This window comes from Candidatus Lokiarchaeota archaeon, from assembly GCA_014730275.1.
In the GTDB taxonomy this organism is placed as follows: domain Archaea; phylum Asgardarchaeota; class Thorarchaeia; order Thorarchaeales; family Thorarchaeaceae; genus WJIL01.
Map to the genome: position 1 here is coordinate 1 of WJIL01000082.1, position 47,693 is coordinate 47,693.

The 47,693-nt window shown below is 44.8% G+C and carries 35 protein-coding genes; 14 read left to right on the forward strand and 21 right to left on the reverse strand.

The features are described 5' to 3' along the window. Positions 1-1,178: 1,178 nt before the first annotated feature. The 6 genes from GF309_09095 to GF309_09120 all read left to right on the forward strand — a co-directional run bounded on the left by GF309_09095 (position 1,179) and on the right by GF309_09120 (position 7,509). On the forward strand, positions 1,179-2,411 hold the full coding sequence (locus tag GF309_09095; GenBank protein MBD3158929.1) for an MFS transporter: 1,233 nt from the start codon (positions 1,179-1,181) through the stop codon (positions 2,409-2,411). Beyond that, positions 2,411-3,277, forward strand: a complete 867-nt coding sequence (locus GF309_09100; GenBank protein ID MBD3158930.1) for a histidinol-phosphatase HisJ family protein — start codon at positions 2,411-2,413, stop codon at positions 3,275-3,277. The genes GF309_09095 and GF309_09100 overlap by 1 nt, the downstream gene beginning before the upstream one ends. Before the next feature lie 138 nt (positions 3,278-3,415). Next, entirely contained in the window at positions 3,416-3,844 is a 429-nt protein-coding gene (locus GF309_09105) for a hypothetical protein (protein ID MBD3158931.1), read from the forward strand. Between the two features lie 50 nt (positions 3,845-3,894). After that, entirely contained in the window at positions 3,895-4,551 is a 657-nt protein-coding gene (locus GF309_09110; protein MBD3158932.1) for a tetratricopeptide repeat protein, read from the forward strand. A gap of 64 nt (positions 4,552-4,615) precedes the next feature. Next, complete coding sequence (locus GF309_09115; protein MBD3158933.1) at positions 4,616-5,161, forward strand: tetratricopeptide repeat protein; 546 nt, start codon at positions 4,616-4,618, stop codon at positions 5,159-5,161. Between the two features lie 80 nt (positions 5,162-5,241). Continuing rightward, entirely contained in the window at positions 5,242-7,509 is a 2,268-nt protein-coding gene (locus GF309_09120; protein MBD3158934.1) for a hypothetical protein, read from the forward strand. A 54-nt stretch (positions 7,510-7,563) separates the two neighbouring features. Here GF309_09120 and GF309_09125 read toward each other — a convergent pair whose 3' ends face one another. Continuing rightward, positions 7,564-8,466, reverse strand: a complete 903-nt coding sequence (locus tag GF309_09125) for an FAA hydrolase family protein (GenBank protein MBD3158935.1) — start codon at positions 8,464-8,466, stop codon at positions 7,564-7,566. 64 nt (positions 8,467-8,530) lie between these two features. Here GF309_09125 and GF309_09130 point away from each other — a divergent pair, with 64 nt between their 5' ends. Together GF309_09130 and GF309_09135 are read left to right on the forward strand one after the other, a co-directional pair. Beyond that, positions 8,531-8,863: a hypothetical protein gene (locus GF309_09130; protein ID MBD3158936.1), complete on the forward strand. Its 333-nt coding sequence runs from the start codon at positions 8,531-8,533 to the stop codon at positions 8,861-8,863. Between the two features lie 89 nt (positions 8,864-8,952). Further along, positions 8,953-10,725 (forward strand): hypothetical protein, encoded by a 1,773-nt coding sequence (locus GF309_09135; protein ID MBD3158937.1) that lies wholly within the window; start codon positions 8,953-8,955, stop codon positions 10,723-10,725. A 17-nt stretch (positions 10,726-10,742) separates the two neighbouring features. On the opposite strand, the gene GF309_09140 is transcribed toward GF309_09135, so the two are convergent. The 17 genes from GF309_09140 to GF309_09220 form a co-directional block, all read right to left on the reverse strand. Beyond that, positions 10,743-11,294 (reverse strand): hypothetical protein, encoded by a 552-nt coding sequence (locus tag GF309_09140; GenBank protein ID MBD3158938.1) that lies wholly within the window; start codon positions 11,292-11,294, stop codon positions 10,743-10,745. A 95-nt stretch (positions 11,295-11,389) separates the two neighbouring features. After that, positions 11,390-12,565: an acyl-CoA dehydrogenase gene (locus tag GF309_09145; protein MBD3158939.1), complete on the reverse strand. Its 1,176-nt coding sequence runs from the start codon at positions 12,563-12,565 to the stop codon at positions 11,390-11,392. Positions 12,566-12,653: 88 nt separating this feature from the next. After that, complete coding sequence (locus GF309_09150) at positions 12,654-12,974, reverse strand: hypothetical protein (GenBank protein MBD3158940.1); 321 nt, start codon at positions 12,972-12,974, stop codon at positions 12,654-12,656. A 45-nt stretch (positions 12,975-13,019) separates the two neighbouring features. Next, on the reverse strand, positions 13,020-13,361 hold the full coding sequence (locus tag GF309_09155) for a hypothetical protein (protein ID MBD3158941.1): 342 nt from the start codon (positions 13,359-13,361) through the stop codon (positions 13,020-13,022). Between the two features lie 20 nt (positions 13,362-13,381). Beyond that, the gene (locus GF309_09160; protein MBD3158942.1) at positions 13,382-14,887 is read right to left on the reverse strand and encodes a hypothetical protein; all 1,506 of its coding nucleotides are present in this window, start codon (positions 14,885-14,887) and stop codon (positions 13,382-13,384) included. Positions 14,888-14,897: 10 nt separating this feature from the next. Then, positions 14,898-15,314, reverse strand: a complete 417-nt coding sequence (locus tag GF309_09165) for a hypothetical protein (protein MBD3158943.1) — start codon at positions 15,312-15,314, stop codon at positions 14,898-14,900. A gap of 19 nt (positions 15,315-15,333) precedes the next feature. After that, the gene (locus GF309_09170; GenBank protein ID MBD3158944.1) at positions 15,334-15,894 is read right to left on the reverse strand and encodes a hypothetical protein; all 561 of its coding nucleotides are present in this window, start codon (positions 15,892-15,894) and stop codon (positions 15,334-15,336) included. Positions 15,895-15,907: 13 nt separating this feature from the next. Beyond that, positions 15,908-16,789: a hypothetical protein gene (locus GF309_09175; GenBank protein MBD3158945.1), complete on the reverse strand. Its 882-nt coding sequence runs from the start codon at positions 16,787-16,789 to the stop codon at positions 15,908-15,910. Then, positions 16,789-17,007 carry a hypothetical protein gene (locus GF309_09180; GenBank protein ID MBD3158946.1) on the reverse strand — a complete coding sequence of 73 codons (219 nt, stop codon included), beginning with the start codon at positions 17,005-17,007 and terminating at the stop codon, positions 16,789-16,791. Before GF309_09180 ends, GF309_09175 begins: the two co-directional genes overlap by 1 nt. 44 nt (positions 17,008-17,051) lie before the next feature. Beyond that, entirely contained in the window at positions 17,052-24,389 is a 7,338-nt protein-coding gene (locus GF309_09185) for a hypothetical protein (GenBank protein ID MBD3158947.1), read from the reverse strand. Position 24,390: 1 nt separating this feature from the next. Beyond that, the gene (locus GF309_09190) at positions 24,391-25,557 is read right to left on the reverse strand and encodes a hypothetical protein (GenBank protein MBD3158948.1); all 1,167 of its coding nucleotides are present in this window, start codon (positions 25,555-25,557) and stop codon (positions 24,391-24,393) included. A gap of 398 nt (positions 25,558-25,955) precedes the next feature. Beyond that, the gene (locus tag GF309_09195) at positions 25,956-32,783 is read right to left on the reverse strand and encodes a hypothetical protein (GenBank protein MBD3158949.1); all 6,828 of its coding nucleotides are present in this window, start codon (positions 32,781-32,783) and stop codon (positions 25,956-25,958) included. 225 nt (positions 32,784-33,008) lie between these two features. Next, positions 33,009-34,184: a thiolase domain-containing protein gene (locus tag GF309_09200; protein ID MBD3158950.1), complete on the reverse strand. Its 1,176-nt coding sequence runs from the start codon at positions 34,182-34,184 to the stop codon at positions 33,009-33,011. 3 nt (positions 34,185-34,187) lie between these two features. Further along, entirely contained in the window at positions 34,188-34,715 is a 528-nt protein-coding gene (locus GF309_09205) for a hypothetical protein (GenBank protein MBD3158951.1), read from the reverse strand. Continuing rightward, positions 34,715-36,298, reverse strand: a complete 1,584-nt coding sequence (locus tag GF309_09210) for a pyruvate carboxylase subunit B (GenBank protein ID MBD3158952.1) — start codon at positions 36,296-36,298, stop codon at positions 34,715-34,717. The genes GF309_09205 and GF309_09210 overlap by 1 nt, the downstream gene beginning before the upstream one ends. Before the next feature lie 44 nt (positions 36,299-36,342). Continuing rightward, on the reverse strand, positions 36,343-38,139 hold the full coding sequence (locus GF309_09215) for a hypothetical protein (protein ID MBD3158953.1): 1,797 nt from the start codon (positions 38,137-38,139) through the stop codon (positions 36,343-36,345). Positions 38,140-38,415: 276 nt separating this feature from the next. After that, positions 38,416-38,685 carry a hypothetical protein gene (locus GF309_09220; GenBank protein ID MBD3158954.1) on the reverse strand — a complete coding sequence of 90 codons (270 nt, stop codon included), beginning with the start codon at positions 38,683-38,685 and terminating at the stop codon, positions 38,416-38,418. A gap of 164 nt (positions 38,686-38,849) precedes the next feature. Here GF309_09220 and GF309_09225 point away from each other — a divergent pair, with 164 nt between their 5' ends. From GF309_09225 to GF309_09250, 6 genes are all read left to right on the forward strand, one after another. Then, positions 38,850-39,467, forward strand: coding sequence for a methyltransferase domain-containing protein (locus GF309_09225; protein MBD3158955.1), 618 nt, complete (start codon positions 38,850-38,852; stop codon positions 39,465-39,467). 78 nt (positions 39,468-39,545) lie between these two features. Beyond that, a complete protein-coding gene (gene msrA, locus GF309_09230) occupies positions 39,546-40,076 on the forward strand; it encodes a peptide-methionine (S)-S-oxide reductase MsrA (GenBank protein MBD3158956.1) in 531 nt (176 codons plus the stop codon). Positions 40,077-40,412: 336 nt separating this feature from the next. Then, positions 40,413-42,374, forward strand: coding sequence for a PAS domain S-box protein (locus tag GF309_09235; protein ID MBD3158957.1), 1,962 nt, complete (start codon positions 40,413-40,415; stop codon positions 42,372-42,374). A gap of 1 nt (position 42,375) precedes the next feature. Beyond that, complete coding sequence (locus GF309_09240) at positions 42,376-43,128, forward strand: response regulator (protein MBD3158958.1); 753 nt, start codon at positions 42,376-42,378, stop codon at positions 43,126-43,128. 9 nt (positions 43,129-43,137) lie between these two features. Beyond that, positions 43,138-44,190 (forward strand): response regulator, encoded by a 1,053-nt coding sequence (locus GF309_09245; protein MBD3158959.1) that lies wholly within the window; start codon positions 43,138-43,140, stop codon positions 44,188-44,190. Between the two features lie 146 nt (positions 44,191-44,336). Further along, the gene (locus tag GF309_09250) at positions 44,337-45,545 is read left to right on the forward strand and encodes a GNAT family N-acetyltransferase (protein MBD3158960.1); all 1,209 of its coding nucleotides are present in this window, start codon (positions 44,337-44,339) and stop codon (positions 45,543-45,545) included. 46 nt (positions 45,546-45,591) lie between these two features. On the opposite strand, the gene GF309_09255 is transcribed toward GF309_09250, so the two are convergent. The 3 genes from GF309_09255 to GF309_09265 all read right to left on the reverse strand — a co-directional run. Then, positions 45,592-46,233: a hypothetical protein gene (locus GF309_09255; protein ID MBD3158961.1), complete on the reverse strand. Its 642-nt coding sequence runs from the start codon at positions 46,231-46,233 to the stop codon at positions 45,592-45,594. Between the two features lie 7 nt (positions 46,234-46,240). After that, positions 46,241-46,492 (reverse strand): ATPase, encoded by a 252-nt coding sequence (locus GF309_09260; GenBank protein MBD3158962.1) that lies wholly within the window; start codon positions 46,490-46,492, stop codon positions 46,241-46,243. Positions 46,493-46,642: 150 nt separating this feature from the next. Next, positions 46,643-47,693 (reverse strand): methylmalonyl-CoA carboxyltransferase (locus GF309_09265; GenBank protein ID MBD3158963.1); only part of this gene is annotated, 1,051 nt, incomplete at its 5' end.

Sequence of the window (47,693 nt, forward strand, 5' to 3'; positions counted from 1 at the left end):
ATACCAAGTTACTGAATCGACAGCCACGCCCGAGGTATTTCAGATTGAATCCCAAATAACAATCAATCAAACCCGATTGGTTCCTATTTCAATCCATGTTCCTGAATCCGGAGGTACAACATATTCAGCAGACATTCTCTTCAATTCTACTGAATTCGGTTCAACAAGTCTCAGTTTATCGTTCACAGCCAGTGAGCCAATAGCACGAGTTGCTTTTGACATATCTCATAGTGCATGGGACATAGACACGTATTATGGCCAGTTCAGAGAATTGTATGAGTATCTCACCGCCAACGGCTATTCTGTTCAGGAAATCAGAGACCGCTCCAAAATCACCGAGGGTTATCTGGCGCTGTTCGATGGAATACTCGTTCTGGACCCCTGTGTATGGGATATAAACCAGACAATTCCCTCAACTCCTGAGCCGTTCTCGCTTCCATTCACCAGCAGTGAAATTCAGGCGTATGAGGGCTATGTTGATTCAGGTGGAGGAATATTTGTCGCTACCCTCTCCAATTCAAGTACAGATGTTGAGTCAGTGAATGAATTTCTGAATTGGACTGGTTTCAGCCTCAGCTTTTCAGCCATAGATCATTCGGGTGAAACTGCGCTCATAACTAGTATTCAGAGCCATCCGATCACTGATGGGGTAATGAGTTTTGATTATGAAGGAGCTAGGGTAAATGCTCCAGCTGAAGCTACCATATTGGCGGATTACTTCGGAAGTCCCGTTCTTGGAATCCGAGAGATGGGGGCAAATGGAAGAGTTGTAGTTACAGGCACCAACTTCTTCATAGACAACTGGGCTCTTGCTGGTGAATATCAATCATCCAGCAATGGTGTGCTCGCACTTGGCATTGTATCGTGGATCACCAACCAAATATGAAAGAAGAAACGCAAGGTGTTTGATAACACACCTTGATTGCTTTGTCTTTCAGACTTAAAAGGGCGCGTGCGTAATTTTAGGTACCAAAAAAATACCGAGTCGAAACGGATGTGCTGGTGGCTTGAGGTTTTCTTGGGCCGCCAGCTGAAAATCCAATTCCTGCTTTTTCTTTAGGTATATCCGGATGGGATTTACATCATTTGTAGAATCCTACATAGGAGAAAAACAAAACATAGACATATGCTATCACCAGATTTAACTCTTGGATGCAATCCAAGCCTAGTAGGAGACTATGACGTTGAAACGGGTTACGAAGGGATCCTACGCCGTTCTATTTGCCTGTGTTCTGGCCCATTTTTTCAACCATCTTTATACTGGTGTTCTCTCCCCGTTTCTACCCGTTATTCGAGATGAGCTTTCACTTAATCTGACGGAGGTGGGCATTGTAACAAGCGCGTCAGTCGTAACAATGACAACAGCACATCTTGGAGTGGGATACTTGGGCGACAGAGGTTGGCGAGACATTTTTATCCCTGCCAGCGTGTTGTTGACAGCATTCACGATTCTACTGACAAGCATCTCTGTTGGTTTCCTCATGCTGGCTCTTACCCAAGTACTGTTGGGACTTGCAGCATCGGGGTATCACCCAAGTGCCTTTCCAGCTCTTACAGAGAATTTCCCGGATGACACGCGCGCTCAAGCAACAGGTATTCAAGCAATAGGTGGCTTGATTGGAATGGCACTCATACCTTTGTTGGGAGTAACACTGCTTGTTTATCTAGGGGGCTGGAGAGAATCGCTGGGCCTTTTGGGAAGTATTGGCATCATAACAGGAATCCCCGTCATTTTCCTGATGCGGTATTCGAGAAGAAACACAGTAGAAGAGTTCACTAAAGAAAACAAGAAGACAGGTACAAAGGGGTGGACTAAGGGATTCGTTCTGGGTATCTTCTATATGGCCCTTCGGGGCATGGCCTTCAGATGTACAACTCTTCTGATGCCTTTGTATCTAGTAGAGACCTACGGTTACGAGCCACTATGGGCGGGTTCACTGACTACAGTCATGTTGACTTCTGGCATTTTTGCTGAGCTGATTGCGGGGCCACTATCCGACAGAACAGGAAAGAGAGCTATTTTCATGATGTTTTCTACGGGAGTTTCAGCAGTGGCTATTTTCAGCTTGAATCTGACGCTCAGCCCAATCATGCTGATAGTGGTGTTGATTGTGCTTGGCTTTGCGTATTACTTCGGTGTTCCTCCTAATACCGCATTCCTAACAGAGGTCAGTCCGGAAGATACACAAGGTTTGGCATTCGGACTCCTTTTCTCATTGGGCGCGATCCCGGGTGCGATATCACCCATCATATTTGGCATCATTGGGGATCTCTACGGTCTACCCGCATCAATCACATACCTAGTCATAGCGACAACCTTGGCTACAATTGTTGCGCTGTTTCTCCGCGATCTCAAGAAACCATCTGTAAAGGCAACAGGAGCCTTGGAATCAAGAGCTGAGACTGCATAATGATTAAGGAATTTCAGCAAATGTTAGATTATCACATCCATCCTAATTTCTCAATTGATGCGCAAGGTACCGTTGAGAGTTTCTGTGAAGCAGCTATTGAGAAAGGGCTCCGACACATCTGTTTTACAACTCATGTAGACACAGATCCCTACAGAAAGGATGGAATGGTCAAAGTTGGGAAGGAGAAGATACCGACAACTGAAGATGCATGGCTTCAGCCATACGTGGCCGCAATTAGAGATGCAGCGCGATCCTATGAGCATAGAGACTTAGAGGTTTGTTTAGGTGTCGAAGTGGATTATTATCCTGGCTTTCATGGGCATCTTCCCAAAAGCTTCTTCCGAGTCGACTGGGACTACGTTCTAGGCGCAGTACATCTCTTGGAGCACAAGGCACTTTCCTTGGAAGATGAAGCAATGGACTTGTTTCAGAACCATTCAATCAATGAGCTTGCTAATGTATACTATCGGACACTTGTGGAATGTATTGAATCAGGTTACTTCGACATCGTTGCACACATCGATATCTATCGGCGGTACGGGGGGAATTTCTACAATGAAGATATTCGGAGCATTTGGAAGAATCATGTTTCTGAACTCGCAAATGCTATGCGTAATGGAGGAGTAGGTTTTGAAATCAATACTTCATCATTAAGAACTGGTCTTTCTGAAACTATGCCTGTCAGAGATATGGTTGCGCATCTACACGAAGAGGGTATTGATATCGTAACAGTAGGATCAGATGCACATACTCCCCAGCATGTGGGATATGAGATTTCCACTGCGCTTGAAATGCTCAAAGAAATAGGATATGAAGAAGTCACGTTGTTTAGAAAGCGAAAACCTGTCGGTATTCAGATTAAATAGACACATGTACTTGATTCACAGACAAATTTCCCTCGTGAATCACAGTAAATAGCTGTAAATGACCAATCAACATAACTCCATCAATCGAAGGACAAAGCCAAAAAGGACGCCGTAACTGTTTAACAGTGAGGTTATCCTATGGAAAACAAGAAATCTTTTCTTCTATGTCTCCTTGGTGGGTTACTTCTCATCATTACAAGTGCAACAGGTAGCATAGGCTATTTCGCCATGCTTGAACAACTGCACGCAGTACCAGAGCTACAGGAGATTATGTGGCTGGTTGACATCCTTCTGAATGTATTGACATACATAGCAGGTCTCGGTGGGATTGGTGTGATTATCGGAGGGTATCTGCTAACTACCGAGAGAGTCGGAACAGGCAAATTCATTGTGGGAATCGCCGCCGGGACGTCATTAATTGGAGTGCTCATTGACCTAGGCAAGATGCTCTACTTCGCTGGGCTTAATGTTGTGATAGACTTCCTGTTAATCGTTGCGCAGTCCATTGGCTGGATTGGTATCATACTCACTATTGCTGGACGTCAGTCTGCTAGCACTCCGGAGTAAAGCAGAATTATTCAGCAGAAATCGGCGATTAGCAAAGAGATGATTCGCGATTGAATGAAGAGATAGAGGATCAACTCGCAGAAGCTGTCAGCCTTATCAACTCAGAACTATATGAGAAGGCAATCAACCTCCTGCGAGATTTGGTTGAAGAGCATCCAGATTCGTTAGAAGGATGGTATAATCTTGGCATTGCACTGGCCAGGGACGGCAAGCTTGATGAAGCAGAAGAAGCGTACGATGAAGCTCTTGCTATTGACAATCAGATATTTGAAATCTGGTTCAACAAGGGTAATGTGCTATATGAACTGGGGGACTTCGAAAAAGCCAAGGAATGCTACGAAAAGGCCCTGGAACTCGATCCAGATGACGCAGAAGCATGGAACAATCTGGGGAATACATATTCAAGATTGACAGAGGGGCAGAAAGCAATTGAAGCATACACCAAAGCTGTAGCCCTACGTCCTAATTATGCTGAAGCTCTCTACAACAAGGCCAATGCTCATTTCATTGAACATGAAGATGAACATGCAATTGCATATGCAGAAACAGCAATGCAGCTTGACCCTTCACTCGCATCACATGTGAATCAATGGTTACCAGTTGCAAGAGACAGACTTGAAGCTGAAGAGCATCACGAGAAATACAAGAAAGAAAAGAAGGATTCTGAGCTGTTAGATGCCACAAATGGCGGCAGCGAAGACGATTAACATAGAATAGACGTTGTTCAAAAGAGTATTAACGATGGGAACAGAATCTCGGTAGGTGCGCAAATTGGGAAAAAACAAGCAAGGCATCTTGGACAAAACATGGACACGAGGGTCTCTAGCAGCTGCTGCAGCTGTTTTCTTTGGAGGAATCACAATAGCTTGGCTTTCCGGTCAGGGATTCCTAGGGGATTCAGCACCCAACCCGGGAGTTATACTTGGCCTAAGCATCATGCTATCCACGGTGCTTGTGTGTTGTGTGACATCAGGAATGATTACGAGATTACTCACAAAGATGCCTGAATATCACGAGATGGAACTTCAATTTGACAAAGCAATGACCCATTATGAAGAAGAGGAATGGGACAAAGCCCTAGCAGAATTCAACGAGCTTCTTGAACCCGACATGGATCATAAAAGGGCCCTGTACTATGCAGCCCGCTGCCATGAACGGAAAGATAACTGGGAGAAAGTGAAGGAATACTGTAAGCACTATCTCGACATGCAACCTGATGATAAGGAAGTTTGGGAATTGCTCGCTTTGGCACATAAACGCCTTTTCGAATATGAAGAGGCAGAAGAAGCAAGGAACAGAGCAGAAAAGCTGGGATAGCAAAGACACGGGAACATTCAACGCTGTCAAGCAAAGCATATCAAGGGTTATACAACACATCGAATAGAGGAGTAGAGAAATTGGATTCAAAAGAGTGGAGCAGAGTCGATGTATCCGAAAAGAAGGTTTCGCTGAGCACCGAAGACATTGCCTTTGAATGGGATATACAAAGTGGTTCCTTTAGCCTTCTTGATTCCAAGGGAGGAGAGTATCTCAAGGATTGTCAGTTCCAGATATGTCTAGGGGTTAGGACAATCAATTCATCCGACCTCAAGTACGTTTCTATGGACACCCTTGCTATAACCAATAAGAATCAGGTAGACAAGGTCCTTATTCTTTCTCTTCAGGATCCAAAGGCGTCACATGACATACGGTTCAAAGTAATTGCAATGAAAGAACTGGCCGGATTCACATTCACCGTGCAATTGATCAACAAAGGCCAACAGCCATTGAAACTTGAATCTATTTCTCCACTATGGACAAAGTCTCCCATCTTAATAGGAGAGGATTTGGAGAATCTCATATACTTCCAAAACGGTTTTCATTCGTGGGAACTGAGTCGAGCTCAGCCACTTAAGGGAGAATCGAATATCAGTCACTTCTACTCTGTTCTAACAAACGAAGTCGATAACTCGAATATTCTTTTTGGTTTCTCGACGATGGACCGGCAACTCACTACAGTCTCATATGAAACAGAGGGAGAACAACTGGATAGGGTGACAACAACCTGTGCTCTTGATGGTATCTCATTGGCACCCGGGAAGAGTGTTGTATCTGAAGAAATGACGGTCATTATTTCAGCCGACGGAGTGAAAGCACTGACACAATATGCAGACCTCACAGCCAGACGAATGGATGCCATTCTATGCGATGAAGTTCCAGCAGGATGGTGCAGCTGGTATTTCTATTACACTATGCCAGACGAAGAAGAAATCCTAGAAAACACACGATTCCTCCACAAAAGATTCCCAGAATCTGTCAAATGGATTCAACTTGACGATGGTTACCAAAAGGCTGTAGGAGACTGGGAATCAAACGATAGATTCCCCAGAGGCTTGGATTATCTCGTTGAAGAAATCGAGAAGAAAGGCTTTAAGGCCGGTATTTGGACAGCGCCATTCATTGCTACTGAGCATTCTGAGCTCTTTAAGGAGCATCCAGATTGGTTTCTTGCCGAAGAAGGGGATGAACCAAAAGTCATTGATAACAATCCGTTATGGCTTGGGGAATACTATGCGTTGGACCTTTCAAATCCCGAGGTCATTAAGCACATCAAATCACTGTTCAAGCATCTGAAATCATTGGGTTATGAGTACTTCAAGATTGATTTTCTATATCATGCCACTGAAGAAGCAAAGAGATTCGATGAATCAATTACCAGAGCTGAGGCATTTCGTAACGGAATCGAGGCAATCCGAGACAGTGTCGGGAATGATCTAATTCTAGGTTGTGGTGCGCCCCTCGGGCCCTGTATAGGAATAACTGATGCTATGCGGATTGGAACGGATATTGCCACATCGTGGAGGCTGGATTGGGGCGGAGGTGTATACGAATGTGCTGTCAATACGATGACCAGGGCACCCCTGCATAACCGCTGGTGGACAAATGATCCTGATTGCTTGTTAGTAAGGCAGGAAGATAATGAGCTAACGCTTGACGAAGTCAGACTATGGGCATCGGTTATTGCCCTCAGTGGAGGGGCTTTCCTTCTCAGCGATCGCATGATGGAGGTTTCAGAGGAGAGGCTTTGGCTTGTTGACAAGTTACTGCCAGTGTATCCGGAAGGAGCCCTATCTCCTGATTCATTGACCAACCCAGAACCAAGTATATTCTTTCTCCCTGTAGAAAATGAAACCGGGGAGTGGGTTGTTCTTGGACTTTTCAACCTTGGTGAGGAGCCTATCGACGTTGAGGTTAAGCTTGCAGACCTAGGCCTAGACCAAGGAGAGAGTCATCATATCTTTGATTTTTGGGATGAGAAGTACGTTGATGAAGTCAATGACGGTATTGTAGTATCCGATCTTGAGCCGCATGTTTGTAAACTCTACAGCATACGACCAGCAAAGGACAGGCCCTGTCTTCTATCTACAAGTATCCATTTCACTCAAGGAGCCTGTGATATCCAAAGCGAAAGATGGGATGAAGGCTCAAATGAGCTGACGTTGGTGGTTTGCAAGGCAACTAACCACCCAGAAGGCATCTACTTCTACTTCTCAGAAGCATGGAACATCCAGCAAGTCTCTGTTAATGGCGAAATCCATACCCACAAAAAGCATTCTCCTAATGTCGGAAGCATACGAAAACGATTCAAGGAGGATGATGAAGTCAAGGTCGTGTTTTCAGAGTAGTGAGGAATTCATTGCTCATCTATCTGGCCAGATAGCTTCTTAGTCCGCGTTACTCTAGATTATCCTATTCCTTAGCTTGCCTATGCCTTCAATGTAGAGCTCTACTTCGTCACCCGGCTCCAAGAACTCCGGTGGATCACGCGCAAAACCAACACCAGAAGGCGTTCCAGTAGCAATAACATCTCCAGCTTCCAGAGTAAAAGACTTCGAGAGATAGGATACAATCTCCGGCACACTAAAGAGCAGATTTGCAGTGGTTGATTCCTGCTTCGTAATCCCATTTACCTTGGTGTACATCTCAAGATTGTCTGCTTTACCAAGCTCTTCCGTGGTAACGATACATGGACCCATCGGACAAAGGCCGTCCAAGGACTTGCCTCGAATCCACTGTCCATCATCGTTCTGCAAATCCCGGGCACTCAAATCGTTGATTATGGTATACCCCGCAACGTAATCGAGTGCATCGTCTTCAGTGACATTCTTACAATTCGTTCCAATCACGATTCCCATCTCTACTTCCCAGTCGAGCTGGGTCGTGACTTGAGGTATAGGAATCTCCTCATCTGGATTAACGACACTTGAAGGAAACTTGGCGAATATAACTGGAAAATCGGGAACCTCTCGCCCCGTCTCTTCGATATGATCCTTGTAATTGAGCCCGAGAGCAACAATTTTTCCAGGTCTGTCTATGGGGGCTCGATATTCTATGTCATCCCAAGAAATCAGAGTGGGTCTTTCCCCTTCAGCAAGTTCATCATATCTTCGTTCTATTTCACGAACTTTTTCAACCCCAGAGTCCATCTTCAGCAAGTCAATCATCTTGCTCGGGAATTGTTCATCTGTAAGCTGATTATCATCGTCAATAAGAGAGGCAGCCATAGGCAAATCTAGAATGCCGTCATCTAGCTCCAATCCGATTGAAAAAGCACCACTTTGGGAGAAAGTCACAAGCCTCATGAGGTAGTGAGAACGACAGCTTCATTTATCCGTACTGGTAGACAGAAATGAACCGGTGTGTATTTTGGGGAAGAAAAATCGCTCGCTGGACGAGATTCCTGATGAAGTTTTCGTGCCGTTAGGTCGTCGTGGCATGGAAGCTATCCCACTCAAAGAGTGTACATATGCTTGTGATGGAGACGAACTGGAATTGCTAGATGTTAGCAAGGAACCAGAGGAAATCACGGGGCATAGTGTGGAAATAGTCATAGAGGATTGGCTTGTCAAATGTAAGAAATGCGATAGACCATTCACCATTCGATGCAAGAACCGATATGTAGATGGTGAAAGAGTCGACACTCTTGTCAATCTCTTGGATGACAAGGGAAATGATCTCGGATGGCTTGGCAATTATTGAACTAGCTGGATCCAGAAGAGAATTGGTAAGAAAACACTATAAGCAGATATCGCAATTCAAGCGACAAGCGTCACCTAGGAGCTAATTTCATGAACATTATGGTCTTTCTTGTTATATCGTTGATAGTACATGCCATCCCACTATCGCTTAGCAGTGAGATGTTTCAATTTCGCATGCTGATACGGTGGCTTCCGCTTCGCATAGTGTGGGGTACAGTTGCATGGGTAATCAGTACCATATTCCTACAACTCGTCTTGCCCTGGGCTGTTTTGTTTCTCCTTCCAAGTGTGAGCCTTCTATTCTTGGTCGCTAGTGGTCTTCGTCCTGGAAACATCAAATACATGATACAGGAAGGGAAAGCACCAACTATTTGCCTCGCCATCATCTTTCTTATGATCACACCCGGTTTTGCCGGCGTCATCTCATGGACTTCAGATGTTTCTAATGCAGAGTCCTTCGATGAACTAATTGTTGAGACTGATGAGCCATTGTTTTCAGATCCGATTCCGGACAATATGGTCAGACTTGTCACAAGCCAATATGCAAGATTTGTTGCAAGCCAGTACTTAGCAACCATAGGATCGGAAGTTGAGATATCCGCTGCTCATATAACCACAAAGGATGGGCGCCTAGTATGGGTGTGCGTGGTTGTTCCTACAAACGTTTTAGCAGAGAATCAGATCAAGGCTTTGATAGTTGTCGATGCCAATAGTCCTTCGGAGGTCGAATTGATAACAGATGTTAGCCTTCCTGTTGGTGAAGGTTTGTTCTGGGATAAAGCAATCCGCTTTGGCAACTATATGAATGACATGACGCAAGCTTACGAATACAGCTACCCCACCTGGTCGCCCAACGGGGATTTGGTGTACATCCAGACGCGAACACAACTGGGCTGGGACTTTGTAGAACGGCCATTGGGGCCAAAGCTTTACTTCGAGAACGGCACAGTCATTGCATATCCATCGGTTGAGGAAACCCCTAGCTGGGTGACTCAGGCTTACAGCGAGGAATGGCTTGAAAGACAAATAGGGCGATGGGGAGGATACAGACGTGGTGATGGTTTTGATCTCTTTGCCGGAGGGTTCCTTTGGGCTATACCGCCTTCAAATGATAGACTGGAAATGACCGAGGATACCCGCTACATAGTCAATCCGTCAACCAATCGAGTGGAAGGTTTTGTTGCTGTTAATCCGCCAAGCGCTTCTGACTTGTCCTTGAGCGGAGTATTTAGAGCAACTCCTGATGGGATTTATCTCCATGATTTGCGTGAGGAGGGTTTCATAAGCGGAGTAGCAGCAGTTAATGAAATTATCAAGAGTCTGCAGGAACCATCTTCTGGAGATTACTTCGGTGCCATGCCGTTAATCTATCCAGTTCAAATCAACGAAACCGAGACTCGGTACGCCTGGTACTGCCCGATATATTGGGCGGATGGTTATTACGACGATGATGAATGGCAGGTCTCAGACATCAGGCTTCATGCACTGGCCCTAGTTGATGCTGCAGAAGAAACAAAATCATATCTCCAATTATCAGGCGGGTCGACTGTGGGTGAGGGTTTGGTCCAAGCTGCCAGAGAAGGATATATCGACGCTATGGGCGGGACTGTAGAAGAAGAATCGCAGGGAATGTTCAACTTAACTGCAACAATCATGAACAGGACACAATACGTTCAAGATGGCGATACTCATATTGTATTGGGTACATCAAACTCAACCTATGCATGGATTGAAGGTACAAAAGATTGGATGGATCTAGATTCTTGGTATGCATTACTCAATGCGGATGTCGGAGATTCCTTCGTGGCCACCATCAACATAGTCGGAGAACAACAGAGAATTACTGCGTTCTCCATAGAGTAATATGACCAAAAGGCCGGTTACTCGCCGGCCATCTTTTTCTTCAGACTGCGGTACTTGTTCTTTATTGCACCCCAGATTCTTTGAGTCCTTGACATGCCAGCATTAGTGTGCATCGGGCATTGATCCCCAAGAGGACATTGATCACTGAAACCACCGTACTCGTGCATCGCCTCAGGTAGTCTCGATTCCACGAGTTCCTTTTCGAATCTGTTCATCACATCTCCGGAGACAGCAGTCCAGTCAACGCTAGCGAATTGCTCTTCATGCAACGCTTCTTGAACAACCTCGAAAACTCGCTGTGCAACATCTTCCCGATCCTTCGATAGGCCGACGACAATGGAATGGCCTTCAGGCGTAGTTTTTGTGAAACGCATGTCCGTTGGGCCCATCTTCACAGCATCCAGTGTCAAATCCTTAGAAATCGTGGATGGGATTGTCTCAAGTGCAGACAAGAACCCGGTCAAAAGCTCCGGATCCTTCATCGATGTCTTGCAGAAGCTCCCAAAGCACTTGCTATAGATAGGAAGACCTGCCTCGGTGTATACCATTAGATATTCAACCTTGACCATCTTGTATCTTCTCCGTTGACTTAGAACTCATCCCACCTTACTGGCGGGACCTCAAATATCTTGTTACAGTGACGAGAACAGTTGGAAAAACAAGCCTACTGATCAAGGCTCTCTCTGAAGACCTCCCGCTGTATTAGGAATCGAAGAATCTCTGCAGTTCCGCCACCAATTGTCATCAGTCTGGCATCACGGAGAAATCGTTCAATGGGATATTCGGTGGTATATCCTGCACCACCTAGAACCTGCAATGCGCTATTTGTTATTTCTATGGCAGCCTCCGTGGTGTATAGCTTAGCTATGGCTGCTTCTTTAGTTATCTTCATGCCTTGGTCGTACATACGTGCTGCAGTAAGAGTCAAAGCCCTGCCCGCTTCAAGTTTCATCGCCATGTCAGCAATCTTGAAACTGATTCCTTCAAACAACCTGATTTTCCGCCCGAATTGTTCTCTTTCATCTGAATATTTCACTGCCACTTCGTAGGGTGTACGACCATAGCCAATAGCTTCACCAGCAATAGCTGTTCGTTCGCTATCTAGCTCATCCATAAGAATAGTGAAGCCTTGCCCAGGTTCTCCAAGCATCAGGCTAGAATCTACTCGAACATTATCCAGCTTTAGATGAGAAACTCGTGCGGATTTCATCCCCATAAGATCGTGATCGCAAACTACCTCGAAACCGTCAGTAGATGTATCTACTATGAATGCGGACATTCCTTTCTTGGGATGAACAGAGGGGTCAGTTATGGCAAAACAGCACATGTAGTCCGCTTGACTACCATTTGTGATGTAGTGTTTTTCTCCATTGATTACCCACTCATCGCCATCTTTCTCAGCCACCGTCTCCATACCGGCAGCATCAGACCCGACATTTGGTTCTGTAATCCCTATGCAACCGATTTTCTTGCCTGCCACAACCGGAACAAGATATTCTTTCTTCTGCTCATCGGTACCAAATCGGGCAATTGGCATACCATAGAGTGTTGTGGAAGCCATACGAGCCATGTCTACTCCGGGATTTGCTGCTGAAATCTCCTCCGCAACGATAATCTCGTACGAAAGCCCCTTATTGGTTCCACCAACGTCTTCTGCATGATGAACCCCCATATACCCTTCCTTGCCAAGCTTGCGGATGAGGTCCCTTGGATAGGGGCCCTCGTCAATTTCTCTTGCTCTTGGATAGATTTCCTTCTCGCAGAAATTCCGTACTTCTTCTCGAAAACTTCTCTCTTCCTCCGTCCATAGGACGTTGCTAAGGTGGACTCCCATTTGCATAACCTTAGCACTAACGTTCCAAGTGCTCCCTTAAATTAGTAACTGGCAAAGAAACGGTTTCTATCTTGAGACTTTCACGTGAAGCGAATCAAGACGGGCGAAAGGTTAGAAGTCCCTCTTTATTCTTCTCGATCATCACATCGGAGCCAATATCAATTTGGTCAGAAAAACTGCCTTGCCCAGAGCATAGAACGACAGGGCCCTCGCGCAATCTTACCAGAGCCAGAAGAAGTGTATCGGCAAAACCCTCAGGCGGCATCCTTGATGTAGTAAAGGATTCAATCGTACCCGTATTCGAAAAAGTTACCTGGTCCATCTCAGTTTTTCCAACTCCACACTTGGGACAGATGACACGTGGTGGAACAACTGAATGGTCACAAACAGGACATACCGAACCTTTGATTCTCAATCTGCCAATCCCCTTGATAGTAGAGATAAATGGATATCTTGTTGATTATTTTGTTTTTCGTTGCTTCAATGTTCTAACAACGGATTTGAGATTCCTCTTTAGAAAGGCTCGGAACTTCTTGTCTTCTGTCAAATAGATCATACTGCTATCATTTAGATTATCCAAGCCACCTTCAACCTCCACAGCTTCACCAAGCTCTTCTAGGTCCCGCTTGAATATACCCTCGATGGCGTGTGGTGAGAAACCTTCCTTCTTGAAAACGGGAAAAATCTGTTTTTTTGTAGCAGATCCACCCAATTTCAAAAGGGAAAGAAGAATCAACCAATGATGCCATGCCATTGTATAGTTGTCTAGGAATCTCATTACTTCGTCAAGTGTTCTGGTCAAATCAATAGTCTCCTTCGATGCTAGGACATTTCGCTGTCTTCATTGGTTTCTTCTTCAGATTCTTCAGTTGCAGTACCATCTTCGGTTTTGGTTTCGTCCTCAGATTCGGTTTGTTCCTCAGAAACAGAATCATCCCCCGTTTCCTCTTCTGTTACGCTTCCGAGAATAGATTCCCTAGCCTTCTGAAAAATCCGATCTTCAGCACCAGCAACTTCTTCCGCAACATCTGAGAGCTTTCTGGGTCTTACCTTGTCCCCTTCAAGTTCAATGAGACCCACATCAACGAATCGCTGTAGGTCACGGCGGAGCCTCACAGTAGGTATTCCTAGCGCCTTCGAAAGATGCGTTAAGGGTAACCAAGTATGCTCCTTGTCGGCAATAAGGAAATAGGCCTTGAAATCTGGTTCTTCCTCAGCAACTTGATATAGCATTTCCCATCGAGCCCTCAGTTCTTGAAGCTGTTCTTCCAATGATTCGATTTCTGACTTGCGGCTTTTCGCTGTACCCCTTACTGAGGCAAGGTTATCACTCAGCTCATCAATTGTTTCCTTCAAGGCCGCATTATCATCTCGAAGTTCGTGCAAGCCTTCCTCAAGAGTGGTAATTCGTTCCTCTTTTTGAGATACTTTTTCTTCCATTTCTGTTAGCTGACCTTTAACTGAAGATAGTTCTTTGGTTCTCTTTTCATAATCATCGACTAATTCTTCAGCCGCGTCAAGCGAGGCAATAAGCTCCTCTTTCTGTTCGATTTGGGACCTAGCTTCGCTGAGTTGTCCACGAAGAGCGGATATCTCTTCATCTTTCTCATCTAATGTTGCTTCCAACTCGTGATGGTCTTCTTGCATCTGTGATATGCGGAATTCAAGCCGGCTGAGGGACTGTTCCTTTGATTGAATAAGATCCTCTAGTTCATTAGCTCGAGATCTCCATTCCCTAACCTGGCTTCTCAAATCCTCAGCACTTGTTTCCAATTCTTGGACTCTTGTATACATTTTGAAGAGTTTGCTCTGTAGCTGACCGGTCGTACGATTGATTGCGCGAATAGCACCACGGCTCGCTTTTGTTATGATATCCCTGACTTCACTCTTGCCTTCGCCAATAGAACGATAGATAGGTTCCATTGTGGCCGAGCCCGACAATCCTTCTTGTAGTTCCTGTCGGACAATACTGACTGCACGTGTAGCAAAAACGCCAAGCCCTGCGCCTTTCAGGCGCTTACTGGTCGTTGATATTACTTCACTGACTTTCTCATCAATACCAGGTTCAACAGACTGAGCAGCATCTTCAACAGAGCCAAGTATATCCTCCATACGTATCTGTATACGCTCAAATGTTTCTCCGACTCTGTCTGGAGCAGATGCATCTGTCGCATTCGCTATATCATCAGAGGTATATCTTTGTTTTGCAGATTCCTTGTCACTAGTGGTTTGGGACTCACTCATCGCTTTTCCCATAAGATCCCTAGTTTTTTCTTCGACATCTTCTGCCGATTCATCCCAAGATTCACTGTCACGGTCAGCCAGCACTGGTCACCTCTCAGTGCAATACTCCACGATAGCCAAGTTGTGTCAGTCTTGATGAAGTCCGCTTTATCTTGTCTGAAACTGCAGAAGCCTCTTGTATCTTAGACATCAGTTTTTTCCGGAATTCATCAGGCGAAAGTTCACCGCGATCAAGCTTCTCTGTTAGCTCTCCTCGTTCAGCCTGCAGTTCTTCACGCCGTTTGACAAGGCGCTCATATTCAGCCACCAACGTAACCACCTCGTCCCGATGCTCCTCTGGAACACCTTCTGCAGACGTGGGCATATCTGTGGCTTCTCGTTCGATTTCAGCCTTTGCAGCTTCAGCCTTATCAAGCTCAGTAGCTTTCTTCGGTTTCTTCCGTACGTCCCCTTTCTTCGGTTTCTCTTCTTTTCCTCTTACTTTACGCTTAACCCAATCAAAAAGTCCCATATCTATCTCCGCCGTTGTGTTAATCCAATTTTTCTCTAATCGTATCAAGTTCCTCTTCTAAATCATCACGCATCTGTCGAGCTACCGCTGCTTTCTTTTCATATTCCTCTGCACCAGCTGGATCATTCATGGCCATTTCGGATAGCTCGTTCTCCCGTTCAAATAACCTGGCAATTTTCGTCTCTAACTCTTTTTTCTTCTCCTTGAGCTCAGCATGGGATTCATCAATCTCAGGTTCCTCTTCCTCGGGAGTTGCTGTAATCGTTTCCTCTATAGCAACACCTTTGCTTTCATCCCCTTCTTGAGTCGGTTTGTCTGTGACACCGGCAACGGTAACCCGGATTCCCTCGTCAAGTCTTTCTTCTAGACGTTTCATTCTTGTAAGTATCTCGTTCATGCGACGATCCAGTCTGTTGATGGCTGCTGTTTGTCGATCAACAGTATTGAAAATCTCATCAGCGAATTCCTCGAAGTTCAACCCGTACTTGAAACTATCAAGTGTATCTTTCATTCGCCCAATATCTTCAATGAGTTTCTTCCGTTCTTCTTCGTCGACAATGCTTTTCGTTTTCTTACTCATGGTGCATGAACTCCTACTCAGTCACAATATCCGATACTATCGCGAAATCAATCTCTTCAAAAGCCAAATTCTTGAGAAGAGTAAGCCATCGTTCCCTAAAATCACGCTGGTTAGCTTGCATGCCATAGGCAGGAACACCTAGCCGTCGTGATACTTCTTGAGGAGACAAAGCCCCCTTGAGATCCTGTTTGTTTGCTATTGCAATCATACGAGCATAAGGCAATTCATTCTTCAGAACAGGAAAAGCTACCCGTTTCGTCCACTTCATATTGTCAGGAGTCGAATCTGTCACTAGGACAATCATGCTCCCTGCACGAATAATCTTACCCCATTCCTGGACGAATCTATCTTGCCCTCCAAGGTCAAAGACGCTAAAGACGTAAGGATCAAAATCGGCCTTTAGAAGTGCCTTATCTCCGAAAAATGTGGGTACATAATCCTGTGGAGGGCCTCGCGAGGGCAAGGTAGCTAGCTCGAGAAGTGTTGTCTTTCCAGTACCACCATGGCCTGCAAGGCAAACCTTTGCCGGTATTCGTCCAACAATGTTTCGGAATCCCTCACGGAATGGAGAGAAATCAGTTGATTTCCATTCATCTGTTTCAAGGACTCTCTCAAAGGCAGTCATGAATTTCGAAACCATGTTCATGAGTGCTTCATGTACCTTCTGAATGGATGCCTGTCGGTCCATGGTAAGGATGAATTGTGTATCATGGCTGTTCATGTAGACATAGCGATAACGCTCTATTTCCATGTTGTCGATATTCCATTCCTGCAGCTTCTGGGCTGAAGAACTAACAAGTTGCATTACAGCCGAAGTATCCAAGTCCTTGTTCGGAACTATAACGTCTTCGAACAGACTTTTTCCTTCTCTGAAAACATGGATTTCTCTAATCATTAGCCAATCAACGTCCTTTGGTTCTTACATTCAAAAGCGAGCTCCCAATCCAAGAGACAGGATAGAGGATTGGAGCAGGTCCCGATACCAAGATTACCAAGCAAGGATTTGAGGGTTATCTGTGTGTCCTTGCTGCTGGGCTGAAGAACGATGGAACGAAGTGAGAGGATGACATTGTCACCCACATACAGTTTTCCTCCGTCACATCCGCGATTCATGCTAATCCCCAGTGGTTCTACAAGATCAAGACTAACTTGTTCTACTATTCCTCTGAACCCTCCTTACCTTCAATTAAAGCCTCAAGTTCCTTCTTGGAGAGTTTCTTGATTTCGTCCTCACTCATCGACTCGGTGATGTAGTCAGGTAGTTGTTCAATAAGTTCCCGCTTGGTCAGCGGCTTCTCTTCAGCTTCACTTTCTTCATCTGGAGCTTCTTCTGCCTCAGCTTCAGCCTCTTCAGGCTCCTCAATCTCTTCGTCTGGAAGCACCTCTTCGACATCTTCCTCAGGCAAGATTTCTTCAACCTCTTCTTCGGGAAGGCTCTCCTCGCCCTCGTCTTCAGGCAAGACCTCCTCTACCTCTTCTTCGGGGAGAATCTCTTCCGCTTCCGCTTCGGCCTCTTCCTCAGATACAACTTCTTCCTCTTCAGCCGCGGTCTCTTCAGCTTCGGTCTCCTCAGGCTCGACTTCTTCCTCCGAGGGTTCCTCTGGCTCCATCTCGCCTTCAAGGTCCTCCTCGGTAGGCTCTTCAGCCAATAGCTCGGCTTCGGTAACAATCGCCTCAGCCTTCTTCATGCTTATGCCATCAATATCTGCCAAAGTGTCTGCATCAGCTTCTGAGAGGGCACTAAGACTACCGTAGCCAGCTTCTTCCAGTCTCTCCGCAAGAGTGGGACCTACACCAGAAATATCGGATATGGAAAGCCCCTCCTCTTCTTCGATTTCTTCAAGCTCGGCTTCAAGCTCGGCTTCGTAGTCAGGAGCCTCTTCAACAGGAGCTGGCTCCTCCTCGCTAATCTCATCAAGTGCGTCAAGTTCGCCAAGAAGGTCCTCGGCTTCCTCGCCAAGGGTTTCCTCAAACTCGACTTCTGGGCCCGTATCGATTCTAGGTGCCTTCATGTCGAGTTCAGCAAGACCAGCAGCGAGCAAATCGGAGACTACCATACCCATCGATTTGATGTCGTCGACGGTGGCGGTCTTGTTCTCTTCCATATCGCTGATGGCGCTTTCAATCTGCTTGATTGCGTGTGGGCGTCTCCATCGCTGGATACCAACTGCGCTACCAACAACAAGGACGAAAAGACCAAACATAATCACTGCAAGATTGACCAAGCTTCGCTGAACCCTACCAACCAAAGGAATGTTGTAGGTTGGCGGACTTACGTACACATTTAGTGTAATAACCTGGTCTCCTGAAGTTGCTGTGTGGTTCTGGTACCCTGAAGCCGTTGCTGTAAGACTAATCTCGTACGGATCAGTCTGAGCCTCACCAAGGTCAGCTGCTTCAAAGCTAAAGTAGTAGTGAGTTCCATTAAATTCTGGTTGGATAGGATCTTCATCGCCAGGGAAGAACACACTAACTGATGGGCCCGCATCAGCATCATCATCAACAGGACGGTCATTATAGGTGTCCCAGTACCTGAAGTAGGCTGTTGCTGACTGGTCCTCCTCGATGTATACAGCAGGCCCGGTCAATTCTGTTGGAGCCAGCATCGTGAGAGGAATGGATACAGTATCAACAGAGTAATTCTGTATCTGAGTCGTGAAGTTGAGTAGGTAGGTCTTTGGTACCTCGATACCTTCAACTGAGGGGTTGAACTCAAACACGTATTCGCCTTCAACAAAGGAGGCCGTTCTCTGGATACCACCCCAGTCAAACTGAATTGTTGCATCTTCCAAGGTTGTTCCTTTATAGGTGAGGGCGAAGGAGATTTCAGCCGCTGTCTCTACTGTGTGGATTTTCAACAAGCTGCTAGTATCAGTTGAAAGGTCTGCTGCCAGTGGATTAAGAGTCATTTCTATGTCAACTGGTGAGACCGTGTAGTTCTCCCTAGTGACAACGATTCGAAGTGTCCTGTCACCAGCAGGCACCTTGGTTGTGTTCAATGAAACACTGTATACATCAGTTCCTGCATTGAAGCTAAATTGCCCTGTAACTGACTGGAACCCAGTCCAATAATAGGTAGCATTAGCCTCAATCTTCGTGCCCGTCTGTCCTACTAAGCCAACTTGGAACTGGATATTGACTTGATCAGTCCAATCACCTTCGTACAATCCATCATCAAGTCCCTCTGTCAACATTATGATTGTAGCGCTTCTGGGGTCTATAGTTATTTCAATATCCACTACACCATCAACGTAGTTAGGAATAGTATATTCGATTTCTAGCTCGTAAGGATCTGGTCGAGAAGCGAAGTACTCCTCAGTGTCGATTGTTACCGAGAAAGTTCCATTTGAGTGGGATACCATTGGGATTGCTGTTTCACCGTAAACAAGCTCAACTACAGCATTGATCCATACGAATTCGTCGTGTACTATATCTGTAAGATTGGCAGTTACAATGAGATCCTGTTCCCATTCAACATCGGGAATATCTCCCACGACAAGCTCCGTAGGAGTCTCTTGCATCACCACAACTACAAATGAAGGATCGTGGCTTTGATAGCCCGAACCATCCATCTCTATTTGAATGGAATATGTTCCGGTATATTCGAAAACATTCATTCCTAATGTTCGAGTGTCCACCTCGAAACTGTAGGTACCATTTCCATAGTTTTGATACTCGGTAATGTCAATTCCTAGGGGGTTAAGAGTGAGAACTACGTCACTAGGTGTATCTATTGGAGCATTGTCAAGAGTGTTATTCCAGTAGTATCTTACGCTGAACACGTCAGCGTAGTAAGGTGTAAAGATAGCTTTTTCGAGTACAATCTCATTTGGTACTTCCTGGATTCTCACATAAACCGTTCTCGTTGTGTTCATTGATCCAGGCCTTTCTGCAGTAACTACTATCGGATACAAGTCGTCAATTGGTGTTGCGTCATCAGCATCAAGTGTGACGCTATAGACGCCTTCCACATCATGACTAAGAGTTCCTTGCTGGTCAATAATGAAACCGTATTCCCAGCTGTAGGATACCGAAGCATCATCTATTGAGGTATTGAATCTTGAATTGTCGAGAACTCGAATCTCAAGATCAAAGGTTCGAGTCCAGTACACCTCAAGGGGAGTCTCTGTTGACCCGTATTCTGTCTCAATTGTGAGAGGAACAAGGATGTCTACAAACAGGTCTATGGACTTGGATTCGTGGTTTGCGAGGGTTGCATCTAGTTCAATGGTATAAGTACCAGATTCAACTGTGGTGCCAACCGTGATAAGATAGATTCCACCACCGTCATACTCAACATCGAAGGTTCCATTCCAATTGTGAGTGAAATCAGCTTCCTCTAAGCCTGTGCTATCTTCATTTCTAAGGAATTCAATTTGAAAAGTTGCTTCGCTCGCCCAGTCAACAGAAATTGGTCCAGCATCATCTGCGGTTAGCGTAGTCAGTGCTTCTGAGACAGTAATCCAATCCATGTATGTTGCTGTTGTGTAATTGCCTTTTGTGCAACTAATACGCACGTCCCATTCACCCACGGGAACAATATCTCTGGTGAAACTGTAGGTAATGTCACCCGTGCCTTCAGTATCTAGCATTTTTGAGACATTGATATACGAGATGCCGGTTTCATGATTTATCCATTCTATATCAACTTCAAGATCGTCTAGTTGAGGATTAGTCCCATTCCATTGAATGACATATTGAAATGTGAAATCCTGAGGGAGGGGCGCCCACTCATAGTTGGAGTAGCTCACACTCACAATCTCCATAGGAAGCTTCTGAATCGATACATCAGCTTGTATTGTCTGATTGAGGTAGTTCGGTTTATTGAAGAAAACATCAAGAAGATAGGTATCAACAGGTAATCCTGTCAAAGCTTCACTAGGTAGACTATATGTGCCATTTCCGTTATCTATGAGATTTCCACTACGGATTGATAGAGTACCGACTCTTACGGAGTATGTATGAATAGTCAATTCTGTTACATTCTCTTCATTCGTTGTATCTTCAAGCCAGAACAGGTGCTCGTAATTGGTACTGTAATATTCGGAGATTAGGGTTGTTTCAGCCCCGCCTGCAGTTCTTGCTGAAAGTACAGTCACATAGACAGAAATTGGTGTAGGATCGTTCATTGAATCCGTGTTAGCAGTCATTTCAATTCTATATGCTGTATCTGAGACATTCATGAGCCAATAGTCAGTATCAATGGTCACAGTGAAGTTGATGTTTGATATCTTTTCAACCCAGTCATAACCGGACTGATTCCAAGTTCCAGAACCAATTTCCAATTCGTTTAGGTAGATTGTGAAATTGACCCAAGTACTGCTATCAAATGATATTGGATGTGTCTCGTTTGCACCATCACGGTCGAAGTATCCGACGGTGAATGTTGCATTTTCTCCCCACCGTTTATTGATGAAATACTTAGTAGAATTGAGTTCTGTATAAAGATCCGGATAATCTGGTGTTTGGAGGAATATTATGTTGACAAACTCCCAATCATAATCACATTTGGCAAGTATTTCGTCAGTTGTGCCGTTCTTCTGATCTGCAGATTCAGCGGTCAGATTATAACCCACATAGTATGGATTACTCATGTTTGCATGAATATAGAAGAAGGTAACATGGCCTGTGCTATTCGTAGTTCCTTGTGCAATTAGCCCATTGCCTTTCAATGTAACATTCACTTGAGCGCCTTCAACATAGGTGGTAGGTCCTGTTTGTACTCTTACAGCAAGCCGGGAAATTGGCAGTTCCATAACCTGCTCCGTGTATCCCTGCAGATCATCGAGAACAACCGTATAGTTCCTTGCTACGCGAGTTTGGGAATAATCATCATTCTTCCATACATCTAGGTTCCATGTGCCATTTGCTATTCGGTAAAAGCTATAATCACCGTTCTCATCGGTAGTCTTGGTTATTTGAAAGAGCGAGGGGTCCACGGAGTTGTTAACTTTCACATAGGCATTTTCTACCGGAAGATCATCCCATGAAGTAACATGGATATCCAAGGTAATCAATGGTATAGTCCAATCGTACTCAAAGCCTCCACCATTGAATTCCTCTTGCGATATCGACCAGCTACCAAAGAACTCCATCTCGTCATATCCGTAGGACCATCCCAAAGATCCAGCATATCGAGCGTAGACCTTGTAGTCGTCTTGTGGTACCCTATTGAAATGAACCCAACCTGTTGAATTCGTCTGGCCTTGAGCTATATAATCTGTAGAGCTTCCTGTTTCATTGTTCAGGCGTAGATTCGTATCCTCGTCAGGATTATCACTCATTGGATCGTTCATAAGGTCATGTAGGTAGATATCGAACGAAGCCACATCAAGAGTGATTTCTACGTTTGTAACAGTAGAAGTAATCGGATAGTTGGACGTATCACGAATCCAAACATGGTCATAGGAAGTGGTGAGCCAGTTTGCTGCATCAATCTCTGAGCGAATTTCATAGGTCGCGTTATTGAGTCCTTCAAACACAATCAGACCATTGGAATCAGTGGTTCCTGTGCGATTCAGGCCGTTATCATCAGTCCAGACCTCACCGGTAGAACTGTTGTGCAGCGTAACTGTTACATCTTCAATTGGAAGGCCATCAAGATCTTTGACTGTGATATCAAATTCGAAAAGCTTGATTTCTTCGCCGTACTCGATTGCTAGAGCGTTTTCATCGCCTTCAGGTCCGTAGGAAGGAACCATCCATCCGTAACCTTGGTCCCCGTTTGGTCCGTATGGTGAGGTTGTATCGAAACGAGCAGCTCTTGAAATGCTAATAGTCGCATTTGACTCGATGTTATACATGCTGTAAGATGATGATTGTGGCATAAAGAAATCGACACCACCAGCTGGAATCTCGAAATTCGCGTTATTTGCACCAGTGATGGTAACGTTTGCATTTTCAACAGCATGGATGAAGAACTTCATTTCTCGACCACCGAGAACCTTGAACTCGGTACCAAAACGGTAGCCGTCAGTTGTTGATGACCAATCTCCATAGTCTCTAACATCGTCAGGCATGTATATGCCTTCAATAGTCAAGTCTGCATCGGATCGTGCCTTGATGTGAAGGATATCTTCAGGATCGCCATCATACCATGGTGAACCATCTCCGGCGCTTCCATGACCGATGAGGTAAGATGCACCTGATGATACCGTTGCTCCATCCACGATTTTGGTCCATCCTGATGCATGAGTCATCCTCCAGACATCGATAGTGGCACTAGAATCACCGATGTTGATAACCCTAGTTCTATCTTCACTGTGACCCATGTCGATTGTGTAGAATTCACTACCAGCAAGTTTCCCATCAGCTGTTGGATAGGGACCCATGATGTCTCTTGAGTAGGCAGCATCATGATCTCCGCTTCGGACAGAAACTGGTGCTGAGGAGTTGACAACCATGTAGGTCTTGTAATTGACTCGACCCTTCATGATGTACTCGCCCGCGTCCAAAATGGCTGGCCACGAGGTTACTTCGGTCCTGTTGAAGAAATACCAGCCTGAATCAGGACTTTCAGAAGTTGTCATTACACTGACTTCAGTATCATTCTGATGGGCTTGAATCCAGTATTTTCCTTCATCATTGCTATCAAAGCCCTCAACACCTCCAAGTACGAAATGAGTGCCTGTGCCTTGTCCAAGTTCATCAACACCAGGGAACCAATCGTTGAGAGCAGAGTTGCTAACACCCTTATTTCCTCTGCCAGCTGAGACTGCTAAGGGGTAGTTCGATTGAATTTTGTAGAAGCCAACGAATTCTGTATCGGTATTAGTTGATGGTTCATAACGAATTCCGTCGTATTTGCCTAGTGTACCAGTTGGCACATTCGTGGGCGTTGTATCATTGTTCGCCCACAATGTATCTACATTCTGTGGATCGTCCCAAGATTCTGCGGAATCGTCCCACATTTCGACGGTGTAGTTATTGCTATCATAATATGATACGAGATTAATCAAAGAGTAAGTGTAAGTAGTATAGGTGAAAGGATAGAAATCAGGATAACCAACGGTACCAACATCATCATCTGCATAATAGACATAGTAGTTCTTCTCAGTCATTCCTTCGCTCACGTTAATCTTGAAGGACACTCGAGCAGACTTCACAAAATCGGTACCTGTGTAGTAGGTGACATTCCAGGTCTGAAACGGTAGCATTTCCCATGAACCGCCATCGTAGTATCCCACACGGATAGATCCATCATAGCAGTGACCATCTTCGAACGTGAGATACAGATGTACTGGACTAAGTTGTCTATCACCTATGCCAGGTTCTGTGATATTATAGTATCTACGATATAGAAAGGTGGAATTCCACCAGCTTGCTTCATCTTGCTCACCCGCAATCTGGGTAGGACCTTCAACGATATTTAGACCATCATCACTTGAAAGATCCTCTGCCCCCGAAGAGTCGTAGGTGGGAGTGGCAGTCGTGGATACCAAGAAGAGAACTGCTACAAATGAAACCAGTAGTGCGATTCGAATTGACTTCTTCATTCTACTCAGCCTCCGCGGTCGCTGCTGCTGCTTGACTCGGATGTGATTTCTTGAGTATCTCCAGATAGTGTATCGCTTGTCTGCTAGGAATCATTTCCTCATTGTACTGGTCAACAGTACGCTGAATCAACCATTCAGGATACACGGTAGCAACCTCAGGACTGCTCTTTAGAAGAACGTGTTCTCTTCCTTCTTCGTCATTTACTGTAGCTACGATGTTGGCCCGCTCTAAGCGCTTCACCTGCTTTCTTAGTTGTGATTTCGTCATATCAAGCAGGCTTGGCAAGTGTTCGAATTGTTGTGGGCCTTCGCGTAGAATCTGAATTACGTCGTAAGCATCAAAATCAAGAATGAATGTTGCTAGTTGTTCTGCATCCGCCCATATCGTTTTGCTCAGATCTTTGCGCAGTCTTGCAACGTAATCGCGATGGTATCTTCTGCTAGCTTCAAGGTAACTGTCAGCAACATCCTGGGGGAGCGCACCAGACTTGACAGCTCCTATAGTATCTCGAGATATTCTTCGCAATAGCAGAATGGCCCGTGTCAGGTAAATGACTTCGGTTGATAGACCTTCAACCCAACCAGTAGCAATAATACCCATCTTAACTAGTGGCCTAAGAACCATGTCCACATCTATTTTCTTTCCAACTTCATCAAGGATAATCTGTTCAAGATCTGAAGATTCCATGGTCCCATCTCTCATGAGTGTCTTGAGAATCTCCCGACGCACATCATCGCTGAGGATGGAAGCTTGCCGCTGCTCGAAGGTCATTTTCGTGTATCGAGCCAGCTGACTGTACATCTTAGGAAGCATATCTACATACTCGTCATCGTCGGTATGTAGGAAAATCTGAGTGGCTATCTCAGGAAGTGCATCCTTATAGACATCCGGATTCTCATCAGGCTCCAATACAAGAAAGACCATTGACGGGAGGCCTTTTAGATGCATATTGAGCCCTCCGTAATAGACAGCCAGCCTAAACTCATCAAAATTCAAAGTGCTGAATCCTGGCTTCTGCGATTCTTCAGTCTCGCCTAATGTTGCAATACCATAAACACGCATACTTGTGGTCGGATCCAATCCAACCTGCAATTTCTTAGGTGTTTTGGCTGTAACAACAGGACCTAATTCATCATCCCAACGTAGTACCGCTAATCCTTTCGGCATATTCTATTTCGCTCCAATTGCTGAGCCTTTTTCAACAGGCGATCACCAAATGAACGAAAACGCAGTTGATGTATTCGCCTACCCCTTGCTTCACCATGATGCCCGATATGGAAGTGCATCATGTAGGCTCATTGTATGATAGTGAAGTTCAACGAGATACTAATAAGAGATTCTTGGATGAATTGGGGATTAATACAACCCTATTGCTAATAAAGAGAGGTAAGAGGGGTATTCGGCAGCTCTACTAGAGAAGGAGAATATCTGACAGCGGGCTAGCTACAATCAAGACAAAATGAAGCAGCTAGTAGGGAATCATGAAAAAAAGAGTGTAGATTCAATAGAAGAGTAATCAGATGAAAGGAGGAAGAAATTGGTGGGAGATAACCACCGATTCATTCTCAATCTGATGAATCAGCTGACTTGAGGAGAGCTTCAAGTTCGCTCTTGGATAGTTTGCGAATCTCTTCCTCGCCCATTTCCTCCTTGATATCATCAGGTATCTGTTCGATGAGATCTTTCTTTGTCATCGGTTTCTCAGATTTTGATTCCGAAACGGTTTCTTCAACTTCCCTCACGGTCTCAATTTCCTTTTCAGTATCTGATTCATCAGCAGCCGTCTGAGGGGAATCCTCTTCTTCACCTGATTCAGGTTCATCATCGGCAATTTCCTCAGTGGTTTCATCTTCCGGTTCATCGGGAACATCATCATCGCCTTCGCTATTCAGTTCCTCTTTGTCAGAGTCATCTGAGTCTATGCCTTCGTCCCCTTCAAGACCTTCCTCGGTTTCTTCCACATCATCTTCTGGTTCGACATGATCGGTTTCCTCATCTGGCATATCCACAGGTTCTTCATCTGCAGATTCTTCGGGTGAGGTCTCATCCAACATGTACTGGGACTCTGTCACAATAGCCGTGGCTTTCCGCTTACTGACTCCTTTGACCTCTTGAGCAAGGTTTTCAGGTTCAGCGGTTGCAAGATCTGCTAAGCTTTCGTATCCAGCTTTGGCCAACCTGTCGGCGAGGGTACCACCAACACCTGAGATGTCTGTAACAGAAAGACCTACTTCATCCATCGACTCTAGCTCTGCTTCAAGCTCGGCCTCATAGTCCTGGGTCTCCTCTATAGGAGTGGGCTCCTCCTTGCTTATTTCCTCAAGAGCATCCAACTCTCCAAGGAGTTCTTCTGACTCTTCGTCAAGCGTCTCTTGGAATTCAACCTCTACACCAGTATCGATAGTTGGAGCTTCCATATCCAGTTCAGCCAACCCTGTGGCAAGGATTTCCGAGATGACCTCACCCATGGATTTGATATTATCTACCTTTGCTGTCTTTCCGTCCTCCATAGCTCCGATGGCCTTCTCTATCTGCTTGATAGCATGAGGGCGTCTCCATCTCTGGATTCCTACAGCACTGCCGGCAACAACCACAAACAGACCGACCATTATCAGTGCAAGATTGACAAGGCTCCTATCTACCCGCCCAACCAGAGGAATGTTATAGGTTGGTGGACTCACGTAGACATCAAGTGCCACTACATCATCACCAGAAGTCGCCGTATGATTCTGATAACCGTAAGCACTCGCAATAAGCTGAATTTCATATGGATCGGTTTGCGCTTCACCAAGATCAGATGCTTCAAAGCTGAAGTAGTAGTGAGTTCCATTGAATGCAGGTGTAACAGGGCTTTCTGAATCAGGAAGGTAGATTCTGACTGTTGGACCTGACTCTCCATCATCTGCTACTGGCCGATTGTTGTATGTATCCCAGTATCTGAAGTAAGCGGTTGCTGACTGATCCTCCTCAATGTATACAGCAGATCCAGTCAGTTCCGTTGGTGCAGCAATCTTCAGTGGTACAGAGGCAGTCTTTGTGGTATAGTTCAGCAATGATGCCGTGAGATTCAGTTGATAGTCCCCAGGTATTTCTAGCGATTCATCAGCTGAAGGATTGAACTGCACAATGTACTTGCCGTTAGAATACGAAGCAGTTCTTTCTAATCCGGCCCATCTATAGGAAACGGTCGCTCCTGCTAGTGGAGAGCCATCATAGGCATAATTCAGTTGAAGTTCTACACTCTGATTAACACCAAATATTACATCTAGATGACCTGCGTGTGTCCGTTCCAAGGTGGCGAGTAGCTCGGTAACATCTATCTCGAACTCAACAGAAGGAATCGAGTAGTTGCCGCGGCTGGCTCCAAGCACCAATGTTCTGGTTCCTGCAGGTACAAGACCTGTGTCTATCACGCCTTCATACCATTTGTTCAACCCGTTATAGGTGAAGGTGTCGTTGATTTGAGGATACTGCGCCCATCTGAAGTAAGCATGTGTTGCCTGTATTATAGTATCTGTCGAGTTCACTACGACTTGATATCTCAACGAGATTGTGGAATTCCATTGATGTTCTTCCGAAGGCTCGTCAATCATGACCAACCGACATGGAAGAGGATTCACCTTTATAGAGACGGATATTTCACCATCAAGGTAGTTATCTAGAGTGTACTGGATAGTCATCTCATGGGGAGTAGATGATGCATTGAACACATCTCTTGAATCTCCAGTGAAGACGAATGTGCCATTGCCAAGAGATGTAAATGAATCTGAGAAATCACCATAATTTAAAGTGACATTAGTATCCTGCCAGAGGTATGTGTTGTGGATTGTATCTTGCAAGTGTACTCTTACAGAGAAGTCCTCAGACCAAGTTACCGGCGATACAGGATTTGCAGTCATCTCAGTAGGTGTCTGAAGTACTAGAACGATAATAGTAACCGCAGCCGGGTCTTCATAGCCTCGCTTATTCATTGAAATGACGAAGGAATAGCTCGTTGGTGCATCTGGAGATTCAGCACCCATTCCGAGAGATTTTGTATCCATCTCAAACTGGTAGTTGCCTGAACCAAGTTCGGTCAAGCCACCAACACTGTCATTTATCAGGGATACACCCTTCCAGAGTTCGATGTCTACTGTACCCGGATCTGTTATTCCAACCATTGGTTCAATATTGGTTCTCCACGTGAAATTCAAAGAATATATGTCGGCATAGTAAACAGTAAGCAACTGTTTCTCCGCCGCGGCCAAGGTTGGGGTTGGTTGAACCTCAATGTAAATCTTGGATGTTGTAGAACTACAACCAGCCCTGGAAGCAGATACATCGATTTGATAGATTCCAGGTTGGGGAGCTACTGACGCATCAAAGGCGAACCAGTAGTTCTGACCTGATCTGTTCTGTTCCATTGTTCCGCTTATTCCACCAGCTGGAAAATCGTATAGTACAGTAACATTTTCAACATATGCAGACTGATTTGATAAGTCGCCGGCTACTACTTCGATATTGAATTGACGCGTCCAGTACTGCTGAATCGGGTCCTGTTCCGATCCCCCGGCTTCCATCGAAATCGCCAAAGGAATCAACACATCGATATTGACTGTTTGGGATGCTCCCGTTCTATTGGGCATCCAGACTGTGAATGATAACGTGTAATTCGATGCTTCTTGTACCGCGAACATGCTCAATTCGTATGAGCCGTCTCCATTATCGACGAAAGATGTTTCTCCAGCCCAGTCTATGCTCAGAAGCTCTGCGCCAGGTACATCCGTTGACGATTCTGCTACTCGCTGATATTCGAACGTGAAAACGGCTTCCTCGGTGCCCCATTCAACTATCTGCGTGTCAGATGATGTCAGCTCGATTTCCATGGAATCAGGACTGACAACGAATTCTGAAGATAGCGTATTCGCGGACTCGAAATTGGCCTTCGATACATACACATGTATTTTCCATGTACCGTTAGCAACTATGTTCGTAGGATAGCTGTAGGTAAGAGATGCAGATGTATCAACCAGGAGCGTCTCACCTGTATCTTGATTGATCCAATATATCGTGATAGAATCGGCAGACCCAATTTCGGTATTGTTTAGCGTGTTGTTGAATTGGAACATCACGCTCTCCGATCCCACATTGTTCCAGTCATAATCAGTGGGTGATTCAACATTGAGAATAGTGGGAATAGCAGTGTAGTCTGCTGTCAGGGTTTTGCTATGATTAACGTAGTTGTACTTGTAAAGCCAAATCAAAACCTCATAGCTGCCAACATCTGAGCTGTTGAGAACAGCATCAGAGAACCGATAGATGCCATCTCCAAGGTGATTCAGACTGCCTTGCGAAATGACGTCATCCGTTGCATTGTATACTGTGTAGTTGGCAAATGTAAGATCACTAAGATTGAAGGCATTTCGGCCATACGGATTTGTGGTGAGTGAATAGTCCTCTACAAAACCGTCTGACCAATGTCTTGAGGCATACTCATCACCATTTGCTGAAGTTGAACTAACCGAAACAACAGCCGTGACCGTGTAAGTATCTGTGTCTTCATATCCCGGGTCACTGCTACTGGCATTCAGTTCAATGAGGTAAGGATAGCTACTCGCGTTCATCTGATGATATATCGTATCAATATACACAGTGAAGTTAATTGAACCGGTTCCGCTATGAGTTATGTTTAGCGAATGGGAGCTATTCCATAGACCCTCACCCACGATGCTTCCTTGGTGTAAAATCCGGAACTCTATCTCACCCAGACTATAGTCTGATAATGGCTGATCGGTATAGCTAGTTCCTTCGGTTGTAGTTCGATTGTACCATCCCACGATAAACGAACGGTTATCACCATATTTCCACGATGTGGTCGAAATGGTACAATTCAGTTCAGTATATCCTGGGGAGTAATCAGGCGATGTTAATGTAAGAATATTCCAGTAATTCCAATCAAAAGAGGCGTACATGGTATCCGATGCGTCTCGATCGGATTTAGTTACGATTAGAGTATAATTCAAGGGAATACTCGAATCGTTTGCCACAATCCAGTGGAAACTATGCTCTCCGGATGAGTTAGTATAAGCAGTGACGAGATGTTGCCCATTCACTTCTAAGTCTAGCTGGGCATTTGTCACGCGGTTGTCTTCATTATCAAGTACCCTAACTCTCAACCATGTAAGCGGAATGACCATCTGTTTGAAAGCATGAGTCTGAATGTCGCTCAGTTCTTCAGTATCATTGAATGCAGTTTGGCCGTAGGCATCGTTCCGATACAAATAGATATTCCATGTTCCATTCAGAATTCTGTAGAATGTCACATTCCCATCAGCATCAGTCGACCTTGTAATATTGAACTGAGAATCCGGACGCGAATCATAAGGATTTGAAGTTCCCTTCTTACTGATCCTCACATTTGCATCCTCAACATTCTGACCGTCATAGGCCTTCACATTAAAATCGACAGTAACAAGCGGTAGTGTCCATTCTCGTGAAAGGTCGCCAGTGACCTCAGATTCCTTTATCTGATAGGTACAGTACTCTGCAAGATTCTCCCAAGTATAGATTCGCCCAGTATCTGTGTCGCTGTAAGAGAAGTTGAACATCCAGTCTGATTTTGGTATCCTTGTGAACGTCAAATCTCCATTCGCATCTGCGGTTTCGTAATCGAAATATTTCCAGTCGTCATTATTTGGAGCACTAGCATTGTAGACTCGAACTTGAACCGTTTCTGAACCTTCCGTTCCTAAATCATCACCCATCAAATCGTCTAGATGAATATCAACAGACGCCAAGTCCAAAGTGATTGATACAGGGGTGAATGGGCCGGTTGCATCTCGGTTACCACTCCAGGTAACATTCATTCCGGTTGCACCTAGTTCATTGTTAAGCCAGTTTCTGCTATCAATCCAAGCAACGATGGTGTAAGTCTCGTTCAAAAGACCGATGAAAGTTACATTACCATCTGAGTCTGTCAATTCACTGTATGGAGTGCCATCACTTCTGCAAAGACGATCACCAGTTGCTGGATCAAGCAAGGTCACATTTGCACCTTCGATGTTGGAGCCGCCAAGATCTTTGACATTGATTCTGAACGAATAGGAAGAGACATTGCCTTTCGATTTCAAAACAGGTAGATACTGAGAGGTCGCATTGAAGACTCTCATATAGCCATCTTTTCCTTCTGACCCGTTCCAAACAGCAAATGCTGTACGCTCTTCCAGAATAGTGCCGTCTACTGCATATATCGTGGGAACTTGCGTATCCCAAAACTCGTATTCAGCTCTATCATGCCAGCGATAATAGTAATCAGCATAATTATTAGGATAACTCGGATTCGTGTTATAGCTCTCATGAGATATTCGAACAGTACCATGAGATATGCCAGTGTTGTTATTCCACCAACCAAAACCAGCTGGTTTCCCTTTGTTATCAGAAGCGGACCAACTGGAATGAACAGTTTGAGTCAGATTTTCATCGATTTCTACTGCTTTCGAGGTCTGATAGGGACTGAATACCCACTCGTCCGTTCTACCATCGCCACTAGTACTTCCACTATACTTGATGTAGATACGGGTAGTCCAGCCCCATCTATAGAAAGTATAGCTGATATTCATCTTTGCATATGAGCCGAAAGGTATCTGTGTTGTATAATTGATGAAAAGAGGACCATCCAAATTGACAGAAGTGGTCCCAGAAATAGGACTAATGTCATGGGTTTGTTCTCCGCCAAGGCCGTCTGGGTTCCAGTGCATGCTACCGCGATCGGTTGCCCAAGTCCAATCCCAAGTTCCATCTGCAAGCTTGTGAGCGCCATTAGTCATTTTGCCTCCAGCAGAATTGTACATCGTTACGTTATACCAATCGCCACGGAAGCTCCAGTAGTTCACATCAAACTTGCCGGACATGGAACCGGAAGTTCTTGCAAACCATACAACTGAATCATAGCTTGGTGCTCTGAGGCTTTTCACTTCAGAGTAGTAAATCCAGTAGGTTGCTGTGGAGTCAGCGCTGATATTTGCGTACCAAAAGAGAGTTGCTCCACTAAGGTAATCAGAATCCTCCCAGTAGGACTTGTTATAGACCTGCGACGGAACCTCTACGCCGTTGCTATCTACAATCCGTATGGAATTCTCGTAGCAGGTGTTATTCTCGAATGAGAACCATATATGGATAGGTACGTCAACACGAGGAGTAGAGTTTGTGTCAGTTAGATTGACGTGACGACGGTAATGAAAGGTGGTATTCCACCATGGAGTGGTTTCGTCAAGTGTATCTGCAGTCTGAATCGGTCTGTCTTCTCTTGCTGGCAAATCAGTATCTATTGAAGTAGTACCCATATTTCCCAGCTTCATTGGTATCAGAAGTAGCGCGAAGAAAGCACCAACTAGTATGATTCTCTTCTTATCCATGTATAGCGGCCCCTTGCAAAGGTTTCATAGCTGATCCAGGCTAAACGATGATAATGCACGGTTTCCCTATTCTTTTGACTCGTGCATTCAGTCATATGGAGCCTAGGCTCAACTGAATATCCTTTGGTGGTTATGGGCAACTAAAAAAGAATACTTGGATGAATAGGGTTCAGTATTACCTTTCTTGAAGAAAAACGATGAGTAAAACAGAGTATTAGCTGAAAATCAGTGTCTTTTTAGAATCGTGACGACCATATTATTCCCAAATCCCCCAATGTTGTGGCATAACGCAACTTCAGGGTTCTCAACCTGCAATTTTCGAGGAGCTTTCATCATGAGTTGATGAAGAGCATCATGAATTTGAGCCAAACCCGTAGCCGCTGTTGGATGTCCACGTGCTTTTAATCCCCCAGTTGGATTGACAGGCAATTTGCCATATACGTGGGTAACGCCGTCCTCTACTAGTTTGATAGCTTCGCCCCGTGACGCTATGCCTAGGTCCTCCATGTTTATGAGTTCGAAAACTGAGAAGGCATCATGAACCTCGCATACGTCAATGTCACTCGGATTCATTTGTGCCATTTTGTAGGCACGATTTCCAGCCTCTACTGTTGCTTTCATTGAAGTAAGTGACTGACGATGCTGAACAGCAAGATAATCTGTTGCATGTCCAACAGCGGCTATCTCTGCTGAACTCTCCATCAAGTTCAGTTTCCGGATTGTTTCCTCGGATGCAACGACAGCTGCTGCAGCTCCGTCCGACGTTGGGCAGCAATCAAACAGCGTTAGAGGATCAGCGACCTTTCTTGAATCACTCACCTGCTGTGGCGTAATTATTTTCTGAAAATGTGCGAGTGAGTTCTTCGAACCATTTTCATGAGCTTTTGCCGGAACCAAAGACAATTCTTCTCGGCTCAATCCATAATCGTGCATGTATCGTCGTGCCATCATAGCAGCTAATGCTGCAGGTGTAGCACCGTACCGAGTCTCATTTTCGTACGACATCATTTTCGCCAAAATACGAGAAGCAGTACTCCGTTTCACTCCGGACATCTTCTCGACACCGATGACAAGAACCACATTAGCTAGTCCTGCTTTTACAAGGGCAAATGCTTCTTCGAAAGCGCTAGCTCCAGAGGATGGCCCGGTTTCTACACGCGTTGCCGCAGCTGGAACAATACCAAGAGAATCAGCAAGAAGTGTAGAAAGATGATCGATACCAGTGAATTCAGCCGGGTTCTGAGAACCGACGATGAGGTAGTCAATCTCGGTAGCAACAGGCTCAGAATCCTCTATAGCTTTTTCAGCTGCATTCAGAGCCAGTTCTGTAATTGAATCCTTAAGAACGCCAAATCTCGTCATGCCAGCTCCTGTTACAAACGCTCTTGGCAGTAGAGTCACCTTCTATTCGATGATAGCAAGCAAGTCGCTGGGTGTGACCTTGGATCCCTCTTCGACATGAAGCTCTTTCACAGTTCCATCAGCTGGAGCCTTCATTTCGTTAAACATCTTCATTGCTTCAAGAATGCATACAGTCTGTCCTTTCTCCACAATATCGCCTACATCCACATGAACCTCGGTTATAGTTCCGGGCATAGGAGGGTATATGCCACCTGCTATTGCCTCAGCAGAGCTCTCGGAACCTCCCCCAGTAGATGAAGAAACCGGTTCCTCTCGCTTTCGTGACCACACTACTTCGTATTCGTGACCGTCAAGCTCTACCACAGCGTTCTTCCCTGACTTTTCTAATAGCTTTAGACTGTATTCCTTGGAAGTGTCACTAACAGACCATCCACCCTCATCATCCTGTTCAGGTTTGAGTGTGTAGCTCTGCGATCCAATCTTCACGACCAGAAGCCCACCTTCGTCCAGACGGTCTATATTTACTTCATGTTCTTTTCCATCGATGTCCAGTAAATAGTCTGGGCTCATTAGAAACCGCCTCGTTTTCTAGATTTCATAATCCGTTCCCGTCCATAGGCACTCCAGGCGGACTTCGAAGAGCCCCAGGATCCAGATGTGGATGTTGCTGATTTCGATTCCATAAGGTCAGCTCTCCCATTAAGTCCCCATGCATCACCTGCTTCTCTTCTGCCTTTTGCTCCCGGTCCAGTTCTCGAAGAGTAAAGGACTGCCGAAATAAGTGCGGCCTCAAGTTCTGGTGTCATATCACCTCGAGACTTCCGCTGAGCTTTCCGCTTCAGGAAATCAAGAGCGTACTGAGGAAACAGAGCGTATGACACTTCATCCCGAGGTTCATGCGGAATGTCCTTCAAGGCTTCTTTTGCCTTTGGAAGGCCTGGCTCCAGCATATCAGCGGGACGACAGTCAAGTGGCTCTTCATCTCCAATGGCCTTCTGCTGAATCTCAGGGTCTATTTCTGCAGGGGGTCGTCCATAGTAACCACGAATGTATTGCTTTACTTCGTGCGGAATCACCTTGTATCGCTCACCGGTAACAACATTGAGTGTAGCCTGGGTACCAACAATCTGGCTTGAGGGGGTAACGAGTGGGGGGTAGCCAAGTTCCGCTCTCACCTTTGGAACTTCATCTAGAACCTCGTCATAGCGATTCAAGGCACCCTGCTCTCTAAGCTGGTTGTCCAGATTAGATAGCATTCCGCCTGGAATCTGGAATTCAAGGACCTGTGGATTGACGCCCTTAAGGCTACCTTCGAATTGTTTGTAATTTCCCCAGATTTCTCGGAAGTAATCTGCGATTTCCGATAGCAGCTTGATATCAAGACCAGTATCACGAGGCGTTCCCTTCAAAGCTTCAACAATTGACTCCACGGCGGGTTGCGAGGTCCTCATTGATAGTGGTGATATTGCGCAGTCAACGACATCAACACCAGCCTCAGCAGCCTTGAGGTATGCCATTGAAGCCATGCCGCTTGTACTGTGTGAGTGGAGCTGAATGGGTATATCCAAATCATCCTTCAGCAACGTGACAAGCTCGTAAGCATTCTTTGGAGATATTAGCCCGGCCATGTCTTTAATACAAATCGAGTCCGCTCCCATAGAGTAGAGTTCCTTTGACTTCTCTACGAATTTCTCGTTGCTGTGATAGGGACTAAGCGTGTAGCAGAAACTGGCTTGAACATGACCCCCTTCACGATTAACAAAATCCATGGCCGCTCTCATATTCCGCAGATCATTAAGCGCGTCAAATATGCGGAAAACATCAATTCCTACCTTAACAGCTTCAACAACAAAGGCTTCAAGCACATCATCGGGAAAGTGGCTGTATGCAACGACATTCTGGGCTCTTAGAAGCATCTGAAAACGCGTATTAGGCATGGCGTCTCTGAGCTTCTCAACCCGCTCCCACGGATCTTCATCGAGAAACCGCATCATACTGTCGAATGTGGCCCCTCCAAACATTTCAAGAGACCAATATCCCACTTTGTCTATCTTCTCACAAATTGGGAGCATATCCTCAGTCCGCATTCTCGTTGCAAGGAGCGACTGATGTGCATCTCTAAGCGTGGTATCAGTAATCAGGAGATTCTTCATTACAACCATACCAGTATCTATTCATTGATTATATAGCAGTTCTGTTACGAAAAAGAATCATTATGATTTTTCAGAAACCTGGAAATTGCTAATATGGATCTGCTAATCCCTAATTCCTCCCAAATTGCGTTCCGCATTTCTCCGGGTCCCAATCCCTCAATACTTAGTTGATATATCAGTTCTTTCTCAGGGTCAGACATATGCCCGGCATTTCCTGATACCTTGTACATCATAGCAAGCTTACGCAATTTCTTTAACCGACTCAAAGCATGACGAAATAACGGTAATTGAGCAGCTTTTGTGATGTCAGCTTTCTTTGTAAAAACAATGCCATTATCCCGAACATATACATCCATTCCGAATGAGTCTAGAATCTTTTTGTAAGTCTCTGAGTATTCGATAGTAGAAATTCCTGGGCGCATACTACCCACCCAACCATCTCCATCTGCGATTCCTTGGATGAATGATTTTCTCCATTCTTCGGGGGATTCTACAATCCAACCTGCATTCAATCTACCCTGCTTGCTCCCTTCCAATTCAAAACCCAAAACTGACCTCTTCACCCAATTCAACAATGCTGAACTTTGGCTAATCCAGCAATACTTCTCACTTACGCGTACTTCACCCTTCCAGACATATTCACTGGATTTATCCGAAATGCGTCCCGATTCTAAGCCAAGACATCCTAAGTAGTAGCATGTAGCATCACCGAAATCACCACTCCATTCATATCTCTTGCTTAGATTCAACCCAAACCGCTCAATCATACTACCTCGATATAATGAACCATCGGAGCATAACACACCCAATGAGTACATGAAAGCTTCTTCTTTGGATACACGCCCATATTTCTCCTGCCATCTTTTCATTTCTCTATTCTCAATGGGTTTCAGCTGATCAAGAACCATCTTGACATCCTCTACAGTCTCGACTGTTTCAGGAACTTGAATCCAGTTGCTGAAAGACTTCCCTGTGACTTCTAAAGGTAGCCACCTGCAACCATCTCGAGGTGCCTTTTCTGGAATCTCACTAGCAATTCGAGGCAATCTTGGTAAATCACCATCCATCCACCGCTCTGCGTTCCTAGTGGCATTGATATGTTTCACCAAATCCCTCTTCAGTCCACCTTCAGGCAAAGCATCGACCAAAGCATAGAAGGAATTGGCATTTTTCTCGTGCATATTGAATCCTTTCAGACTCTCTAATTCTGGTTTGAGATGGAATGTATCCAGACGACTCTTCATTGCATCGAAGGTAAATGCTCCAGATAGTTTTCCTTTCAGAATCTTAGCTCTTGCGCTTCCGTCGTCTCTGTTCATCGCAACCTCCATCATGCGATAAATCTGCGGCAATTTGCCTTCGTGTATCCAACCCTCTGCCTTATTCCGTGGGATATTCATATCTCGTGATATTTGTCTGAGTTCTTTGGGGGTGATGCAATGATTACCGATACGAGCATTATATAATCGGAAATGTGCTCGCGCATCCATAATCCATTCTTCATAACTAAGATTCAGTTTTAGACCGGGATAATTATGTTCTAAAATTGATTCAAGTTCGTCAAAAGATGATACATAGATATTATGAACCATAGGTGGTTTCATTGCGAAGCTCCGTTTTTCTCCTCGTCCATCGCTAGATTCCATATGCTTCTTAGAAGCGGAGCTTTCATCCCTGTGCTCATTTTCTAGATCTTTTTTCTCCCCCGATTTCGAACAGTCATTGCCAAATTTGGTTGATATTTGGTTTGTATCGGCTCCTTTTTCTATTATCAGATTTGCTTCACTATGCCGAATATCGTTTGGCGCAAATCCATTTCTTGTATCCTCCTTACCTTTCAACCTTTTACTAACCGCTTCTGATAAGCTTTCAACAAAACATCTATGATATTTCCTTGCTCTAACCGATTCGCTAGTATTCAGTTTTGATATTTCATTATTACAGTCTGCAAAGACTGCCTCGGTATCTATTATTCTGCGTTCAGAATTTTCTCTAGGCCGGAATCTGGGAGTCAGAGTCGATACCCGTCTATCGATATCTGCGATGACTAAATAACACCACAGATAATTAAGGAATTTTCTTCCTGAGAAAAAGTACAGATTACCCGGTATTCATAATTATGCAACGACATTCTGGGCTCTTAGAAGCATCTGAAAACGCGTATTAGGCATGGCGTCTCTGAGCTTTTCAACACGCTCCCACGGATTTTCATCGAGAAACCGCATCATGCTGTCGAACGTAGCTCCCCCGAACATTTCAAGAGACCAATAGCCTACTTTGTCAATTTCTTCACATATTGGGAGCATATCCTCAGTCCGCATCCGCGTTGCAAGGAGCGACTGATGTGCATCTCTGAGGGTCGTATCCGTGATTTGAAGCTTTGACATTTTAAGCTCGGTCAACATCTCGAAACAGCCTATTTAGGACTATTGCTCGGCACCTGAGAAATTCGCAATTGGCAGCCATTTAGAACACGTGTTCCAAATTTTAGGTACAAACTGTGATGAATGAGGGCAAAATTTGAAAGCACAATTCAGCAGGCTCTATCAATATGTACAACGTACTATTTCCCTCACAAGTGTACAGATTTCCCTATGTTCTTCGAAGGTTTAATCGGGAGCAAGAAGTCGACAAAACGGTACTAGATTGCGGAGCTGGAGGCTCAAAGCCATCCCTAGCTCTATTTCATGAATTGGGTTACGAAACCCATGGCATCGACACATCTAATGAGCAGGTGAAGAAGGCTAAGCAGTTCTGCAAAGAGAATGGGCTTGAATTGGGCATTCAGATTGGTGACATGAGAGAAATCCCCTTTGAGAATGAAAGCTTCGGTCTGGTATACTCCTACAACTCAATCTTTCATCTTACCAAAGCCGATTCCGCCGAAGCGATGAATGAAATGAGGAGGGTGCTCAAAAAACCGGGATATCTATACGTGAATTTCCTTTCGGTGGAAGATCAACAATGTGGTCAGGGAGAAAAAGTGGGGCCAGGGGAATGGAAATCCACTGAGCACGGAGAGCCTACCGTGCATAGTTACTACAAAGATACTGAGCCGGAACAGTATTTTGAAGGAATGGAGATTCTCTTCAAGGAGAAGAGAAGTACCGAGTTCAGGGTCTTGCCTTATAGGATGGTTAGCCTAGAATACATTGCTGAAAAGACCTAGTATCATTCAGAGTGTATGTAAGATTCTACACAGCTCGCATATCTATTAGTTGATTAGTCAAGTAACCATACTATCACCATGAAAAAGGCCACATTAGGAGGAGGATGCTTCTGGTGTACCGAAGCGGTCTTCCAGCGACTAAAGGGAGTGCATTCAGTGACCTCAGGATATGCAGGAGGAGACGTAGCCAACCCAACCTATCAAGAAGTATGCTCCGGAAATACTGGTCACGCAGAAGTTGTTCAAATCGAATATGATCCAGAAGTAATAAGCTATGAAGAATTGCTTGACGTTTTCTTTGAAACACACGACCCCACTACTCTGAACAGACAAGGAAATGATGTGGGAACCCAGTACAGATCTATCATTCTCTACCACGACGAACAACAGAAAACAGCTGCAATCCAGAAGAAGAATGAATTGGACCAGAGGGACAAGTATGAAAGCCCCATAGTCACGCAAATCAGCAAGCTGGATGATTTCTATCCAGCAGAGGAATATCATCAAGACTATTATGAGAAGAATTCGGGGCACGGATACTGCAGAATTGTGATTGAACCGAAACTTGAGAAGGTTGAACAGACGTTTTCTCTGAAACTAAGTGAGTGAGATACTTTCCTTACTTTTGAGCAACTTCATTTCTTCTCAGATTACTCCGAACAGTGGAAATAGAGCTATCCCAGTCAAATAATTCACCACACATACTGAGTTATTTTATTAAAGTGAATGTCTTAGACCTATTCAGTCAATTAATGAACAACGGGAACTCAAAAAAAGCAAGGGACCAAGAAGGCATCGAATTGAAAGGCGACGCTATACACTGGAATAGCACTCTCGAATTCTTTCAGAGAATACGCCATCAAATTTCAGCGTTTTTCCCGTTTGTGTTTTCACAGCAATCTATCCCTCATATTATCAAGCATTATTCGAGAAGGTGGAATTGATTTGGAGAATCTAGAGAACAAGATGGCATTTGCACAAGCAGCCTTGGATAATGCAGTCTATGGAGTGGCGTTCTCAGACTCGCAGGGTAAGTTGACGTATGTAAATGACGCATTCCGTGAGATGTGGGGATATGATGAAAATGAAAAAATCCTGGGAACCTCAGGAATGGAATTTTGGAAAAGCAAGGAAAAAGCCCAGAGGATCATGAAAGAAGTTCGAGAGAAAGGACATTGGATTGGAGAGATTGCTGCAAAAAGACATGACGGCTCCACGATGCATGTGCAGTTGTCAGCACATCGAGTTATGGAGAATAATGTTCCAAGCGGTATGATGGCTTCATTTGTTGATATAACAGCACGAAAGAAAGCCGAAGAGGATCTTAGACAACTGAACGAGGAACTGGAAGAGCGGGTAGCAATCAGAACCCGCGAGCTTCAAGAAACAAACAAGAAACTGACTGAAAGAATGAAAGAGAGGAATACGCTACTGGCGGTCATTGATAACTTAAGAGACTATGACAAGTCTATCGAAGAAGCACTTCAGAATCTCATTACTCCAATAGAGAAAGGTTGGCAATATCCAAATTCCACTGCGGTCAAAATTGTATTCAGAGATAAGGAATATTCATCTAGCAAATTCAAAGAAACCCCATGGGTGCTTGAATCCTGTGCTAAAACACGTAATGGAGAAGAAATCAATTTCCAGATAGCATACTTGGACAAGAAACCAGAAGAAGAAATAGGCCCATTTCTTAAAGAAGAGCATAAACTCCTAGAGACAATAGCAAAAGAAACAGCTGATGCTCTGTCTGCAAGAAAAGTGTTGGATGCTCTTAGAGAATCAGAGAGTTTGTTGAGGATCGCCATTGAAAAGGCCGCAATTGGGATGGTGCGAGTTCGCCCCGATGGTACTTTTGTTTCGGCAAACAATGCATTCTGCGAAATGTCAGGCTATTCAGAAAAAGAGTTAATCAACATGAATTTTCAAGACTTGACACATCCAGATGACCGAGGCATCGGGGCCAAGGTTATGAGGGATATCCTTGAGGGGGGAAAAAAGACTGCATCTTTTGAGAAGAGGTATGTCCACAAGGATGGTCATGTATTTCATGTTGAACTACAAACGACGCTAATTTATGATGATGAAGCAGAGCCACTATACTTCTTCACGCAGGTTAATGATATTACCGAAAGAAAAATCGCACAACAGCAGCTGGAAAGGCTGAATAACGAGCTAGAGCAGAGAGTTAAAGAGAAAACAAAGCAACTTAAACAAGCCCAAGAGAAGTTGGTGAGAAGAGAAAGGCTCGCCGCCATTGGTGAGCTCAGTGGAGGCATTGCCCATGAATTGCGAAACCCCCTTGGGGCAATCAAGAATAGTGTTTATTTCCTGAAAATGGCGATTGAGGAACCTGATGAGGATATAGAAGAGACATTACAGATTTTGGAAGATGAGGTCAAACATTCAGTCGATATAATTGAGAGTCTGCTAGAATTTTCAAAGCCAAAGCCGCCCACTAGGATGAAGGTTAACATCAACGAAGTCCTGAATGGGCTGGTAGAAAAGACTGAAATTCCTGACAATATCAAATTGTCGATAGATTTCAAAGAAGAGGCTCCAATTCTGCTTGCAGACCCAGTCCAACTTGAGAGAGTGTTTGGTAATCTAATCGGAAATGCCATCGAGGCTATGCCCAAGGGTGGAAGGCTTGATTTGGCCACTGTGTGCTGCCCAGATGGAAAAATCCAGGTTAAAGTGAAAGATACAGGTACAGGAATACCAGAAGATAATCTAGAGAGTATCTTTGAGCCACTATTCACAACGAAAGCGAAAGGAATCGGGCTGGGACTGTCTATTGTGAATTCAATTGTTGAAGCTCATAGTGGTTCAATCAGTGTTGAAAGCGAAGTTGGAAGAGGCACTGTCTTTACTGTTGAGCTACCTCTTCCGGGGGCGAAATGAGATGAAAGACAAGGAAACTCGGATTCTGATTGTTGATGACAAGAAAAGCATGACTTCATCTATGTCACGAGTTCTTAACAGAATGGGATATGAAGTTGAAACTGCTAGCAGTGGACGCGAGGCAATTGAAATAGCGAAAGGACCAAAACAATTTGATATCGTATTCCTAGACATAAAAATGCCGGTCATGAATGGTGTTGAAACATACAAGAAGCTGAAAACAATAATCCCTGACGCCGCGGTTATTATGATGACAGCATATGCAGTTGAAGACCTTATTCAAGAAGCTCTTGAGGAGGGTGCCTTCGGAGTTATCTACAAACCACTTGATCTTGAGAAAGTGGGAAACAAAATAGAGAAAGCTTTAGAGATGGAGAAAGGGGCTCTAATACTCATTGTGGATGATGATCCTAATGTTCGAAGGAGTTTTGACAAAGCTCTAACAAAGAAGGGTTATTCTGTAGTTACTGCGGAGAGCGGAGAGGACGCGGTGGAATTAGCGGCCAAAGAAGAATTTGATGTGTTATTCATCGATCTCAGACTGCCTGAAATAAATGGCCTTGAAACCTATCTCAAAATCAAAGAGACGGATCCTTCGACTGTTGCAGTAATTGTGACTGCTTATGCACAGGATATGAATAAAATGGTTGAACAAGCACTTCTTCAAGACGCATATTCATGCATGCAAAAACCAATCGATCTTGCCGAGGTAAGCGATTTGGTAAATCTTGTCATGGAAGCAAAAAAGGAGTAGAATCCATTCATGGAAGCAATCGAGACTGAGAAAGCTTCAATACTGGTAGTCGACGATAATCGAAGTGTTTGTAGTGTTTTGAAGAAAATCCTCACGAGAAAAGGATATGATGTAAGGACAGTAGGTAGGGGAGAAAAAGCTGTCAATCTAGCAAAAAATCTAGATTTCAGAATTGCCCTCATTGATTTGAAGCTGCCAGATATTGAGGGTAGAAAGCTGATGGATAGAGTGGCGAAGATTGCTCCTGAGATGGATGTTATCGTGATAACTGGACATGCTTCAGTTGAAACTGCTGTAGATACTCTGACAAGCCGTGCGGTCTATTATGTTACGAAACCTATTGATATGGATCGTCTGCTTGAAGTTATCAGAAAAACCTTGGAAAGGCAAAGACTACAAAAGAAAAAGGAGGACACACTCAACCATTTGAGGGCCAAGAGTAACCAGCTTAGTGATGTTGTCCATACCATCTCTCACGATTTGAAAGCCTCACTCCAACTGATTATGAGCTATGCTGATTTGGCAAAAGCGGAGTGTGATAGTCCGGACATAGAAGCCATTGCCCAGCTAGCTGGCAAAATTACCGAGATGATGGACAGGTCTGTTAAGCTTGCAGATGAGGGATTAGTCGTTAAGAAAACAGACCGAGTGAATTTGAAACAAGTTGTGATGGAGACAGCGAGCACAATGACCACCCACGATGTTGAGTTCAGAATCGGACATCTACCAGTGGTCAAAGGTGATGAAACCAAACTTGCACAGGTTTTTCTGAATCTCTTCCGAAACGCCATTGAACATGCTCAACCTAATCACATTAGCGTTACAATGGTGGATTATGAGGATGAGCTTGACATTTTAGTTACCAATGATGGGAAACCGATTCCAGACGAGTATAGGCACAACCTATTCGACCGAGGGATATCAAGCAAAGGCTCCGAAGGTGGATTGGGCTTATTCATCGTCAGGCGAGTTGTTGAGGGGCATGGGTGGACCATTGAACTCGCTGACGAACCTGACACCACTTTCAGGATCACAGTCCCGAAAAATGAATTGGTTGTTTAGATTAAAGCAATCAGCAGCATGTTATTGGACATTTCATGAGTAGCATTCAGACATCAATCAAATGCAGGTGAAGGAAGATGCCTTCAGTCAGCTCTATATAGTCAGCAAATGGCTGAAAGAAAGAGGCACTTTCCAAGACTCAGGCGATGGACTACAGTATGCAAATACGAAGAGGAAAACCCAAAGATATCGAAGATGTAATTGAATTGAATCGGTATAGCTACGCAATACCCTCAGATGAAGATGAAAGAATGGAGAAATGCTTGAAAGAAATAGATGTTGCAAGTGAGTTCTTCATTGTTGAGAGGGATGGAAAAAGCCGCGCACATGCAAGAATGATTCCACTTGAGCAAAATGTTCGTAGCAGGTGGAAGAAAATGACAGGAGTAAGCATGGTGGCAAGTGCCCCTGAGACTCGCCGCCGAGGATACGTTAGAGAAATCATGCTTCAATCTCTGCAAGAACTGAAAGACGAGGGATATGGAGTTAGTATGCTCTATCCATTCAAAGACAGTTTCTATGCTTCGATGGGATATGTAAAGATGCCACCATGGTATACACTCACATTCAACCCAAGAAATATAGTATATTCCAAGATGCCTAGAGATTATCGAATTGAGAGAGTGGATTCGAAAACAGGATGGGAAGAATGCGAAGAGATTCATAACTATATCGCATCACGAACACATGGAGCCGCAAAGCGAACAAGAAAACGATGGAATGAACACAAAATCTGGTTTAGAGGTAATCTAGTTGTGGCTTACGGACCTAGTTCTATTCCAGAAGGGTACATGGCCTACAAACTCAAAGGTTATGGTCAATTTGGTGATAGAGACAAAGTCGGAACTATGAATATAGAGGAGATGCTTTGGAAGGATCCTAAAGCTCTCAGGGCATTGCTGCGATTCATTTCACTACATGAAGATCAAATCATCAAGGTCAAGATGCCAATTACGCCTTTGTCTCAGAATTACTACCACTGGATGCAGGGCATAAATGTCCCAAATGTGAAAGCTCGATTCATCACGATGGCAAGAATAGTCGATGTTGAGGAGGCACTCAATGGTATCCCAGTCAATAATCAAGGCTCAATAGCCATTAGGATAGTTGATAATCAATTCGAATGGAATACTCAAACGTTCCAGATTACCAGCCAAAATGGTGAGCTCTCGGTTGAACCCAAGGGTGATTCTGAACCAGATATCATAATGAGCATTGGCAGTCTCACTGCGCTACTGTATGGCTCTCTATCATGTGAAGATCTAAGAGGGCTTGATATGCTCAGAGAAGAGCCGCCAGGTTTTCTCTATGATTGGTTCCCAAAAACCCCAGCTTGGTTAATTGAACACTTCTGACTGAATTCCTAGAATAATCAGCAGCTAAATGGGCTCTCCCAGATGTTTATGGTGAATCTGAGGACTCTGAACGCCTGAGATGTAGTCCATGGCGAACCAAAGCAGCCTGCAGATTACGAAAATCAAATCCTTGTACGCAATCATAATCCCAGTATTGCTTAACTTGCTCAGTTATGTTATTCTCATTTGAAACGATACCAAGATTCTTTGCGGCTTTTTTCTCAATAGCGGTCAGATTCGGGTCAGCTTTCTCCCAGATTCCTCGCATTTCACGAAGAAAAATCCTCGTAGTTACAGGACCCACGCCCTTGAAATTCTGGAGATTCTGCTTCAATTCCCTAGGCGATTGACTTTTTTCATGCACATTCTGTATATCACCATCATATTCTTCAAGCAGCTCCTTGGCAATCGACTTCATGTAATCAGCTGTGATTTCGTCGTACCTTGCGTATCCACCAGCTCCATGTGTTCTGACCAAGGTGTAGTGCCACGCCGAATCAATGGCCTCAGGAGTAGTGAGCCCCCGTTTCTCGTACTCCCTGTATGTCCTTTTCGCGATGTCTGTGGAGATTCGACCCCCGAAAAGCACTGATGCAATGAACCATTTGAATGGCTCATGCTCAACGTCTATCCCCAATTCTTCTGAGAACAGCTGGCCCTTTTCTTCCAACAAAGCCTCCAAGTCCATTGAGAAATCACTTCCGACCTTTCTTCTCGCGATCATATCGTTCCCATGATTCAGCCGCGGATTCTTCTCCTCTTGAACGGAGCTTTTCTAGGACATAATCTCGTATCTGTGCAGTTTCTGTAACACTTTCAAATTCTGACTGGGCCGATCCTGCAACGCTTCGTGCAGTATCATACGAGGCCCCTGCCTTCACAGCACTCACAGTTATCTTCTCGGGCATGAAAGTCTCGCGTTCACCATTTCGCTTAACTACCTCCATCTTTTCTTTCACCTCCACGTTCTTTATGTTATTTTGACGTTTTGACCTTTTTATGTTTGTGATGAATAGTTTAGATTGTAGAACTAAGCAAAATCAGTTATATGAGATGAAGAAAACGGAAAGGTAGGAAAAGAACCTACCCTTCAAATTCTACAGCGGAATATTACCATGTTTTTTGGGAGGTCGATCCTGACGCTTAGTCTCGAGAATATCTAGCCCTCTACAAATCAGGGGTCGTGTCTCATGGGGGAAAATAACCTTGTCAATATAACCAAGGCCTGCAGCAACGTAAGGGTGCGCGAATTCTTCTCTGTATTCCTCTACGAGTTCCTCCCGCTTTGCTTCCTTGTCCTCCGCATCTCGGATTTCCTTTCGGAAAATGATATTGATAGCACCCTGTGGCCCCATAACAGCGATTTCTGAGCCGGGCCATGCATAGACCAAATCTGCACCAATATGTCGGCTACTCATCACATCATACGCTCCGCCGTAGCCTTTTCGTGTGATGATTGTGATAAGGGGAACCGTTGCCTCTGCAAATGCATAGAGAATCTTTGCCCCGTGCCTGATGATGCCACCCCACTCCTGTTCGGTGCCAGGCAAGTAGCCGGGGACATCCATGAACGTGATAACGGGGATATTGAAGGCGTCGCAGAACCGTACGAATCTCGAACATTTGTCCGAAGCATCGATGTTAATCGTACCAGCAAGATGCGCAGGATTGTTGCCAACTATGCCTACCGAACGTCCGTCGAACCTCGCAAAGCCAACCGTCATATTCTGAGCCCAGTGCTCATGAATCTCGAAGAAATCACCGTTGTCAACAAGCTTGGAAACAACATCACGCATATCGTACGGTTTGTTTGGATCTTGAGGGACAATCTCGTCAATCGACTCATCCACGTCATCAGGTGCATGACCAGTATCAACGAGTGGTGGATCCTCCAGGTTGTTCGATGGGATGAAACTCAGCAGCCTGCGAATCTGTTCAAAGCAATGATCTTCATCTTCGCTTACCAGATGCGCTACCCCACTCTTTGACGCATGCGTCATCGCCCCTCCAAGATCCTCAAATGAGACCTCCTCGCCGGTTACGGTCTTGACAACCTCGGGTCCCGTGATGAACATATGCGCGGTATCCTTCACCATGAGCGTGAAGTCCGTAACCGCTGGGCTGTACACCGCTCCGCCAGCACAGGGC

Bases quoted from the DNA above. Each gene is read 5' to 3' on its own strand.
- GF309_09205 (MBD3158951.1), bottom strand. From the start codon at position 34,715: ATGAGCCCAGACTATTTACTGGACATCGATGGAAAAGAACATGAAGTA.
- GF309_09170 (MBD3158944.1), bottom strand. From the start codon at position 15,894: ATGAGTAAGAAAACGAAAAGCATTGTCGACGAAGAAGAACGGAAGAAA.
- GF309_09165 (MBD3158943.1), bottom strand. From the start codon at position 15,314: ATGGGACTTTTTGATTGGGTTAAGCGTAAAGTAAGAGGAAAAGAAGAG.
- GF309_09250 (MBD3158960.1), top strand. From the start codon at position 44,337: ATGGACTACAGTATGCAAATACGAAGAGGAAAACCCAAAGATATCGAA.
- GF309_09180 (MBD3158946.1), bottom strand. From the start codon at position 17,007: ATGAATCGCGGATGTGACGGAGGAAAACTGTATGTGGGTGACAATGTC.
- GF309_09125 (MBD3158935.1), bottom strand. From the start codon at position 8,466: ATGAGGCTTGTGACTTTCTCCCAAAGTGGTGCTTTTTCAATCGGATTG.
- GF309_09135 (MBD3158937.1), top strand. From the start codon at position 8,953: ATGAACATTATGGTCTTTCTTGTTATATCGTTGATAGTACATGCCATC.
- GF309_09220 (MBD3158954.1), bottom strand. From the start codon at position 38,685: ATGTCAAAGCTTCAAATCACGGATACGACCCTCAGAGATGCACATCAG.
- GF309_09210 (MBD3158952.1), bottom strand. From the start codon at position 36,298: ATGAAGAATCTCCTGATTACTGATACCACGCTTAGAGATGCACATCAG.
- GF309_09185 (MBD3158947.1), bottom strand. From the start codon at position 24,389: ATGAAGAAGTCAATTCGAATCGCACTACTGGTTTCATTTGTAGCAGTT.
- GF309_09175 (MBD3158945.1), bottom strand. From the start codon at position 16,789: ATGATTAGAGAAATCCATGTTTTCAGAGAAGGAAAAAGTCTGTTCGAA.
- GF309_09225 (MBD3158955.1), top strand. From the start codon at position 38,850: ATGTACAACGTACTATTTCCCTCACAAGTGTACAGATTTCCCTATGTT.
- GF309_09260 (MBD3158962.1), bottom strand. From the start codon at position 46,492: ATGGAGGTAGTTAAGCGAAATGGTGAACGCGAGACTTTCATGCCCGAG.
- msrA (MBD3158956.1), top strand. From the start codon at position 39,546: ATGAAAAAGGCCACATTAGGAGGAGGATGCTTCTGGTGTACCGAAGCG.
- GF309_09145 (MBD3158939.1), bottom strand. From the start codon at position 12,565: ATGCAAATGGGAGTCCACCTTAGCAACGTCCTATGGACGGAGGAAGAG.
- GF309_09105 (MBD3158931.1), top strand. From the start codon at position 3,416: ATGGAAAACAAGAAATCTTTTCTTCTATGTCTCCTTGGTGGGTTACTT.
- GF309_09240 (MBD3158958.1), top strand. From the start codon at position 42,376: ATGAAAGACAAGGAAACTCGGATTCTGATTGTTGATGACAAGAAAAGC.
- GF309_09140 (MBD3158938.1), bottom strand. From the start codon at position 11,294: ATGGTCAAGGTTGAATATCTAATGGTATACACCGAGGCAGGTCTTCCT.
- GF309_09190 (MBD3158948.1), bottom strand. From the start codon at position 25,557: ATGCCGAAAGGATTAGCGGTACTACGTTGGGATGATGAATTAGGTCCT.
- GF309_09255 (MBD3158961.1), bottom strand. From the start codon at position 46,233: ATGGACTTGGAGGCTTTGTTGGAAGAAAAGGGCCAGCTGTTCTCAGAA.
- GF309_09100 (MBD3158930.1), top strand. From the start codon at position 2,411: ATGATTAAGGAATTTCAGCAAATGTTAGATTATCACATCCATCCTAAT.
- GF309_09245 (MBD3158959.1), top strand. From the start codon at position 43,138: ATGGAAGCAATCGAGACTGAGAAAGCTTCAATACTGGTAGTCGACGAT.
- GF309_09095 (MBD3158929.1), top strand. From the start codon at position 1,179: ATGACGTTGAAACGGGTTACGAAGGGATCCTACGCCGTTCTATTTGCC.
- GF309_09195 (MBD3158949.1), bottom strand. From the start codon at position 32,783: ATGGATAAGAAGAGAATCATACTAGTTGGTGCTTTCTTCGCGCTACTT.